Raw genomic sequence first — 57,671 nt, 5'->3', positions numbered from 1 at the left:
AATTATTTTATCCAACTCTTTTTTATCATATTCATTTTCAGCAACATACTTAATAATCCCCGAAGAAAACCCTAGAGCAGAAACTCCTTCTAACGATGCTATAAAATTCCGCAGATTCCCAACCAGAGCCATTCCACCGGGGCCAACAAAAACAGCTAATAACTTTGAAGTAACTAAACCTGTCCCTAATTTTAATAATACATTCAAACTATTTAAAGAAGTAATTTTAAATAGATCTGTTTTTGTTATGTTCCTGATAAATTTCAATTTAAAATTGATTTAAAATCCTAATAACAAAACTCACCTCATCATCTGTTAAAACAGGACTCATGGGCAAACTCAATACTTCTTGATGAATCTTCTCAGTAACCGGAAAAGACAAATTATCCCAGCCAGACAATGCCTTTTGTTTATGTGGCGGAATTGGATAATGAATTACAGTTTGAATATTATTTTGGGTCAAATAGTCCTGCAATGCTTCTCTGTTTTTCGTTCGGATAACAAACAGATGAAACACATGATTTTCCGAAAAATCCCAAAACGGAAGCAGTATCTTTTCATTTTTAATTTCTGACAAATAGCGTTTAGCAATTGTTCTTCTGCGTTCATTATCTGTGTCTAGATTGAGTAATTTCAGATTTAAAAAAGAGGCCTGCAGTTCGTCTAGCCTAGAATTTAAACCGATATAATCATTATAATATTTTGTTTCAGAACCATAATTCCGCAAAGCACTAATGACTATCGCTAAATCCGAATCATTAGTAACAACTGCTCCGCCGTCACCAAGTGCGCCTAGATTTTTTCCCGGATAAAAACTATACGCTACGCTTGATTGCTTATTTTTGACTGCTGATTTTTGATTGCTGATTGCTCCCGCCGATTGTGCAGCATCTTCTACTACAATTAAATTATTTTGTTCTGCGATTTCGTTTATAACATCCATTTCGGCTAATTGCCCGTAAAGATGAACAGCTAAAATGACTTTGGTTTTTGGCGATATTTTTTCTAAAATTAAGTCTGGGTCAATATTGTAAGTTTCTAATTTTGGCTCGACCAAAACAGGCACTAAATCAGCCTGAAGAATAGCGAGTATGCTAGCGATATAAGTATTGGCAGGAACAATTACTTCGTCACCTTTCTGCAATTTCCCTAATTGGATATACCCTTTAAAAATCAGAACTAAAGCATCCAGACCATTTCCAACTCCAATGCAATATTTTGCGCCACAATAGCTTGCAAAATTGGCTTCAAACTCCTGAACTTCTTTTCCTAAAATATACCAGCCCGAGTCCAATACCGATTTCAGTTTTTCCTGAAAAGCGGTTTCATAGGGTTCGTTTATTTTTTTTAAGTCTAGGAATCTGATCATTTTAATACGTTTTCAAGTTTATAAAAATGAGCCGTTTCTACTTCATAAAAATCATGAACAACGGTATTCGCTCCAAAACTTTCTTTCCAATATGACAGTCCATTATTGAGTATTTTCCCTTGATTTTCATTAGATATTCCGAAATCAAAAAAACGTTTTTGAGCAAATATATTTTTGATTAAATGATTATACAAAAAGTCAAGACTTCCAAGATTTTCCTGCTTTTCAAATTTTGAAATATACTGACAGTGAGCAACATTTTCGGATTCAAAAATGGTTGTTCCTGCTACAATCTCATTATTAAAATACACATTGAACTGCCTTATATTTTTATCAAAATGCTTTTTTAATAATTGAATTTCGGCAAGAGTATGAACAGGTTCTGCCTGGTGACGGACTTCTAAGTTAGGAATCAAAACCTGATTCCAGAATGATTCAAAATTATTTTCCTCTTTTATGATTAAGCCGTTGTTTATCCCTTTTTGAATGCAGCGCTTTCTTATTTTTGAAAACTGATAGGGTTTGGACAAATCAATTACGGATAATGTATCTCTTCTGATTAATTGGGCTTCGGTCAGAAACAATGCATAGTTTGCTTCTTCGGCTGGTTTATTATGATATATTGACGGAAGTGTTTTGAGCTGCATTTTAGTAATTTTATTTTCGTTTAAGTAAAATAAAACCGCTTTAAAAACCTGAATGACTGAGGCTAACTTTAGCGTTTCCTTGTAAACCAAACCTCCGTAAGTCAGGCCCTGATGAGAGTAAACAATCGCTCCTGCTCTATTCGCTGGCAAAATCGCAATCAGTTTTTCTCCTTCAAAAATCAGTAAGGAAAAATCTTCGAATCGGTCTTTGTGATACTCCATAAAATCACGGTGAAACAAAAATGTGGCATTCTTAGCCTGGCTTACAAAAGTATTCCAGCCGTCATAATCACTTTCCTGATATTGCTTTACGGTATAATTTTTCACCCTTGAATATTAAAGACTGGAAAAGTACACAATTAGGGCAATATTCGAAATAGTAATGGAGAAAAAACCTAATACAATTTTTAATTGATAAAAACCGAATATCGATTTCAGACTAAATATCTGAATTTATTATTTATGTTCCAAAGGAGCCAGATGCCATTTATATTTTACAGCCACCAAGCGGATTGCAATAATGACACAGGAGGTAATCAGATATATTACATCACTTTCGACATTCATTTTTCGAAGGGCAAAAAAGACAATACCACCAAATATGCAAATCGTAGCATAGACTTCTCTGCGGAAAATCACCGGGATTTCGGTACATAAAATATCCCGTGTTACTCCGCCAAAACAGGCGGTCATAGTTCCCAATGCAATGCAGATTACGGGATGAAGATGATAATCAAGTCCTTTCTGTATCCCGATTAAGGTAAAAACTCCTAATCCGATGGTGTCAAATAAAGCTAGTGAGGTTCGTAGTTTGTCTAATTTTTTTCTAAAAATGATTGCCAGGATAAATCCCCAGACAATTACATAAACATACGTCGGATTCTGCATCCATCCTACTGGAGTTCTCCCGATCATGACATCACGCAGGGTTCCGCCCCCGACTGCAGTTACAAATGCGATGATAAAAACGCCAAACGGATCCAGTTTTTTGCTCATAGCTGCTAATGCACCAGACATTGCAAATGCCATTGTTCCGATAATGTCGAGTAAGTGAAACATATTGGAAGTGTGAATTTTAAGGTTTTAAAGACTGCTACATATTTTGCGTATAAAAATTGTAATCTTTCAAGATGGTTCTTATAAACTCAATCTGACTGTTCGTCTGCATTTTAATACCTGTAACCGACTGAATTTTTTGAGACAATTTTAAAACGGTTTCCATATCATTATTTTTTTCGGCGGTTAGAAAAGTTTCCTTTATAATCCGCATATCATTATCTGACAGTTTAATAACCAATGGATAGACAGGTACATACGTTTCACCAATTTCCTCTAGTATTGTACTGTCAATTGATATATTGTTTTTCAGCGTTATAATGGCTGTTCCTGCTGCCATATCACCCATACGCTGGGTTTTGTTACTAATGCATATTGATACTAATCCAATTAATCCGCCAAGCATGTTGTTTTCGATGATTCTAAAAAGCCAACGGATAAGATAATCTCCAAAACTGGCCTGATAGCCGTCAATTTTCACGACTTTTATCTTTACTATTTTTTTGCCAATGGTTTGTCCTTCAAAAATACTTTCCAGTGTCACAGAATATATCATTACTGGAAAAAAAAACAATATCAATATTGCAAAACCCGACCAGAAATCCATCCTGTCCATGATTCGTGAGATTCCCAGCAAATTAAAAAAGACGTATGCGACAACAATAATATAGGCCGCTTTAACAACAAAATCCAGCAGACTAGCCAGCATTCTCTCGCCAACAGAAGCTGCCTTAAAATTTATTACAACATTTTGTGTTGTGTTTATAGATAATTCTGACATAATTCCTATTTTAGCACTTGATGAGAGAAATTGCATTTATAAAAGCGAACAAAAACAAATGGCTTGAATTTGAGCAGGCTATTTTTGGTAAAGCTAAAAAAAATCCTGATGAAATGGCAAATTTATACATTCAATTAATGAATGATTTGTCGTATGCCCAGACTTATTACAGCAAAAGCAAAACAGTTGTTTATTTAAACTACCTGGCGTCCAGTATTTATCAAAAGATATACAAGACCAAACGCACTGAAAGCAATAGGCTGGTTTATTTTTTCAAAACCGAAGTCCCGCTGATTGTTTACGAATACCGCAGGTATCTGGTTTATGCTTTTGTACTTTTTTTTGTGACTGTTTTTATTGGAGCTGTTTCAGCCCGATATGATGCTGATTTTGTCCGGTTAATTCTTGGAGATGGCTATGTCAATGAAACCCTGGAAAATATCAAAGCTGGAAATCCGGTTGCTATTTATAAATCAGGGAGCAATTGGGGCAGTTTTATCGGCATCACCGTCAATAACCTGCGTGTTGGAATGATGTGCTACATTTTTGGAATTTTTGGCGGTATTGGCACTTTTTATATTTCACTGCAGAATGCCATAATGCTGGGTTCATTTCAATACTTTTTCTTTCAGCAGGGTGTTTTCTGGAAAAGTGTGCGAGGTATCTGGATTCATGGCTCCATGGAAATTTTTGGAATCGTAATTGAAACTGCAGCCGGTTACATTCTGGGAGCCTCTATCTTATTCCCTAAAACATATTCCAGAATGAACTCATTTAAAATTGGCTTCAAAAACAGTTTCAAAATACTGCTGAGTACTGTTCCTTTTACCATCGCAGCAGGATTTCTGGAAGGTTTTATAACCCGCTATTCTATCGATATGCCCAACTGGCTAAGCAGTTTTATTATTTTATTTACCCTATCCATTATTTCCTTTTACTATTTGATTTATCCATTTATAATTCACAAAAAAACCAATCAGCCTCATGTTTGAACTTTACAAAGAGCGCAATTTAAGCGACAATCTCTCCGACACAATTACTTTTTTCAAAACGTTTGGAAAACACTTTTTCAAAAACTTTTTTATCATTAACGGAATATTCTTAATGATACTGATGGTTTTGATCTATTTTATTTCCAAAATATATGTAGAAGTACTTTTTTCTGGTGCTAATAATCTTGCAAATAACCCAAATTACATTACTAATTTCATAAGTGAAAATATTTTTCTTGTACTGGGAGGCTTTATAACAGCTATTATACTGATAGCTATTTTATCAATGCTCAACATTACTTACCCAATTGTTTATTTGAAATTATTCGAAAGAGAGCATCACACCAATTTTTCTACACAGGAAATCATTAATGAATTGAAGAAAAATATTGGAAAAATGATTGCCTTTTTATTCGGAACCGCTTTTGTCATAGTGCCTCTAGCTTTCATCATGTTTGGGTTAATATTTCTGCTTTGTTTTATCCTCATCGGAATTCCATTGTTTTTTATTGCCATTATTGGTTTTTCTTCATGGATAATGCTGTCGTATCATGATTATATTCTGAATGACGTAGGTTTTTTTAAGGCATTATCAAATGGGTATTATCTGCTGAAACTAAAATTCTGGACCATTGTGGGCACTACTTTCTTGATGACAATGCTGGTTCAGATTATTCAGGGAATACTGACTGTTATTCCTTATCTGTTTATGATTGGTTCAATGTTGGTTTCGGCACAAAATGCAGGTTCACAAGCTGAAAATTTTTCTACTTTAGGAATTCTTATGACGGTTATAATGGTGCTTTCGGTAGTATTAAGCTACATATTTAATAATTTCATCGTAATCAATCAGGGACTTATTTATTATAGTCTGCATGAAGATAGTCAAAACTACACCACTAATAACCAGATTGATTTAATTGGTACCGACGTTGAATAAATTTTTCCTGCTTGTTATTTTTTTCTTTTGCTTCAATGCTGGAGCTCAGGATTCATTGGCTGTAGCCAAAAAAGAAAAAATTGTTTTCACCGAAAAAGATATTGTCATAGATACCGCTTCTATCACTGCAAAATCATTTCCTGAAAATTTCAAAAAAAAATATACCGATACCGATTTTGTATATGAATTTAAAACTCCGGAGAAAAATGCATGGGATCGCTTCAAGGAATGGCTTTCTAATTTTTTTAAAAAATTATTCAGCTTAAGCGACAATAAAACTTCCTCGCTTTTAGTAGAAATACTATTAAGGGTAATCGCTATTGCCGTTGTTATTGCTGTAATTTACATGATTGTAAAAGCCATAATGAACAATGAAGGCCAATGGGTTTTCGGCAAGAACTCAGACAAGAAAATTATCAATTATGATGAAATAGAGAAAAACCTGCATCTGGTTGATTTTGAAAAACTTATTCAAAAAAGTCTGCTGTCTAACGAAAAAAGATTGGTAATAAGGTACTATTATCTCTGGTTACTCAAAAAAATGTCAACCCAGCAAATCATCGTTTGGGATCTCGAAAAAACCAACTCGGATTATCTTTATGAAATAAAAGACCAAGCCCAGAAAGACGATTTTGCCTATTTGTCCTACTTATACAATTATATCTGGTATGGTGAATTCGATTTGGATGACATAACATTTGTGAAGGCAAAAAATGCTTTCGAGAAATCCATAAAATATTTGAAGGATGAATAGAACACTAAAAATATACATCTTCTTTTTAGTTCTACTTCTAGTAGCTATTGTTGTCATTGACATTAATCGTCCCAAACCTATTGATTGGACTCCTACCTATTCCATAAAAGACAAAATCCCTTATGGAATGTATGTTTTTGACAAAGAAATTGGTTCACTTTTGAAAAATCAAAAAATAGAAAGATTCAATAATACCCCTTATGAGTATTTCGACAGCGATCCTTATCTTGACACACTGATCTCTGGCAACAAGAAAAAAGGAACTTTTATCAACATTTCCAAAGTTTCAAATTTAGACGACCAGTCAATTAACACAATTTGTTCTTTTGTAAGACAAGGCAACAGCGCTTTTATCAGTTCGGAAACCATCCCAAATTCCTTATTGGATAGCCTGAATCTAGCAATGGACAGTGAATATAAATATTCTGATAGTATTTATAATTGGTTAGCCAATAAAAAATTAGGAGCTCAAAAATATAAAATCATCGAAGGTGTCAACAATAATTATTTTTCAAAAATCGACACGCTCAACACTACTGTTTTAGGCTATCAAAATGGAGACAGCGCCAGAGTAAATTTTATAAAAGTGAAATACAAAATAGGCACATTCTATTTACATACACAGCCTGTTGCGTTTACAAATTTTCATTTACTAAAAGCAAACCATCACGAATATGCCGAAAAAGTTTTGTCTTATATACCTAAAGGAGAAGTATTTTGGAGCATCAAAGATCAAAATGGCGAAGTAATTTCAGCTTCACCCATGCGCTATGTTTTAAGCCAGCCGGCACTCAGATGGGCTTGGTATATTTTCTTGATCGGAATGATTATTTTCATGATTTTCAATGCCAAACGAAAACAGAGAATTGTCCCAATTATCAAGCCATTGGCCAACACTACCGTCGATTTCACAAAAACCATCGGGAATCTGTATTATCAGGAAGGTGATCATGACAACATAATCGACAAGAAAATTATTTATTTTCTGGAAAAAGTCAGAAATGAATATTTGATTGATACGCACCAGCTCGATGAAGAATTCATAAAAAAACTGCATTCCAAATCAGGAAAAAAATTAGACGATATTAAAAATCTTGTGTCATTGATAAATTTGTATCGAAAAAACAGCTTTAGCAGTGTCGAAGCGGATTTGATTCAAATTAATAATGCAATAGAAAAAGTGACAGGACATAATTAAGTAAGTCGGAAGTTTAAAAGTCGTAAAGTCAAAAAGAACAAACAGTATACAGATAATATATTAAAAAATCGTAACTAAAAAACATGGAAAATACAACCACACCAGAAACCAACGAAAATGTAGATTTTCAATCCAGAATTAATTTAGAACCGCTTTTGTTAAGTATAAATGCTATAAAAAATGAATTGGCAACCGTAATTGTTGGTCAAAACAAAATGATTGACCAATTGCTTGTTGCTATTTTATCAAACGGACATGTTCTGCTTGAAGGCGTTCCAGGCGTTGCCAAAACTATTACAGCAAAATTACTGTCCAAAACATTGAATATTGGTTTTAGCCGAATTCAATTCACCCCAGATTTAATGCCTTCGGATATCTTGGGAACATCAGTTTTTGACCTGAAAAAATCGGAATTTGAATTCAAAAAAGGACCAATTTTTTCAAATTTAATCCTAATTGACGAAATCAATCGTGCTCCCGCGAAAACCCAAGCCGCACTTTTTGAAGTAATGGAAGAGCGCCAAATTACAATTGATGGTTCGACCTATATTCTGGATACACCATTTTTGGTAATTGCTACTCAAAACCCAATTGAACAGGAAGGAACTTATCGCCTGCCAGAAGCACAGCTGGATCGTTTTTTATTCAAAATAGCAATTGATTATCCAAAAATTGATGAAGAAATTGCCATCATCCAAAGAGAACATTCTTTGCAGAATCACGGAAAACTGGATAATATAAAAACCCTGCTTTCATCAGCCGAAATCAAGCAGTATCAAACATTAGTCAAACAGATTATCGTTGAGCAGAACCTGCTGGAATACATTGCCAAAATTGTGGTTAACACCCGTGAAAATGCATTTTTATATCTTGGAGCTTCACCTCGTGCTTCTATCGCCATTTTGAACGCTGCAAAAGGTTTTGCCGCCATTCGAGGACGTGATTTCGTAACTCCGGAAGACATCAAGGAAGCTGCAATTCCTGTCTTACAGCACCGTGTAATCGTAACTCCGGAACGCGAAATGGAAGGAATTACGAGTATTGAAATTATCAAACAGATTTTGGAAAGTGTGGAAATTCCGAGGTAGTTTTAAGTTTCAAATTCAGAAACATTAAAAATATGCTAATTCTACATTTCAACAAGAAACAATAGTTCTACAGTATGAAACTACTAAAAAGTTTATACATCAACAATTTCTTTTTCTATGCGCTTTTGGGCGTTGTAGGATTGTTTGTTTTTGCCTTTATATTTCCTGCGCTCTACAATGCGGTATGGTATATTCTGCTTATATTGATGACTTTTTTGATTTTGGATATCCTAATTTTATTTTTTACAAAAAATGGAATCGAAGGAACCAGAATAATGTCCGAAAAACTGTCTAATGGTGATGATAATGAAATAAAAATCAGCATTAAAAATTATTATACTTTTCCTGTTTCAGTAAAAATAATTGACGAGATTCCGTTTCAGTTTCAAGTCCGCAATTTTGATATTAGACAAAAAATCAGTGCCTCTTCACAAAACGAAATCCTGTATTATCTGCGCCCAACTGAACGCGGGGAATATCATTTCGGAAATTTAAATGTGTATGTTTCTTCACCATTGTCACTAATTTCCAGACGATTTAAATTTGATACAGACAGAATGGTTCCCACTTATCCGTCTTATATTCAATTGCGAAAATACAGTTTGATGGCTTTTTCCAACAATCTGTTTCAATACGGCATCAAGAAAATCCGACGAATTGGCCACACCATGGAATTTGAACAAATAAAGGAATATAATCAGGGAGATGATGTCAGAACACTAAATTGGAAGGCTACTGCAAAGAAAAATGCCTTGATGGTCAATCAGTTTCAGGACGAAAAATCGCAATCGGTGTATATGATAATCGATAAGGGCCGTGTAATGAAAATGCCTTTTAACGGAATGAGCTTATTGGATTATGCCATTAATGCAACACTGGTTTTATCGAATGTGATCTTAAAAAAACAGGACAAGGCCGGAATGCTGGCTTTTTCAAAAAAAGTGGAAAATCGTGTTTTTGCAGAACGACGTGATTCACAAATGCAAAAAATTCTGGAAACATTATACAATATCAAAACCGATTTTTTTGAAAGCGATTTCAGCCGATTGTACACTGACATCAAAAAAAATATTAATCAAAGAAGTCTGATCGTATTGTACACCAATTTCGAAACGATGGACGGTTTGCATAGGCAATTGCCCTATTTAAAAGGAATTGCCAAAAACCATTTGCTGGTCGTGGTTTTCTTCAACAATACCGAACTCAACGAACTCATTAACAAAAATGCCGAAAATATTCAGGAAGTTTATGATAAGGTAATTGCCGAAAAATTTTCTTTTGAAAAAAGACTAATCGTCAATGAGCTTAAAAAACACGGTATTTATTCCGTACTTACCCAACCGGAAAATCTTACTTTGGATACCATTAATAAATATTTGGAAATCAAATCAAGAGGAATATTGTAAAGAATTTAGATTGTAGATTTTAGATTACAAATAATGATTAGCATCTAATAAAACTACTTGCATAAAACAAAATTCTCAATACTAATTACACTAATTCTTACAAATTAATTAATGTTTCCACATATCTTCAAAAAATAATTTGCGCTAATTTGTGTAATCTGCGGTTAAATATACTTTTATAAAAGCATAACTATGATATGTTTTCAGTTACATTGATAACGGTTCAATTAATGATTTTAGAATTTAAAAAATGGTAGTACCTTAGCAGCTCATAACTAAGCATCTTTTCCATTGAAACAAATCATTTCCATCCAAAATCCTTTTATAAAATCCTTAGTATTATTACAGGAAAAAGCAAAAGCCCGAAAACAATCAGGCACTTTTTTGATAGAGGGAAAAAGAGAAATCGAAATCGCCATAAAAGGTGGTTACGAAATGGAAACCGTTTTATTTTTACCTGAAATTTGTCCTGAAAATGAAGCTCTGAAAATAGCTGGCAATTCAGAATTGATAGAAATTTCAAAAGACATTTATCAAAAACTGGCTTACAGAGACACTACAGAAGGTATTTTGGCTGTAGCCAAAGCCAAATCAATGCTTTTATCCGACCTGCAATTATCCAAAAACCCATTGATACTTGTTGCCGAAGCTCCTGAAAAGCCTGGAAATATTGGTGCATTACTACGTACTGCCGATGCTGCAAAACTTGACGCAGTGATCATAGCCAACCCAAAAAGCGATTTATACAATCCTAATGTTGTCCGGTCCAGCGTGGGCTGTTTGTTTACCAATCAGATCGCTACGGGAACTACTTCCGAAATTATTGCTTTTTTGAAAGAACGTAACATTAATTTCTATAGTGCAACCTTACAAAACTCCACATCCTATCATACCCAAGATTATACTTTGCCTACCGCTCTGGTAGTGGGTACAGAAGCCACAGGACTTACACAGGAATGGCGGGATGCGGCAACTCAAAATATCATTATCCCTATGCAGGGCGAAATTGACAGCATGAATGTTTCTGTTGCTGCAGCGATATTGATATTCGAAGCCAAAAGACAAAGAGGTTTCAGTTAGAAGACTGCAATGTTGAGCTGGCTGAACCCCGATTTCAGAAAGCAGTTACCAGATAAAAAAATAGATTTCAAATAAAATGATTAACATTCTTAATCTAAAATCTTTCAATTCCCTCTTGAAAACTGAATACTGAAATCCGAGGACTGAACTAACAAAAAACCTTGTATATTTCGCAAAAAAAGCTTATTTTTAGGAATTGAACCATGCCGTTATGATAGAAATCGATATAGAAAAAGAAAACAAAGCAATTGCTCAAGAGTATAAAGAGTTACTGCGCATCAGTTATCAAACCCTCACTGCTGAGGATAAAAAAGTGATCCGCAAAGCCTTTGATGTTGCAGTTGATGCTCATAAAGACCAGCGCCGAAAATCTGGCGAAGCCTATATTTTTCATCCTATAGCAGTTGCCAAAATTGTAGCCTCAGATATTGGTCTGGGAGCAACTTCTATTGCTGCAGCCTTAATGCACGACGTTGTCGAAGACACTCCGATTACCGTCAAAGACATTGATAAAATGTTTGGACCAAAAATTGCTCAATTAGTTGAAGGCTTAACCAAAATATCATTGGTACAAAAAGACCTTAATGTATCCATGCAGGCCGAGAATTTCCGAAGAATGCTTCTGACTCTAAATGATGACGTCAGGGTGATCCTCATAAAAATAGCTGACAGGCTTCATAACATGCTCACCATGGACTCAATGGAAGATTACAAACAGGTTAAACTGGCTTCCGAAACGTTATACATTTATGCACCATTGGCGCATCGATTAGGACTTTATAAAATAAAAAACAAACTCGAGGATTTAGGTTTGAAATATACTGAACCTGAGCGATACAACAATATCGTCAGCAAAATACGAGAAACCAAGGAAGAGCAGGATCTTTATATCAAAGACATATCCGAAGTACTTAAAAAAGCTTTAGACGAAGAAAACATTGATTACATTATCAAAGGAAGACCAAAATCTATTTATTCCATTAATAGAAAAATGCTGGCGCAAAATGTAAGTTTTGATGAAGTCTATGATAAATTTGCCCTGCGTATTGTTTACAAATCCAATCCGCACGACGAGAAATTCCTGGCCTGGAAGATCTACTCAATCGTAACAGATCATTACAGACCCAGCCCTAGCCGTCTGCGCGACTGGATATCTTCACCAAAATCAACTGGTTACGAAGCACTGCATATTACCGTAATGGGGCCAAAAGGGCGCTGGGTAGAAGTACAGGTGCGAAGTGAACGCATGGATGAAATCGCCGAAAAAGGTTACGCTGCTCATTACAAATACAAAAACGGAGCCACTGAAGAAAACGGCCTTGATGTCTGGTTAAATCTGCTGAAAGAGGCACTGGAAAACTCTGAAACAAGTGCTGTGGATTTTGTCGAGGATTTCAAAATGAACCTGTACTCCAAAGAGATTTATATTTTTACCCCAAAAGGAGAAATCAAATCCCTTCCAAAAGGTGCAACATCGCTGGATTTTGCATTCAGCATCCACTCCGAAATTGGAATAAAAACAAGAGGAACCAGAGTCAACGGAAAATTAGTGCCGCTGAATTACGAACTAAAAAGCGGTGATCAGGTGGAAATTATTACTTCACCTAATCAGAAACCAACTATTAACTGGCTGGATTTTGTAACCACTTCGAGAGCCAAAAACAAAATCAGAAACGTTCTTAATGAGAACACCAAAAAAATCGCCGAAGACGGAAAAGAACTGCTTACCCGTAAACTAAAACATTTAAAAGTAACGCTAAACGAACAGACAACTAACGAATTAGTTAACTTTTTTAAACTAAAAACAAGCTTGGATCTGTTTTACAGAGTTGGTGTAGGATCAATTGACAACCAGCAGTTAAAAGATTATGCCAGCCAGAAAAGCAATACATTAATCAACTTTTTCAAAAATAAAATCAAGCGCAATAACAATGCTCCCAACGAGGATATTCACAAGCAGGTTATCAGCAGCAATTATGATATGCTGGTTTTTGGAAAAACGCAGGACAAACTCGATTATAAATTATCCAACTGCTGCAATCCCATTCCGGGTGACGAAGTATTTGGTTTTGTTACCATAAACGAAGGCATCAAAATACACAAAAAAGACTGCCCGAACGCCATTGCTTTACAGTCCAATTATGCTTACCGAATCATGCAGGCCAAGTGGATTGACTCTACCCAGCAGGATTTCAAAGCGACCATCAACATTATGGGAATGGACAGCTTAGGACTTACAAACGAACTGACAAAAGTAATTTCAAACAATATGAACGTGAATATACAAAGTATTTCACTCAATGGAGAAGCGGGTATTTTCAAAGGGCAGATATCTGTAATCGTACCCAATATCACTATTTTGAAAAAACTAATGGACAACATCAAAAAAATTGACGGAATTGACAAAGTAACGCGAGTGTATAAAAATTAAGCATCACAAAATAAACTTTAACAATGAAAATTGTGATATTCAAAACTAGAAAACAGCAGCAGATAATTCCAAAAACCATTTGGGCGTGCCACCATTAGGAAAAGAGACCTGCTCACAATACCGCATACACGGTCTCTTTCCCTAATGCTGTCGGGCTATACGCTCCGCAGCGGCGGATTGCTTCTATCCCTCACGCGGTAACCCAGAACCCTAATCTATCATCGAGAAACACCTCAATAATAAAGTCTTAAACACCTATAAATAAAACTCAGAAAACAGAATTAAAACCCTATTTTTTTAAACTTTTAAAATAATAATTTATCTTTGCAGGATATGACACTCATTTCTACAGATAACAACAAAAATCAAGAGATTGTAAAAAATGTTTTTACAATGTATCTTGAAAACAAAGGACATCGCAAAACACCAGAACGTTATGCTATCCTTCAGGAAATATACGAAAGTGAAGAACATTTTGATATAGAAAACCTATACCTCAAAATGAAAAACAAAAACTACCGTGTCAGCAGGGCTACCCTTTACAACACTATCGAACTATTATTGGACTGCGCCTTAGTACGCAAGCATCAATTTGGGCAAAATCAGGCACATTACGAAAAATCTTATTTCGACAAACAGCACGATCATATCATCATGACTGATACTGGTGAGGTAATTGAATTTTGCGATCCAAGAATTCAGACAATCAAAAAAACAATCGAGGAAATTTTTGACATCGAAATCACCAATCATTCCTTATACTTATACGGAAACAAGAAACAAGTAAAAAAAGAAGAAAATACATTAGAAAATTAACTACAAATAAAACATAGAATGACTGTAGATTTATTATTAGGATTACAATGGGGAGATGAAGGAAAAGGAAAAATTGTTGACGTTCTTACATCAAATTATGACATAATTGCTCGTTTTCAAGGTGGACCAAATGCAGGACACACTTTAGAATTTGACGGAATTAAACACGTTCTAAGAACTATTCCATCTGGAATTTTTCATAAAACGGCCGTAAATATCATTGGAAACGGAGTAGTAATTGACCCGGTAGTATTTCAAAAAGAAATTGAAGGTCTTGAAAAGTTTAATATGGATATCAAATCCAAATTAATCATTTCCAGAAAAGCACATTTAATCTTACCAACACACCGTTTATTGGATGCTGCATCTGAAGCTTCAAAAGGTAAAGCAAAAATTGGTTCTACTCTAAAAGGAATCGGACCGACATATATGGACAAAACCGGAAGAAACGGTCTGCGTGTTGGTGATACCGAATTAGAAGATTTCGAAGACCGTTATAGAGCTTTGGCTGACAAACACGAAGAAATGATTAAATTCTACGATGTCAACATTCAGTACAATCTGGCAGAAATGGAAAAAGAATTCTTCGAATCTATCGAAGTTTTAAAAACATTAGATTTTATTGACAGTGAAGAATATTTAGCGCAAGCTCAAAAAGCTGGAAAATCAATCCTTTGCGAAGGTGCTCAAGGTTCATTGCTTGATGTTGATTTTGGAACATATCCATTTGTAACCTCATCAAATACAACTGCTGCCGGAGCCTGTACAGGTTTAGGAATTGCACCTAACAAAATCAAAGAAGTATATGGAATTTTCAAAGCTTACGTAACACGTGTAGGAAGCGGACCTTTCCCAACAGAACTTTTTGACGAAGACGGTGCTACAATGGCTAAAGTAGGAAACGAATTTGGTTCAGTTACAGGAAGACAAAGACGCTGCGGATGGTTGGATTTAGTAGCATTGAAATATGCTGTTCAAATCAACGGAGTAACACAGTTAATGATGATGAAAGGTGATGTTCTTTCTGGTTTTGAAACTTTGAAAGTTTGTACTGAATACAACTATAAAGGAAAAAACATTTCACATTTCCCTTACAATATCGAGCCGGAAAATGTAACTCCGGTATTCAAAGAATTCAAAGGATGGCACCAGGACTTAACAGGCATGACAACTTACGAAGAATTACCTGTTGAACTGAAAGAGTACATCGAATTCATAGAAAAAGAAGTAGAAGTTCCAATAAAAATTGTTTCTGTTGGACCAGACAGAAAACAAACGATCTTAAAATAATAAGCAAGCGTCCCGAATTATCGGGGCGTTTTTTTTAGCTTTAAAAACACGAAAACATGGACAATCCAAAATATAAAATACAAAAAACAGAATTACTATCAGACAATTGGTATATCCTCAATAAAGTTACTGTAGACTACCAAAAAAAAGATAATACCTGGGATACACAAGAAAGAGAAGTTTATGACAGAGGCAATGGTGCTGCTATTTTATTGTACAATCAACACAAAGGAACCGTTATACTAACTAAGCAGTTTAGGCTGCCGACTTATTTAAATGGAAACAAAAGCGGTTTAATGATTGAAGTCTGTGCTGGATTATTAGACGAAGATGATCCCGAAGCATGTATTATTCGTGAAACTGAGGAAGAGACTGGATATCGCCTGCATTCTGTCAAAAAAGTCTTTGAATCGTATATGTCGCCAGGTGCCGTAACCGAAATTTTGCATTTATTTATAGCTGAATACGACCCGAGCATGAAAGTAAATTCGGGCGGGGGGCTTGAACATGAACATGAAGAAATAGATGTTATCGAAATTCCTTTTTTTCAAGCCTATGTCATGATTGAGTCTGGCGAAATAAAAGATGCCAAAACCATTATGCTTCTGCAATATGCAAAAATCCATAATTTGGTTTCATAAAGCTGTATTTAACGTTTAGCAAAACACCTCATTGTCACCGCTAATCTTCCTTTGTATCGATAGGAAAAACAATGGATTTCAATTCTATTGAATCGAATTGGCAATAAAATACCATAAGATTAACGTAATAAAAGAAAGAGGAATTCCAAAACCAATCATCATACTGCATAATCGTGGTTTTAAGCCATAAGATGAAGCTATAATACTGGACGAAATCATCGGAGCCATCGCTGCCTCCATAAGTGATACTTGGATCATCTGTGAATGCTGATCAAGAATAACAACATATAACAAATAAATGATGGCAGGAGTCATTATCAATTTATAAAAAAGTCCTAAGCCCAAAAATTTAAAATGTTTGCTTCTTCTGTCAAAACTCAGCTGCAATCCCACCGAGAGCATTGCAAGCGGTGTCATTACACTACCTATATTTCGCAATCCAAACTGAATATAGTGATGAAAATCAAAATGAAACACATTCATGAAGCATGCCAAAAGGAAAGCAATGAAAGGTGGAAAAAAAACTATTTTTTTAGCAATTTCTACTCCATTAGCGCTTCCATTAGAAAACAAGGTGGCAGCAAAAACACCTAGAGTCGAAAGCACCACAAATGTTCCTGGCTGGTCAACCAGAATTGCCATTTTCAAACCCTCGTCTCCATACAGTGCCTGAATTATGGGAAAACCCAAAAACGAAGTATTGCTGAACCCTGCAGTCATAATCAGGCAGCCAATAAGCTTTCGGGACCATCCATACTTCTGGCCGGCCAAACTGAAAAAAATCCAGGCAGCCGAAAAACTAATCCATGAAACTGCAATAGGATATAATAATTTTGTGTCCAGCTCAATTTTTGGAATATAAAACAAAGCTAATGAAGGAAGACAGAAGTAAATAACAATATAATTTAAACGCTTGTGTATGTCAGCTGGCAAAAAATTTACTTTTTGCAAAAAAAGACCTAGCGATAAGCAGACGAAGATTAAAATAATATTAAACATAATGCAAAGTTGACTGCAAAAATACCATTAATAATCTATTTAATAAATTTCAATTATTTAAAACAAAAAATACCGAAGAAATGAATTTAATTTTTATATTTGCAATAAATTTTATTACAGTATGATTTCGGGTAAGTTTGCCATAACAATTCACATTCTCACTTTACTCTCTAAATTTCCAGATGAATATTTATCATCAGATTTTATAGCTGGAAGTATGAATCTGCATCCCGTTTTGGTTAGAAAAGAAATTGCAAACCTGAAAAAAAACAATATTGTAGAAAGCAAAGAAGGCAAAAACGGAGGTACGCGCTTATTGAAATCAACATCAAAAATCACTTTGGATGATATTTTCAAAATGACTTTTGATACCGTAACATTAGGTTTTTCAAAAAATGAGCCAAATCCAGATTGCCCTATTGGCAGACAAATCAATAAAAATTTAGAGAATTTATATGAAGATATCAACCAGACCATCGGCTCACAGCTGAGCAAAATCACACTGGAAGATTTTTCCAATAAATTTTAGTTCTATTTTTTTGACTAAAACTGTAACATTTTTTATTACTTTTAAATATATAACTATGAAAATCGCTATTATTGGAGCTACGGGATTTGTAGGATCCGCAATTTTAAATGAATTAGCTGGCAGAAACCATGAACTTACTGCTATTGCAAGAACCCCAAAAAATACGTCTGATGCTAAATGGGTGGCTGCCGATATCTTTAATATAGATTCTTTGGCAGAAATATTAAAAGGAAACGATATTGTCATTAATGCCTACAATCCAGGATGGGCTAACCCAAACATCTACAATGATGCTATGGCTGGAGCAAAAGCGATTCAGGAAGCAGTGAAAAAATCAGGTGTGAAACGTTTCATTACCATTGGCGGCGCCGGAAGTTTATATATAGCACCTGGTCTCCAACTGATTGACACACCCGAATTTCCAAAAGAAATATTTGACGGAGCAAACGCTGCTAGACATTATCTTGAAATAATTAAAGAAGAAAAAGAATTAGACTGGGCTTTTTTCAGTCCTGCCATCGAAATGCATCAGGGTACAAAAACCGGCAGAACTGGCAAATACCGTTTAGGGCTAGAAAATCCAGTATTTAACGAAGAACAGCGAAGCATACTTTCAGTCGAAGATTTGGCAGTGGTTATTGCCGACGAAGCTGAAAACCCAAAACACCATCAGGTTCGTTTTACTGCAGCTTATTAATTTACAAGACTCATTAATTCACAAAAAACAGTTTCAAAAGCATTTTTACACTTTTGAAACTGTTTTTGTTTTGATTACTTTTACTTCTCTCAATAAAAACAAAAAACTTTGTCAGTCCATAAATCCAATTCAAGTGCTTTGAACTTAAAATCTGGTGTTTCCCATCAGGAAACAATCAGCTTGAATACTATACGCCAAATCAAGGAAACCAGAAAAAAACAGCCAACAGCCCAAGAATTGATTGAAGGAATTTTGACAGGAAATATAACGGCTCTCAGCCGTGCTATAACATTAATTGAAAGCACTCACCCTACTCATATTGAAAAAGCAACAACAGTAATCAACGGCTGTCTGCCAAATGCTAATAAATCAATCCGAATCGGAATCACAGGAGTTCCAGGCGTTGGCAAAAGCACCTTTATTGAAGCTTTCGGAAAACACTTAACCAGCCAAGGCAAGAAAGTTGCCGTTCTGGCTGTGGATCCCAGCAGTACCATTTCCCACGGGAGTATCCTTGGAGACAAAACCCGAATGGAAGAATTAGTAAAGGATGAAAATGCTTTTATCCGTCCATCGGCATCGGGCGAAACACTGGGCGGTGTAGCCAGAAAAACCAGAGAAACAATAACCCTATGTGAAGCCTGTGGATTTGATATTATTTTAATAGAAACCGTAGGTGTGGGACAAAGCGAAACCGCAGTTCACAGCATGGTCGATTTCTTTTTACTGCTGAAAATAGCTGGTGCAGGAGACGAATTGCAAGGAATTAAAAGAGGTATAATGGAAATGGCCGATGCGGTAGTAATCAACAAAGCAGATGGCGATAACATCAAGAAAACACAACTGACAAAAGTGGAATTTAACAGAGCGCTGCATTTATTTCCACCCAAAAAATCAGGGTGGATTCCAACCGTATCAACCTGCAGTGCATTAACTAAAGAAGGAATCGAAGGAGTTTGGCAGACCATTTCGGATTATACAGAATTGGTACATTCAAATCATTATTTCGCTGAAAAGCGCAAAGAACAAAACCTTTTCTGGATGATAGAAACGATAGATGAGCAGTTAAAAACTCATTTTTATACACAGCCAGATACTATTGAACTGCTAGAATCGACTAAAACTGCTGTCCAAAATAATGAAGTCTCCCCTTTTGCGGCAGCACAAATTTTATTAGACAATTATTTTAAAAAATAAAACTGCAAAAGTTATTTATCAGCTTTTGCAGTTTATATTTTTATCAAAATACCCTTAGACTATTCTTCGTAACGGGCTATTTCTCTGTCGTAAAATTCATTGGCTAGAACAATAAGTCCTTCCATTTCGGCATTCAGTTCTGCTTCATCAAGATCCTCTGCTTCTTCCATAAATTCTACCTCATCGTCTTTTAGATTAATGATAAATCTTGGATAATCCATGTGGATGATAAAAATATCGTCTGGAAAATCAGTATTGTCTCCTAATAAGAATTTTGGTAATTCCATGTGTTTTATTTTTTTATTGTAAGAGTGTAAAAATACGTTTTTTATTGAAACTCTTTTTTTTAAAATGTTTAAAAAAAAACAAAGCTGTTGCGTGACCCTGATATAAGCCTGCCCTTGGACACAATTACACTATATGCTCTTTTTTTTTTTTAGATGTGTCCCAAACGATGGTTCATTCTTGTAGCTCTGGAAAAGAAAAGACAGTTTTTTGCTGTTGTCGTTTTGTTTACTATTTTTTTTCTAAACAGGTATTTAACACCTCTATTATTGGTGTTTAACACCTCTATTGCTGGTGTTTAATACCTCTTTTATTGGTGTTTTAAACCTCTATTGCTGGTGTTTTAAACCTCTATTGTTGGTGTTTAATACCTCTATTACTGGTGTTTTAAATCTCTATTGTTGGTGTTTAATACCTCTATTACTGGTGTTTTAAACCTCTATTGTTGGTGTTTAATATCTCTATTACTGGTGTTTTAAACCTCTATTGTTGGTGTTTAATACCTCTACTATTGGTGTTTAACACCTCTGTTATTGGCTGTTTATACCTCTATTACAGGTGATTTCCAGCTCTTTTTGAGCATATAGCAGTAAAAAAAAGAGGCACATTGGCTGTGGCAGTCAAAAAAAAACCGTCTCTTCTGCATTGAAAAGAGACGATCATTTACCAGTGTCATGAAATTGTTTTAAATCCGTCAGCTGTGTTCTATTTTTCAGCTGTGTCCAACAGCGGGATAAAAGCAGCATTCTTTGTATCCAGATTTGGACACAAAGATACTCTACATTCGGGAACGGGTTTATTTTGAAAATTAATTATATACTTCTAAACCTGGTCATCAGCATGTTCGATCACGCGTTTTTTTTGTCAGATAAGCAAATCTTAGATACAAAAACACTGCCGCCGCACTCAAGCCTGCCAAAAGACCAATCCAGACTCCAACGGCTTTCAAGCCTGTAAATTTCCCCAAATAAAAAGATATTGGAAAACCTACTATCCAATAGGCAACAAATGTAATGTACATAGGAATTTTTACGTCTTGCAAACCCCGCAGCGCACCGAGAACCACCACTTGAATTCCGTCTGAAATTTGAAAAACAGCAGCTATCAGCAGCAGGTTTGATGTAATCATAATAATCTCCTTATTATCCATAACCTGCGCTGGATCGTGCATATTAAGAAATAAATGGGGCAGGAAATTATGGAAAACTACAAATATCAATGCAAAAAATGCTTCGGTAATTATTGCTAATAAAAAGATAGACCGCGCTACTATAATCAAGTTTTTATAATCGCCAGCTCCTCTCGAATGCCCTACTCGAATCATAGCTGTAACACTCAAGCCCATAGCCACCATAAAGGTTGATGAGGCCAGTATAAGCGCTATTTGATTGGCCGCCTGACTGTTTTTTCCTAATGATCCTGAGAGCCAGATTGCTGCAGTAAACAGAGTCACTTCAAACAGCATTTGCAGCGATGAAGGAACACCAATACTGACTATTTTTTTTAATATTGATTTTTTGATTTCTTTAAAAGTGAAATTTTTAAAGAACTTTTTCATGACCGCATTGTGCTTCATCAAGTAATGCATGAAAACGACCATCATGATTCTAGATATCACAGTTCCTAAAGCAGCTCCTGTTACTCCTAATTTTGGAAAAATCCAAAAACCGTAAATCAGTACATAATTAAAAAAAACATGAACCACATTTGTCAAAATAATCGAATACATAGAATATTTAGTCAAAGACAATCCATCGGCAAATTGCTTATACCCCTGATACATTACAACGGGAATTAACGAAAAAGCAACCCAGTCAATATAAGGCGCTGCCAACAGCACTACTGCCTCTGGCTGATCCATAAAATACATTAATTGTTTTGACAGTACTGTTATAATAAATAACGAAACACCTAAAATAGTACAGAGCAGCAAGCCATGATGAAAGGTCGTACGGATTTTTTTATCATTTTTTTCAGCATCAGCCTCAGCAACCAAGGGCGTGATTGCGGTCGAAAATCCTATTCCTATAGCCATAGCCAGAAAAATAAAACTATTACCCAGTGAAACGGCCGCCAGCTCGGTCGAACCCAGGTTTCCTACCATATAATTATCTACAATACCTATCAGCGTGTGACCCAGCATTCCAAGGATTACTGGATAAGCCAGCTTAATATTATAGGCAAATTCATTGGTGTATTGTTTAATCTTCATCATAATTTTATTGAGCCGGCAAAGGTAATTAGAACTAAGTAATTCCATCCATAATTATTTCAAATTATCACAAAAACATACTCGATTAGGAACTCCAAATTATATAAAAATTCAAAATAATTCTATAAACACCCCATCAGACAAGGGTTATACATTTGTAAAATACTCACCACAGTGAGTTCATCACTATATTTTTTACAAACTAAAAATTAAAATTATGAAGGTTACAGAAAAAATTAAAATAGGTCTGGTAATGGCAATCTCAATTCTATTTGCCAATAAATCCAATGCACAAGAAACAACAAGCTCACAAAACTATGATCAGGGATTTCGTCTAGGAATAGGTGTTACAGGCGGATATGCAGTTCACGATCCTTATAAATTAGCCTTAGGTGCCGACGCCCGCTTGCAATATGACTTATCCAAAAGATATTCTTTAACTTTGACCACTGGGTATAGCCGTTTATTTGTAAGCGAAGCCGATGGTGATGACCTTGGATTTGTACCCGCAAAAGTTGGTTTTAAAGCGTTCGTCTGGAACGATCAGTTTTACATCATGGGAGAAGGCGGAGCCGCATTTGTAACTGACCCACATTATCACAATACCTCATTGTTATTGGCACCAAGCATTGGTTATGCCACAAAATACATAGACATTTCGTTGCGTTATGAACACTATAACAATTTGCCAAGATGGAATAATGACGGAAGCTTAGGCAAAGGCGCTGGCCAAGTAGGTGTCCGTGTTGCCTATGGTTTTGATTTGTAGAAACATTCAATTTCTAAAAAATGTGCTGGATTTCAGCACATTTTTTTTGCTTAAAAATTAAATTCCATTTTATATACTGTATTTTTGAGGAGCCTAATCCAGCTGTCCGTTGTAATCTTTTTCAATAACTGCTTTTTTTCTAAGCACTTGCAGGAGCTTCCGCTGGTCGCTCTGCAAGTACAAGAAAAAACAGCCGTTATTTTCAAAAGGATTTCCACTTCCATCTGGGCTAGAGCATTCATTTTCAAAACAATATTTAATGGAAAAATTTACATTAGAACTTCTTTTTCACATCATCGGAATCGGTTCTGCTTCCGGACTTATTTACAAAGACAACAGTCTATTTATCATAGGCGACAACAGCGGATTCCTATACGAATATGCAATTCCTGCTCAAACACTGCAGCAGCATGAAATCATAGAAAATGCCACCGCAAATATTATAAAAAGCGAAAAACCTGATTTTGAAGCTATCACTCATTTTGGAGATAACCTTTACGTTTTTGGTTCGGGTTCTACCCAAAAAAGAAACAGAATGGTTCAAATCGATACACTAAAAAAAGAAATAGTAATCAATGACCTCACCGATCTGTATTCCGTAATGCAGAGTTTTGCCGAAATAAAACCCGAAGATTTTAATATTGAAGGAGCAATTTATACTGGTGAAGAATGGTACTTATTCAACCGGGGTAATGGTGAATCCAACAAAAACGTCATGTTTACTATTCAAGGCAAAAACTTAATCAATGAATTCAATATCCTTTCCAACAGTTATAAACTACCCAAAATAAAAGGAGTCCGAAGCAGTTTTACCGATGCCGTGGCATTAGACGGTAAAATTTATTTTCTGGCAACTGCCGAAAACACTAAATCTACTTATGATGATGGAGAAATCCTGGGAAGCTTCATTGGCTGCATCGATACCAAAACCATGAAAATCGATTTTACCCAAAAAATCAGTGACACTCATAAATTTGAAGGAATAACCGTTTATCAAAACACCGCTGATAAAATTGAATTTTTGCTTTGCGAAGACAATGACACCGAAGTTCTTGAAGCAGATATTTTCAAATTATCTATTCCAAAACGTAAATAAAAAATTATTTTAAAAAATATTTTAACCTCATCCCAACCTTTTTCTCTTTTTCACCCTCTTTAGTAGAAAGATAACGATTGTGATAAACGAAAACTTAATTTCTGACTGCAAAAAAATGCACCGTGATGCTCAGCGCCGCGTGTATGAGCTTATGGCTCCAAAACTGTACCGCACCTGCAAGCGTTACCTAAAGAAAGAAGAAGAAATAGAAGAAGCCTTGGCCGATGCTTTCTATACTATTTTCACAAAACTCGATCAGCTCAAAGAGTTTGGCGCTTTTGAAGCCTGGTCCCGAAAAATTACGGTAAATCATTGTTTGGCAGCCATCAAGAAAAGAACCAATTTCAACTTGTATCTCGATGATGTCAAAACCATTTCACAGCCATTTACAGATGAAGTAACTGAGCTTGAGGAAGAAGATTTACTCAATTTGCTAAATCATATTCCTGACGGCTGTAAGACGATTTTTAATCTTTTTGTTATCGAAGGTTTCAGTCACAAAGAAATTGCAGCAATGCTTAACATTTCCGAAGGCACTTCGAAATCACAATTGAATGCTTCGAAAACTAAGCTCAAAGAGTTAGTAAACAATCTGTATTACCAAAAAGCGAAATAGTCATGGACAATCAAGATAAAATATTCAACAAAATAAAAAATGCTTCGCAAAAAGCAGAAGAGAAAGACTTTCCTGCCTTCGAAAAAGTATGGACGCGTGTAGAAGAAAAACTCGATAAAAAAGAAGATAAAAAAACAATTATTCTATGGAAAAAGCTGGCAATTGTTGCTTCACTCCTGTTGTTTTTTTCATTGGGTTATCAGTTTTTCAAAACAGATTCAGAAATAATCACCCCAAAAAAAACGATGGAAAACAACGTGGTTATTGAAGAAAAAAAAGATACCAATACTGCTTCAAAACCTTCAGGAAATATCAAACCAGATGCGGTTAGTATTCTAAAAGAACAAATTGAAAATCCTGTTGCCGTTACTGAAGAAACAACTATTCAAACATCTATTGCTAAATCAGATGCAATTACAACTGCTCAAGAAGACAATAACGTTTTAAATGAAGTAGTAACTGGTTACGGAACTCAAAAAAAATCATCTTTAACTAGTTCTGAATCTACTGTTATTAAAGACGACGATTTAAAACAAAAAGACCTCAATAGTAATCAAGCCCTTCAAGGAAGAGTTGCTGGAGTTCAAATCTCAAACAATCCAGGATACCTAAGTTCTGAACATTATTATTCAACTGATAAAACCCAATTCATTCCAAAAAACGAAGCAATCGTTATGGAAGACAAGAATGCTAAAATCACATCTACTTACGATGCAACAAATAGAACAATTACTGGAATAGTTACTGACGAAAACAACACACCATTACCTGGAGTTAATGTCATGATAAAAGGGACAAAACAAGTAGTTGCAACTGACTTTGACGGAAAATTCAATATCAAAGCAGAAAAAGGAGATGAACTTGTTTTTCTATTTATAGGTTTTGACAATAAATATGCAACCGTCGAAAAATCAGATATACTGAATATTAAAATGCGATCTTCGAGCCAAACATTAAACGAAATTGTAGTAGTGGGCTACGGAACATCAAAAAAGAAAACAGCAGTACCTTTAGCAAAACAAAAAAACAAAGAGAAATCTAATCCAAATTCTAAAAGGAATTCAACTGAAAATAATATAGGCTTTATAGATGAAATTATTCAAGCGGGTGAAAAAGAATTTGGTATTAACAACCAGCCACTGCTATATTTAAATGGTTATGAAATTTCGAAGAAAAAATTAAACACTATTGATTTTAATGAATTTGAAACAATTGGAGTTATCAAAACCAATGATGCATTAAAGGCATTTGGCCATAAAGGTAAAAACGGAGCCATTATGATAACTTCCAAAAATCCTACGGATAATGAGCGGAAAAAAATTGAGAAACTGGAAGATAAATTAGATGAAAAAAATGCTGATTATGATGACTTAGATTTTAAAGAAGATTTAGAAGATTACACATCATTTATAGAAAATCAATTCGAAAGTCCAAAAGCAGCACCATTATCTACCTTCTCGATTGATGTTGACAATGCTTCTTATACCAATGTAAGACGCTTTATAAACAATGGAGAAACGGTTCCAAAAGACGCTGTAAGAGTCGAAGAAATGATGAATTTCTTTAAATATAAATATCCGCAGCCACAAGAGCAGCATCCATTTTCGATTAATACCGAATACAGTGAATGTCCTTGGAATCCAAAGCACCAATTATTAAAAATTGGTTTGCAGGGAAAAAATATCCCAACGGATAATTTACCTGCTTCCAATTTTGTTTTCCTTATCGACGTTTCAGGTTCTATGAGTGATGCCAATAAATTACCATTACTTAAACAGTCAATGAAAATTCTGGTAAACGAACTCCGAAAAAAAGACAAAGTAGCGATTGTAGTGTATGCGGGAGCTGCAGGAATGGTTTTGCCTCCAACATCGGGCGATGAAAAGAAAACTATAATCGATGCTTTAGAAAACCTCAATGCTGGCGGAAGCACGGCAGGTGGTGCCGGAATAGAATTGGCTTATAAATTGGCCGAAGAAAACTTCATCAAAGGAGGAAACAATAGAGTAATTCTGGCTACAGATGGCGATTTTAATGTAGGTGCTTCATCTAATACTGATATGCAGACATTAATTGAACAAAAAAGGAAATCGGGCGTATTCCTGACTTGTCTGGGTTACGGAATGGGAAATTACAAAGACAGTAAAATGGAAACGTTATCCGATAAAGGGAATGGAAATTATGCCTATATCGACAATATTCAGGAAGCCAATCGTTTCTTGGGAAAAGAATTCAAAGGTTCTATGTTTGCTATCGCCAAAGATGTAAAAATTCAAATCGAATTCAATCCAAAACAGGTACAGGCCTATCGATTGATTGGCTACGAAAACAGAAAACTACGCCCAGAAGATTTTACCAACGATGCTATTGATGCCGGAGAATTGGGAAGCGGACATACCGTTACTGCTTTGTATGAAGTGATTCCAACAGGCATAAAAAGTGAGTTCCTAAACAATCAGCCCGATTTGAAATATACCAAAAACAGTTCAAATGAAAATGACTATTCGGATGAACTGGCGACGATAAAATTCCGCTATAAAAAACCAGATGGAGACAAAAGTATTGAAATGGTTAAAGTGATTGAAAACAAATCAATTCCGTTGAAAAACTCATCGGACGATTTCAAATTCAGTACTGCTGTAGCTTGGTTTGGATTGAAATTAAGAGATTCCAATCTGGTTCCGAATAAAGCTACGGAAGATATTAAAAAATTAGCCCAAGAAGGATTATCCAATGATGAAGACGGTTATAAAGCTGAGTTTATCCGATTGGTGGAAACTGTGAAATAGTTTTTAGACCTAACAGGTTTCAAAAACCTGTTAGGTCTTTTTTATATTTAATTTTTTGAATTAAAAACTAACTTCTACTAAAAAGAAGTGTTTGAATAATTATATCTATTCAACATAATAAAAATAGTTTCAATTGCCTCCAGCTTTAGCTGGAGTAAAACAAATCAATATAATATTGGCTTTAGCCGAATTGCATATTTTTTTGGCTAAAGCCATATAAAACATTCTATTTAACTCCAGCTAAAGCTGGAGACAATTCATTTTTGAAAACAGAATACAAAAAAGGCACAGATAATTTAGATTATATTTCGTTTAGTAAGAAAATAGTTTTTTAAATATAATTAAAACTTCTACCCAAACAAATACCTTAACTTTGTTATTAAACAAAGAGAAAACAAAATGAACGACTTAAAAAATAAAAATGCACTGATTACTGGTGCTGGAAAAGGAATTGGAAAAGCAATTGCATTGGCTTTGGCCAAAGAAGGAGTTAATGTAATTTTATTGGCTAGAACACAAGAGGAAATTGACAATGTAGCTGCAAAAGCACGTTCTTTGAGAGTGAAAGCATTAGCTGTAACTGCTGATGTTGCCGATATCAACTCGGTAAATACTGCCGTGGAGAAAGCTTTATCTGAATTCGGATCGATTGATATCTTAATCAACAATGCAGGAATTGCTGCTTTTGGTAATTTTCTGGAATTGGAACCAGAAGCTTGGGAGCGTATCATTCAGGTAAACTTAATGGGAACTTATTATGTAACCCGCGCCGTTCTTCCAAATATGATTGAAAGACAAACCGGTGACATTATCAATATTTCCTCAACAGCCGGATTAAACGGAAATGCGCTGACCAGTGCTTACAGTGCTTCAAAATTTGCTGTTTTAGGTTTGACTGATTCTTTGATGCAGGAAGTACGCAAACACAATATTCGTGTTACGGCTTTAACACCAAGCACCGTTGCCACCGACTTGGCAAAAGAATTGAAACTTACAGACGGTAATCCCGACAAAGTAATGCAGTCAGAAGATGTTGCAGAATTAATTATTGCCCAGCTAAAACTCAACCGACGCGTATTTATCAAAAATAGCAGTATTTGGTCAACTAATCCTTAAAAGAACTTAATATCAATGCTAGACCTAACAGGTTTTTTAAAACCTGTTAGGTCTTAATCAACTATCGTATAAATACAAAAATTGCACTAATTTATACCAAACAATTCGTGTAAATTAGTGCAATTCGTGTTTATTGATATTTCTTAATTTTTTAAACCTCAACATTCAAACCCGAGACCGTAGGTCGAACTGACGAAGTAAACTCCATGCGGACACTTCCATCTTCATCGATTTTTGTCAGATTTATTTCGTGCAGTGTATTTACCAATTCTGGATTCCACGGTGTTTTTACTTTTACGTAATTCTCTGTAAAACCATGAATATATCCTTCTTTATTTTCACTTTCAAAAAGTACTGTTCTTTTTGTTCCCAGCTGGCTTTCATAAAAAGCACGTCGTTTTTTGACCGATAAACCACGTAACATTTTACTGCGTTTTGCACGAACGTTATTTGGAATAACATTTTCCATTGCCGCGGCTTCAGTATTATCTCTCTCCGAATAGGTAAAAACATGCAGATACGAAATATCCATTTCGTTCAGGAAATGATAAGTTTCAAGGAAATGTTCATCGGTTTCGCCTGGAAAACCAACAATCACATCCACTCCTATACAAGCGTGCGGCATAACCTCGCGAATCTTATTGACCCTTTCGGTATAAACTTCACGCAGATAACGGCGCTTCATCAATTTCAGAATATCATTGCTTCCTGATTGCAGCGGAATATGAAAATGCGGTACAAAAGTTCTGCTTTTCGAAACAAATTCTATTGTTTCGTTCTTTAGTAAATTAGGTTCTATCGATGAAATTCGCAAACGTTCAATTCCTTCCACTTTATCCAAAGCCTGAACCAGTTCCAAAAATGTATGTTCGTGTTTTTTATTGCCAAATTCTCCTTTTCCGTAATCGCCGATATTGACACCGGTCAGGACAATTTCCTTGATATTCTGCTTCGAAATTTCGTAGGCATTTTTCAAGACATTTTCCAGTTCATCACTTCGGGAAATCCCTCTTGCTAATGGAATTGTACAGTATGTACATTTATAATCGCAGCCATCCTGCACTTTAAGGAAAGCACGGGTTCTATCTCCTATCGAATAACTGCCAACATAAAAATCGGCTTCGGCTATTTCACAGGAATGTACTTCGCCAAAATCATTTTTCGATAAATCATTGATATAATCTGCTAATTTGAATTTTTCTGTAGCTCCAAGAACTAGATCTACTCCATCAACATCGGCTAATTCTTCGGGCTTTAGCTGTGCATAGCATCCAACTGCAGCGACAAAGGCCTTGTCATTCAGCTTCATCGCCTTACGCACTACTTGTTTGAACTGCTTATCGGCATTCTCTGTAACCGAACAGGTGTTGATTACATACATATCGGCTACTTCCTCAAAATCTACGCGATCAAAACCTTCATCTTCTAAATTTCGGGCGATTGTAGATGTCTCCGAAAAATTCAATTTACACCCAAGCGTGTAAAAAGCCACTTTTTTTCTATTCTCCATAAATTACCTTAAATTAATGAAATCGTTGTCAAAAATTTAAGTGCGCAAATTTACAAACAAAAATCTACACTATAAAGCTGTTGATTATTTATATTCATTTACTTTTAAAGAGTTCTGGCAGTAAAAAAGCAATAAATCTTATACTATTACGTTCATAAATCCAAAATCAGAAGTCAATTTTGATTTGAGTTCTTTTCAGTATTTTTCTTGAAAACATTACGCGAAAAATTTTCTGAAAAGAACTGTATCACATTCAATTAAGTCTTGCAAACAAAAGGTTCATACAGTTTAAAATTATTATTTTTCATCCTAAGGTTTTGTTCGTATTCATTTAAATATTAATTTCACGATTCCAAAAACAGTTATGGCACATGCTTTAAAATATACCAGATAAAGCTACATGTAACCTATATACAGCAATTCAAAAAAAATCTAATTATTTTTTAAAAATAATTCAGAGAAAAGTAATATTGTAAGACTTTGTCTGTTTATGATAATGATTATTACAATTACATTTCATGCTGTAGGCATTGGCTGTTTTTTGAAATATACTTTGGAGCAAAAACTAAATTTTAAACAATAAAAAATGGGATCGCCGAAAACCATAAAGAGTAGGTCAATAATAAATAAACATACAAACAAAAAAATGAAATCATTCTGCCTCACAATCTCCCTACTATTTATTACGCTATGCTCACAGGGTCAAAATGCTCCTGTAATAGCTACTAAAAATCCTTTTCCAACAATTAGTACACTGACAGCTTGGGCCAGCTACAACTCTCAGGAAAAATTCAACCTTGATATTAGAGCATTAGGTTTTAAATTTGAAGAAAAATCAGTCGAAACGGCCTCAACATCTTACACTTATATCCGTAAAGTTTCGGTGGAGAACATCAATTATACTGACAGAATTGTTTATAGAATTGCTAATGACAATTCGGCCAGCATTATTTCATTAGTTACTGCGTCTACTGATCTGGTTTCTTTTTACACCCCTCAATTGGCAGGTTATAAAACAGGAAAATGTGATAACGAAATGTCTAAAGACAAAAAAACAACCTGTACTTGTTATGACAATGGCAAATTTGTAATTGATGTATGTGACGAAAGAGTGAAACTAACAATGGGTGACGGAAATAACTATTTTATTTCGGTTGCAAAAAAATAAGCTTTCATTTCATAAAAAAAACCGTTCCGAAAATAAATTGGAACGGTTTTTTTATGAAATAAAACCAGTTATAGTTTTGGGTTTTTCATCGAATACCAAACTTCTTCTTCCCCATCATATTCAAAAGAATTAATATATTGCATTCCTATTTTTTCTAAAATACGTCTGGAATTGACATTCGCCATATCGGCATAAGCATAAAGAGCATCAATTTTCATTTCATCAAAAGCAAAATCTATAAATGCTAAACCAGCCTCTGTAGCGTAGCCCTTTCCCCAATGCTTTTGAATAAAACGATAGCCAATTTCATAAAAATCCTGATGGTTATTTATAGAATCGGTAATTAACTTTATACCTGACCAGCCAATAAATTCATTCGTATCTTTAAGAATGACTGCCCAGCGCCCAATTCCATTTTCAGCATACTGTTTTCTGATATTTTCAATCATCTGTCTGGACTCATCTATATGTTTTATAGGTTTTTTACCCAGAAATTTATGAACCTCAGAATTTGAATCTAACTCAAACATGCCTAAATCATCCGTTGGCAATAATTCTCTCAAAATCAGCCTGTCGGTTTCCAAATGAGTTTTCATTAGTTCAAAATAAATCGCTCAATCACTTCGGCTACACCATGGTTATTATTAGAGGCTACAATAATACTTGCTTTATGCCTCAATTCGGGAGTTACATTGTCTACCCAAACTCCCAAGCCTGCATATTCAATCATTGTTAGATCATTGCCAGCGTTTCCAACGGCAATAATTTCATTTTGATGAATATTTAATTTTTCAGCCAGTTTTTTTAAGCTATATGCTTTATCAATTCCCTGCTGGGCAACTTCCAGGAAAAACGGTTTAGACATAGATACGCTCAAATGTGGCATCGCCAATTTTAAATCATTCTCTACTGTTTTTAAATAAGAAGGTTCTTCCAGTAAAATACATTTTACAGCATTTGTAAGAACTGCATCTTTAAAGCTATGTACTTTATTATGAACCAAACCCGTAATATTCTTTTCTATTTCAATATACTCACAATCTGTCTCGCTGACAATCTGATCATTTACATAGGTAATAATATGTGTTTTGCTTTTCAAGCTGTAATCATACAATTCATGAATTTGATCTTTAGTCAAAGTTTGTTCGAAAAGAATCGTATTCTCCTTCAAATCAGTAATTACTGCTCCATTGTATGACAGCATAAACGAATTATAGAAATCCATTTTCAATTCTTTGGCATACGCTGTCATTGCCGAAGTAGGTCTGCCAGAAGCTAAAACCACATAAACTCCCTTCTCTTGAGCTTTAAAAATCATTTCTTTATTCTCATCGGATATGGTGTGATTGTCTGTCAGCAGCGTATCGTCCATATCCAAGACAATCATTTTGTATTTTGTTTGTTTCATTATATTATTCATTATAAAAAAACCTTGACACTAAAAAAGTTTCAAGGCTGTAAAAATTAGTTTCAAATAATTGAATTAAATGCTTAACCTGAATTCCTCAATAACCGGATTTGCTTTTGCAAAATCAGTTTCCTGAATAAATACCTCAACAGCCGAGTCCGAATTTGGAAAACCAGACATTCTCGCCGATTGAATATTATTCTTGATTGATGTTTCCACTCCAGCCTCTTCAATTTTTTTTTGGAGTGCCAAAGCTAAAATTTCACTTCCCGAAAATACTTTCATTAGTCCCATGATTCTTTATTTATTAAATTATTATATCATTCTTTAAGCAAAAAAAACGAATTAAATATTGTTTTTTTATCTGCAAAAGCTATTCCTCCTCATCATCAATTTCCTCATCTTCTTCGTCAAAATCATCGACAGCATGAAAAACTGATTCTTCTTCATCTAAATCCTCTTCGTCTTCATCTTCATATTCCTCTTCAAAATCAAAGACATACGGTTCTACTAATATTTTATCGGCTAATAGTTCAATTCTATCTGTAATCTTATCGGTAAAAACCAGCCGCTGTGTCTTGGCAATGCTGTTCGAAATTCGGGTGATTTTTGTTTCGTGGCGTAATTTCAAAATCGAATCGGCATCATCAATAATAAACATTTTTAAGCGGTTTACATTATAGCCAGCGGTAGAAAACATGTCACTTAATTTTGCCGGAGTTCCAATAAGCACATCAATACCAGCCGAAATGTAGTTTTTATCATAATCCATATCTCCTCTTTCGTGAACGCCATATACTCTCAAATTGGTAAACTTTCCAAAATTTTCGAAAAGCTCTTCCATTTCAAGAACTTTTGCCTTGTTTTCTACGAAGATTAATGCACGGGGTGATTCTTCTCCTTCACAAACCAGCTGCTGTATAACATTGATAACTATAGTTGCTGTTTTTCCAGAACCTTTTGAAGAAGCAATGATGGCATCAGCTCCGCTTTTTATAGTCGAAAAAGTCTCTTTTTGTATCTCATTAGCTTCTGTCAGCCCGTTATCAATTAAGGCTTCCTGCAATACTTGATTTATTTTTTTTAATTTCATTTTTTAAGATTAAAAAAATTAAAAGATTTAAAAATTAAAAGATAAAAACAGATGTCAAGTCTTTAAATTATTAAATTTTTCAATCATTAAATTATTTTTTATTTGCTTGCAAAAGCTTTAACATCACTTTCAGAAATTTCGTTTCCACCCAGAATAATCAAACGCTCAACCACATTTCGCAATTCTCTGATATTCCCAGTCCAATCGTATTCCTGCAGCAGACTGACAGCTTCTTTCGAAAAATGTTTAACAGCATTCCCATTCTCATTAGCTATTTTCACAGCAAAATGTTCAATCAGTGCTGGGATATCAGTCCTGCGGTCATTTAAGGAAGGTACTTTTATTAAAATAACCGCTAAACGATGGTATAAATCCTCCCTGAATCGGCCTTCTGCAATTTCAACCTTTAAATCCTTATTGGTAGCAGCAATCACTCGGACGTCAATTTTTATGTCGTTATCCGCACCTACACGTGTGATGATTCCTTCCTGCAAGGCTCTCAAAACCTTGGCTTGTGCCGATAAGCTCATATCGCCAATTTCGTCCAGAAAAATAGTTCCTTTATTAGCGGCTTCAAATTTTCCTGCACGGTCTTTCACTGCCGATGTAAAAGCACCTTTGACATGCCCAAACAATTCGCTTTCTATTAATTCGCTAGGTATCGCAGCACAATTCACTTCGACCATTGGCGCTGCAGAACGTTCGCTTTTGTCATGCAATTGATGCGCCACTAATTCTTTGCCCGTACCATTTGGTCCCGTAATCAAAACCCTTGCATCAGTTGGAGCTACTTTATCAATCATTATTTTAACAAGATTGATAGGCTCGCAATCGCCAATTATTTCGTATTTTTTGCTGACTTTCTTTTTCAGGATCTTATTTTCGACAGCCAGTTTTTTTCTGTCTAAAGCATTTCGAACCGTATTTAGTAATCGGTTTAAATCGGGCGGTTTTGAAATATAATCAAATGCACCCAGACGCATTGTATTAATTGCCGTTTCCATGTCGCCATGACCCGAAATCATAACGATTGGAATTTCTGTATCTATTTTTTTTACCGCTTCCAGCAGTTCGACACCATCCATTCTTGGCATCTTTATATCGCACAAGACCAGATCATAGTCCTTCTCTTTTATTTTTTCAAGACCAATTACGCCATCTTCGGCAGCATCAACTTCATAGGACTCATTCTCTTCACAAAGTATACGTACCAATACTCTTCTAATTGCTTCTTCGTCTTCAATAATCAGTATTTTACTCATATTTTTTTAAGTTTCTAAGATTCTGAGTTTCTAAGACTCTAATTTACTGCGTTTTTTTACAATTATTTTAAAAAACTCAGTAAACTCAGCTGCTTAGTAACTTAGCTGCTCTTTCTTAATATTTAAGCCATTTATACAATTCGATCCAGCTTGGTTTTTTGCCATACATTAAAATTCCGACACGGTAAATTTTGGCTGCGAACCACACCACGCCAAAAAATGTGCCAAATAACAAAGATACGGAAATTGCAATCTGCCACCATGGCACACCAAAAGGAATACGCATTAACATTACAATAGGAGATGTCAAGGGAATCATGGAGAAAACTACAGCTACAGTCCCATGGGGATTATTGATTACTGTAAAAAAACCTATATAAACGCTTAGCATCAAAGGCATGATGATTGGCAAAAGAAACTGCTGAGAATCTGTCTGATTGTCAACAGCGGCACCAATTGCGGCATAAAAGGAGCTGTATAAAAAATAACCTCCTATAAAATATATCACAAAACCAATCAATATACCAGCGATAGGAAGATTCCATATCTCTTTAATATACATTTGAGCCGTGCCTGCAAATTCCTGCTGTGCAGCCTGCATCATTTCGGGAGAAACTCTGGCTGTTGGACCAATATTAACTCCAAAGAAAGCCGAAGCGGCAAACATTAATGATAGGCCAATAATAACCCAAATTAAAAACTGCAGCAATCCCGCCAGCGAAGTTCCTATTATTTTTCCCATCATCAGCTGGAATGGCTTTACCGATGAAATAATAATTTCCACAATACGATTGGTCTTCTCTTCGATCACGCTTCGCATTACCATGTTTCCATAAATAATAATGAACATCATAATCAGATAACCAAAAGCCCCTCCAATCCCAATTTTTATCTCATTAAGTCCTCTGAGACTCTCTTCTCCAGATGCTTTTGATAAATTCAAAACCACTTCCGCTTTTGCCTTTTTAATCGCTAAAGTATCCAGATGTGCCAATTCGAGATTATTCTTGGTTAATTTATCAGCAATTATGCCTTGAGTGCTTTCGATAAAACTCATACTCGGACTATCATTAGAAACCAGCTGGATTTTAGTTTCCAATTCTTTATTATCAGCAGTTCTTGGAACATAAAGCAATGCTTCGTAGTTCTCTCTGGTTATACTGTCTTTCAGTATTTCAATATCAACTGCAGAATAATCGACATATTTATAATCACTGTTTTTATTATTTAACGTCATGAATTCATTGACAAACAATCCCGATTCGTCATGAATTGCGATAAGCTTAGTATCTGGCTTCATGGAGCTCAAATAAGCTATAAAACCAGAGATGGCAACAAATAACAGCGGACTCAAAAAAGTCATTACAATAAACGACTTATTACGGACCTTGGCTACAAATTCTCTTTTTATGATTAATGAAATTATGCTCATTTTTGATTTACGATTTATGGTATACGAATTACGATTTAAGAATTATGCTTTACAATATTTGAAATATGAAGGGTGATTCGTGATTTTGATTTTCTGATATTTGATTAAACAAAATACTATTTAAAAATCAAACATCCCCAATTCCATATCATATATCAAATATCTTACCTCGTATATTACTTACTGACTTTTTGAATAAAAATATCGTTTACGCTAGGGATTTTTTCAACAAAATGGGTTACTTGCCCACGTTGTGTCAAGACATGCAACAATTCATTTGGGGTTTTGTCGCCAAGCTGAATCACCAGTTTTATCTCATCGTTTAATGATTTAAAATTAGCCTGCCCGACTTTGAACTTCTGCGTAATATCAAACATCAACCCTTCCACGTTGTCAGACAAGATACCAACCTCAAAACTATTGGTCTTGTATTGTCTTTTTACATCAATCAGCTTTCCTTCTATCAATTTGTTCGATTTGTGAATCAATGCAATATGGTCGCATAATTCCTCTACGCTTTCCATTCGGTGAGTCGAAAAAATAATCGTTGCTCCGTCTTCTTTCAATGCCAAAATTTCATCCTTGATCACATTCGCATTCACGGGATCAAATCCTGAAAAAGGTTCATCAAAAATCAATAATTTTGGCTTGTGCAAAACGCAAACCACAAACTGGATTTTCTGTGCCATTCCTTTCGAAAGTTCCTGAATTTTCTTGTTCCACCACCCTTGGATTCCCAAACGGTCAAACCAAAATTCGAGCTGTTTTTTGGCCTCGGCTTTGGACAAACCTTTCATTTGCGCCAAATACAGACACTGTTCACCCACTTTCATGGAACTGTACAAACCTCTTTCTTCCGGTAGATAACCAATATGCTGAATATGTTTCGGCTGCAGTTTTTCGCCATCAAGGATAATTTCACCGCTATCAGGCATTGTAATCTGGTTGATAATCCGAATCAAGGAAGTTTTTCCGGCACCATTTGGCCCCAGAAGTCCGTAAATACTCCCTTTTGGTACAGTCAATGACACTTCGTTAAGCGCAACATAATCGCCATATTGCTTTACGACTTTATTTACTTCAAGAATACTGCTCACAGCTAATTTTTTAATTGGCGGTAAAAGTAAATAATTTCGAGCCTAAAATCTCAAAATTATCCATTAAAAAACCCATCCTGAACGAATAAAGGATGGGTTTGTACTTTATTATTTGAAAAGATTAAGAAAACATATCTTTTACTTTTTCAAAAAATGATTTGTCTGATTTTTCAGGACTTGGAGTAAAATTATCGTCGTTCAATGCTTTTTCAAAGAATTGTCTTTGTTCCTTGTTCAGGGTTTTTGGAGTCCAGACATTTACATGAACCAACAAATCTCCACTTCCGTAACCATTGATACTTGGAATACCTTTCCCTTTCAATCTCAAAATTTTACCGGACTGAATTCCTTCTTCCAGCTTGATTCTTACTTTACCGTTTACGGCATCGATATCTTTTGAAATTCCAAGAACCGCTTCAGCAAAACTGATATATAAATCATAATGCAGATTTTCACCTTCGCGTTTAAGGAATTCATGTTCAATTTCTTCGATAACCACAATTAAATCTCCTGCAACACTATTACCTGGAGCGTCGTTACCTTTACCTGAAACTTTCAATTGCATTCCATCTACAACACCAGCTGGAATTTTTATAGAAACGGTTTCATCTTCGGCAATCATTCCTTGAGAATCGGCATTATTTGGTTTTTTATCCAAAATTTGTCCGGATCCACCACAGGTTGGACAGGTAGAAGCAGACTGCATTCTTCCCAAAATAGTATTGGTTACACGCATTACCTGTCCTTGACCGTTACAGGTAGAACAGGTTTTATAGCTAACGCCTGGCGCTTGAACTTTACGTTTAACTTTTACTTTTTTCTCAACACCATTGGCAATTTCCTCGATTGTCAATTTTACCTTGATACGTAGATTGCTTCCCTTAACGCGACGTGGACCTCCGCCCCCGCCTCCGCCAAATCCGCCGAAACCACCACCAAAAATATCTCCAAACTGACTGAATATATCATCCATGTTCATTCCGCCATGACCTCCGCCAAATCCTCCTGAACCGTCAAAGGCCTGATGCCCGTATTGATCGTATTTTGCTTTTTTGGCAGGATCGCTCAATACTTCATAAGCTTCGGCAGCCAATTTGAATTTTTCTTCTGCCTCTTTGTCGCCTGGATTCTTGTCAGGATGGTATTTCAAAGCGCTTTTTCGATATGCTTTTTTTATTTCAGCAGCATCTGCACCTTTTGAAATCCCTAATATTTCGTAAAAATCTTTTTTCATAATTTAAAGTAATTCCAAATTTAAAAACATAAACTCCTAATTAATTGGAATTTAACCACCAATTACCACTTTTGGAAAACGAATAATTTTATCCCCCAGTTTGTAACCTTTTTCAAGAACATCAACAATTTTTCCTTTCATATCATCAGAAGGTGCAGGTATTTGAGTAATCGCCTCGGCAAAATCAGCATTAAATGCATCCCCTGCTTTAACATCTACTAATTCCAAACCTTTGTTAACCAATGTGCTTTTTAATTTTTCGTGAATTAATTCAACACCTTTAGCCAGCAATTCATCTTCCGATTTACTGATTTCAATTATCGCTCTGTCAAAATCATCTAAAACAGGCAGCATAGAAAGCAATACTTCCTGATTTGCCGTTTTAAACAATTCGATTCTTTCTTTAGTAGTACGTCTTTTGTAATTTTCAAATTCAGCAAATAATCTCAAGAACTTATCTTTTTCTTTCGCTAAGTCCTGGGCTAATTGCTCTTCAACACTTAATTCTTCAATAATAATTTGCTCACCATTTGCATTATTCTCTAATGTCACATCATCTATTTCTTGATCGAATTCTGTATTTTCTGTTGTCATATTACTTTTATTTTTAAAAAAATTCTTAAACATAATTTTATTCGTTAATGTTGATTGCAAAAGTACTGCCAAAACTTATAAAATGTCAAATTGTCACACTTTTTTAAAAAACAAAAAGCCATTCGCAAAAGTAAATCAATTCTGTCTCAAAAAATTAATAAAATTTTAAGACTATTACGATATAGTTTGTTTAAATTTGACATCAGTTTTTTATTCTAGCCCCAAAGAATACAACTCAAAAAAAGTGAGAATTTAAGGTTGTTTTCTATTCATAATTATTAATTCACCATGCCTTATATCAAAAAAGCTTCGTTTTAAGACAACGAAGCTTTTTTTATTGTAAAAAAGTAAAAAATTATTTCAATCTAACACTCCACTCAAAATCCATTTCAGAAACCTGCACGCCTTGCTCATTTGTTCCAATAGACTTCATCCAGAATGTCTGGCCTTCTCCATCTGCAATTGTTTTTTGAATAGCATCTTCGATTAAATGGCCATCTTTGCATACAAAAGTAATCCGACCAGTGGCCTTTTTGGAAAAATTAGATTTATTATTAGCGACAAGCATTGATATTTTTTTGCCGCTATTTTGAATTTTATCAATAACCATTGCACCAGTCGTCAGCTCAGCAGCCATTGCCTGCACAGCAAAATACATAGAATTAAAAGGATTCTGATTAATCCATCGATGTTTCACTGTTACTACACACTGGTTTTTATCTATAGACTTCACGCGTATTCCACATATAAATGCCGAAGGCAGTTTAAAAAACACAAAGCGATTCAATTTTGATACCGTCAATTCCATAAGTTCCTTTTTTTATGCTAAAATACAAAAAATACTATGCGTACATATAAAAACAATGGTTTAAAAACAGTTCTGCTATTAAGTATAAAAAGGTTAGTAAAAAAGCAACCCAATTGAATACTAAAACTACTTTAACCAAATGCTTTTCAATACAATCTTTAATGCAAGAAGCAAAGCAGACTTTGTAAAATATCAAGTTTATATATAAGTATTTAGCTTCAAAATAGTATGTTTTTGTTAATATTATGTTAATATACACTACTATGCGATACAAGATACTCGCTTTTGAACATATATTTGCATAAGAAATTACTAGGTAAATCAATTAGCTAATTTTTAAATCAATCATCAATCAAAAAACGAAATCAAATCATGGAAACTTCAACTGAAAACAAAATTGCAGCACTTACACACTTGAGTACATTTAGTCAATATATTATACCTTTTGGTAATTATATTTTTCCAATCATACTTTGGACATCAAAAAAAGACGAATCAGAATTTGTAGATCATAATGGCAAGCAAGTGCTGAATTTTCAATTGAGTGTTTTGATTTATTCACTGATCCTGGCTATGATTGCAATACCTATGTTTTTGTTTACTGTTTTGAGAAACATTTCTTTTAACGAATTGATAAATAATGATGACATCATTTTTGATCATTTCGATTATGGAAACAGCATAGGTTTACTGACAATAGGTGCTTTGGCTCTTTTTGCAATTGCTGCGATCAAGGTTACCGAATTCTTTTTAATCATTTATGCTTCGGTAAAAGCTTCTAATGGAGAAAGATATACATATCCTTTGACAATTCCTTTTTTAAAATAATACCATTCAATCATCAATCACCAATCACCAATCATCAATCATCAATCAAAAAATGAACAAATTAATCAACAAATCAAATCAACTCAAATTTAAAAATTATGAACATTGAAAACACAAAAGCCCAGATGCGTAAAGGTGTTCTTGAGTTTTGTATCTTATCCGTATTAAAAGAAAAAGACGCTTATACTTCAGAAATATTAGACACTTTGAAAGACGCTAAATTATTGGTCGTAGAGGGAACCATTTATCCGCTCTTGACCCGATTAAAAAATGATGGATTGCTCAACTACCGCTGGGAGGAATCCACATCGGGACCACCACGAAAATACTATGGATTGACCGAGATAGGACAAACCTTTTTGAAAGAACTTGATGGCACATGGACTGAATTGTCTAATGCCGTAAATTTGATAACCAACCAAAACTAAAAAGTCATGAACAAAACAGTAAATATAAATTTAGGCGGAATGTTCTTCCATATTGATGAAGATGCATACCAAAAGCTAACACGTTATTTTGATGCTATAAAACGATCGCTTTCAAAATCATCTGGACAGGAAGAAATCATTAAGGATATCGAAATGAGAGTTTCGGAATTACTGACAGAGAAACAAAAAACTGAAAAACACGTAGTTACCATCAGAGAAGTTGACGAAGTTATAGCTGTTATGGGACAGCCGGAAGATTACATTATTGAAGAAGATGGCCCAACAAGCAATACTGCTAATGATTATTCGGCTCCAAGATCTACAAAAAAATTGTACCGTGATAAAGAAAACGGAATGATTGGTGGTGTGGCAACAGGTTTAGGACACTATTTTGGGATTGACGCAGTCTGGTTAAAAATCATGTTCCTGATATTTGTTTTTGCTGGATTTGGAACTGGAATTCTGGCTTATATTATTCTTTGGATTGTTACTCCAGAAGCAGTAACAACCTCCGAAAAACTGGAAATGACGGGAGAACCGGTAACCATCTCAAACATTGAGAAAAAAGTACGTGAAGAGTACGAAAATGTTTCTGGAAAGTTTAAAAACGTAGACTATGATAAATATGGCAACCAGATAAAAACAGGAGCAGAGAAATTAGGAAACTCATTTAGTGATTTCATAATGACCCTTTTTAAAATTTTTGCTAAACTGCTTGGAGTGATTTTAATAATGGGAGGCTTAACAGTATTGGTATTTCTTTTTATTGGGGTATTTACATTGGGAACCAGCGTTTCTATGGAATTTCCTTGGCAGAATTTTGTAGAAGCAGGCAACTTTACAGATTATCCAATATGGGTTTTCGGCTTAATTATGTTCTTGGCAGTTGGTATTCCGTTCTTTTTCATGACTTTATTAGGTTTCAAATTATTAGCTCCTAATATGAACTCTGTCGGAAACATTGTAAAATATACTTTGCTAGGAGTTTGGTTAATCGCTCTTTCATTAGCAATCTCTATCGCAATCAAGCAAGCTACAGCATTTGCCGTAAACGGACGAACTGTTCAAAAAGAAACTCTAAACTTAAAACCTTCCGATACGCTTTTAATAAAATTTAAGCATAATGATTATTTTGCAAAAGATGTCGATGACCGAAACACATTCATGATTACCAAGGATTCATTGGGCAATGATATTATTTACTCTAATGAAGTAAGCATGAGAATAGAAAAATCTGATGAAAAATATGGATACATTCAAATCGAAAAAGAAGCTAAAGGCACTTCATTATCTGAAGCTAAGAAAAGAGCAGATGCTATAAAATACAGCTATAAAATTGTAGGCAGCCAGTTGATCTTTGACAATTATCTGATTACTGATGCAAAAAACAAATTCCGCGATCAGGAAATAGAAATCACAATATTCTTACCAGTTGGCACTTTAATTAAACCACACGATTCTATGGAAAATTATGACCGTACTGATGGTGATTTCTTTTTATGGCATCCAGAATCAAGCAGCGATGTTTTTAGAGTTGGTGATGATAAAATAAAATGCCTGAATTGCCCAGATGATTACAATGAAAACGATGACTCTGATAATGATACTAACGAGAGTAATGTAACCATCAATGAAAACGGCGTTACTATAGAAAGTGATTCGGTTGTAAAAACAAAAAAGAATTTCAAGGAATTGAAAATCAATAAAGATGGAATTATAATAAAAACTGAATAAGCACCCATGAAAACCGTGCCATTTTTTGCAGTGCTTGTTTTTGGGATTTCAGTTTTACATATCGATGCCCAAAACACGCTTAAAATCGAATGCAAGCCAGAACATCCTGTCAAAGAAAAAATCAGCGAGGGTTATAGTCTGAATTTTGATTTTGTAATAGAAAACCAATCAAAAGACAGTCTTAAATTAACCAGAATTGAAGCAGTTTCTTTTGACAGATACAACAAAATTATCCAGCAAAGATTTTTGGATAATAATGGTACAGCTCCAAGTATAAACACTATTCCAAACATTGAATGGAATAGTGTTTCAACCAGGCTAATTTTTAATCCGTTCCCAGATGTAAACCTATTGACTGATAAATTAGAATATACCTTTACATTTAACGACAGCATTGCAATCAAAAAAACCATCATCCCTGCTGATTATGAACAAAAAGGAGCGTTTAGCCTGCCACTGAAAAACAGAATACTGGTTTACGATGGACATGATTTTTACTCTCATCACCGACGCTTTGATTATGAATTTGCATTTATTAAACAATTAGGATTCAAAGGCAATTTTATGAGGTACGCTTATGATTTTGCAATAGTTGATTCAGAAGGCAGAAAATTTATTGGAAAAGGAGAAAACAATACAGACTGGTTTGGTTTTGGGGCAAAAGTCCTGGCAGTAGCCGATGGAGAAATTGCTGCCATAGAAACAAATAAAGAAGATGATAAAAAATTTGACATTCCCTCATTAAAAGAAAATCCATTAACTTTATACGGAAATTATATTGTTCTGAAACACAGCGAAAAAGTGTATAGTATGTATGGACATCTGAAAAACCAAAGTGCAACAGGACTAAAAGTAGGAGACAAAGTAAAAAAGGGACAAAAAATTGCCAATGTTGGAACTTCTGGAAGCTCTTTCTTTCCTCATTTGCATTTTGAAGTCCGAAATTCTATCGATCACCAAGCAGAAGGATTGCCTTCCTATTTCAATGATTATTATGTAATTCTTGGTGCTGCAAAAAAAGATGTAAAAACTCACACCTTTTCTACAGGTGATATTATTCAATCAAAATAAAACCAATAATCATGCTAAAAGTTATCACATTAATTACGAAATTCATAGTCATTACACTGATGGCGCTTTTCTTTGGATCTTGCAATCAATTAGGCAATATCAATTCCATAACAGGAAGCGGACACGTAACTACCGAAAAAAGGACTGTTACAGGCGATTTTAAAAATGTAGAAGTAAGCAATGCCTTAGACCTGGTTATTGAACAGTCGGATAAAACAGAAATAATAGTTGAAGCCGATGATAATCTGCAGAAAGAAATCACTACAGAAGTTAAAAATGGCGTACTAGTTATTTCGTGCAGCAAAGGAAATTACATTAATGTCAGTTCCAAAAAAATAACTGTAAAAATGCCTGTTATTGAGGGGCTAGAAGCTTCATCTGCCTCAACAATCAATAGCAAAACGACATTAAAAGGCAATAATTTAAACCTTACCTCATCGAGTGCTGGATCCATAAGTGCAACTGTCGAATATGAAAACATTCAACTCACGAGCAGCAGTGCCAGCAATCAGAATATCAATGGAAAAGCAATACATTTAGAAACAGCATCTTCCAGCGGTTCGGTTTTAAACGCCGGCGAATTATTAGCCAATGAAGTAGCTGCAAAAGCTTCAAGCGGTTCATCAACAACTGTTTCCCCAATAGTTAATTTAAAAGCCGATGCTTCCAGCGGTGGCAGCATCACTTATAATAGAACTCCAAAATCAGTTGAAAAAGAAGAGAGTTCTGGCGGAAGTGTTCATGCAGAATAACATATAAACGATTAAAATTCAAAAAATCATCCATCAAAAAATGGGTGATTTTTTTATATTTGCATTTAACCCAAAACGCATAAAATGAAATATTCACATCTTGTTGTCTTTGCCCTGCTGACTGCAAATCTGGCTTTTGCCCAAAATAAAGAAAAAATAAAAGGTTCTAAAACTGTTATTGAAAAACCTGTAGAAATTGGCGAATTTACCGCATTGGAAATCGAAGACAACCTGACTGTTTTTCTGGAAAAAGGCGGCAAAAATGAAATAAAAATTGAAGCTGATGACAATCTGCAGGAAGTTATCTCATTTGATATTAAAGAAAAAACACTCAGGATCTATACCTCAAAAGAGATCAGCAGTTTTAAGAAACTGACTTTAAAAATCAAATATACAACTGATCTAAAATCGGTAACTGCTAAGAATGCTACTATCATAAATGCTCTTGAAGCAGTTCAGCTGGACGACATTACTTTTAAATCATTAGATTTTGCCAAGCTCTACCTGAATGTAAATTCAAAAAACTTCAGCTTGATTTCAGATGATAAAACAAAAATTGAATTGAATCTGAAAGCTGAGAAGTCTAAAATCCAATTGAGTAAAAATGCCCAGATCAAAGCATTAATTGCTACAACCGACCTGGCATTTGATATGTACCAGAAAACAAATGCAAACATTGAAGGCGAGGCTGAAAATGCTATTATAAGGCAAGATAATAACAGTACATTTACAGGTTCTAACCTCACCATAAAAAATGCAGATGTTACCGCAGAAAATGAAGCAGTTTGTACCGTAATGGCCGAAACCGCAATCATTATTGATGCAAATAACAAGTCAAAAATATATGTATTAGGCACACCCAGAATTGAAGTACGCAAATTTTTAGGCGAAGCCCAATTGATAAAAAAAGCAAAATAGATTCAGCATTTGTCCATAAAAAAAGTCCCAAAATGGGACTTTTTTTATGGACAAATGCTTTTTAGTTTTAGTGTTTGGCTGCTAAATATCTTTCAGCATCCAAAGCTGCCATACATCCTGTACCTGCAGCAGTAATTGCCTGACGGTAAACATGATCCGCAGCATCTCCTGCCACAAAAACTCCTTCAACATTTGTTTTGGAAGTTCCTGGAGTGTTAACAATATATCCTGTTTCATCAAGAGTAAGATAATCTTTAAAAATATCCGTATTTGGCTTATGCCCAATAGCAGCAAAGAAACCAGTTGCAGGAATATCAAAAATATCTCCTGTTGTTTTGTCTTTTGCTTTCACGCCGGTTACTACATTCCCATCACCTAAAATTTCAACTGTATCGTGGTTCATCAAAATAGAAATGTTTTCTGTTTTGCGGACACGCTCTTCCATAATTTTAGAAGCCCTGAATTTATCGCTGCGGACAAGCATTGTCACTTTCGAACATAATTTAGATAAATAATGTGCTTCTTCACAAGCTGAATCCCCTGCTCCAACGATAACTACTTCTTGGTTTCTGTAAAAGAATCCATCGCAGACTGCACATGCAGAAACACCTCCGCCCATTTTCAAATAATGCTGTTCCGAATCTAATCCTAAATATTTAGCAGATGCTCCTGTCGAAATAATTACGGTTTCACAATGCAATTCGATTTTATCATTGATCCAGACTTTGTGGATGTCTCCAGAGAAATCAACTTTAGTTGCCCATCCATCACGGATATCTGCTCCAAAACGCTGTGCCTGCTGCTGCAGCTGCACCATCATTTCCGGACCGGTAACTCCATCTACATAACCTGGAAAATTTTCAACTTCATTAGTTGTTGTCAATTGGCCTCCTGGCTGCATTCCTTGATATAATACTGGATTCATATTAGCTCTGGCAGCATAGATAGCAGCTGTATAACCTGCAGGACCAGAACCTATAATAAGACATTTTATTTTTTCAATTGTATCTGACATAGTATATTTCTTTTTTTTAAAACAGCACAAAAATAAGTTTTTATTATTGGAAAACTAAATAAGAATTATCACTATTTATTATCTCAGGATAGATAATTTAAAAACTCAATAATATAAAAGGTTTATCCAATCGTGTACTAATCTAAAACTTCTCAAACGCTAAAATTTAGATAGAATTTAAAGCTGCCGTTTACTTTTTTTGGAACATTTTAAAGAAATATATCCCCCATAAAAATTGGCTATAGCCATAAACAGCATCTTCAATAGGTATAGTGAGCATGCGTATTCCCAAGAATTCATCAGGGTTATAATTGACAATTGGCGACTCTAATCCTGTACCTGTCAATATTCCGTTTACTGGAAAAAAACCCGCCATAAGGATAAAAAACACCAGCGAAGCCTGACTGATCCACGAAGCTCGCGCAAAAAAATGAAGATAAACCAAGGTAAAAACAGTAACCACAGCTGTAACAAAAGTATAAGCTTTATCAGAATGCAATAAAGCCACAAGACTGCAAACAATGACACTTGCAAAGACAATCATATTATTGAAAGAGGCTGTCCAGGATAAATTAAAAAATTTATCACAGCTGAAATAAGTAAACAAACACGAAAATGGAATACAGATAAAAAACAGCCATTCCTCAACTGGCAAACCAGCAATAACTACTCCAACGGTATAATCAAAATTAAACCACCAGACTCCATGCGCCGTAAACCACACATCCCACAAAATAAAAGGGATTGCCACCACAACAGCTGCTTTGAGGAAAGAAAAAAAATGTTTATGAAACTCAATTCTTTTATCAAAAGAAGCTATGAAACAAACAATGACGGTAAAGAAAAGAATCATTAAATAAGTGAATGGCTTCATCTGTTATTGGTTTTATAATATTTCTTTGGGACATACAAAAAACCAAAACATTCACCAAAATGCTTTCCCAAATGCTTATGATGCTGTTTGTGCGCCCTGCGAAGTGCCAAAAAATAGTGATTCTGGGTATTTCGTAACACTTTTATTCTTTGATGAATAAAAATATCGTGTACAAAAAAATAAGCCATTCCATAAAATGTTATTGCCAAACCAATATAAAACAGATAATTGAAATCTGCGAGTGAACCGAAATACATTAATGCAATCGCCGGCAATGCAAAGATGACAAAGAAATAATCGTTTTTCTCGAATGCGCCTTCGTTGCTGTGGTCATGATGATCCTTATGCAAAACCCATAAAAAACCATGCATAACGTACTTATGGATAAGCCAGGTAGCGCCTTCCATGCCAATAAATACTAAGATTACGATTAGAAAATTTATCAACTGACCTGATTTGGATTAAACTTCTTATTCAAATATTGAAACCGATAATCAAAGATTTCGTTAAGCTTTTTTTTGACAAATAAATAATGAGCAATCTGACCCAAAATACCAAAAGACAGTTCATAATCAACCGTATCTTTCATCAGAACACCATCAGCATTAAGAATGAATTCATGGTGATGATTCCAAAACTTGTAAGGCCCTTTTGCCTGAAAATCGGTAAAGCTTTTTTGAAAATCTACCTGCAGAATATGAGTTTTCCATTTCATCGGAATTCCTAATAATGGCGAAACCGTATAATCAATTTCCATTCCTTCGTAAATAATATCACCAGCATTTTTGGTAAGCACAACAAATCCCATATTCTTTGGTGTAATCTCCGAAAGATTGTCCGGATTGGAAAAAAAAGTCCAAGCTTCAGACAAATCGCAACAAAGCTGTTGTTCTCTATATAATTGATATATCATTTGTATTTATTTTAAAACAGAATCTAACAATTTTAAAACGGCAATTGAGTTAATCTGTTCCCTGTTTTTCTTCAAAAAATCCTCGTCTTCACTAATATTTTTATTATATCCGAGAAAAGCAGGGCAATTTTTTTGTACCGAGAATCGAATCAATCGGATTTCTGCATTATTGCTGTCCTTCATTATTGCTTTTGCAATTGATGCTTTCCCTTTATTGAAAGTACTCAATTTAGAAAACGGATTGACAACATGATTGGCCCAGATAGTCTGCAAACCGCCCAAATAAGCCAGATGTACACTTGTAAGTTTGGGTTTTTCCAGCCCGCTTATCATTTCTTTGCACAGTTTTTTATCCGAAACTGCCTGCCCATAATGATTTCTAATATAATCCAAATCCATCGAAAAGCAAAACTATTGATGGTAAAAATTAAGAAAACACTATAAAATATTATCATTTTCATCCTAAAAACTCAATTTTATAACGAACATAACTGCGCATCATTACATTCATTTTTTGAAAATTTGGAATACGGATACGCTCCTGCAGAATATTTTCGGCTGCGGTTCTTTTTATTTTTTTAAACAAAGACAAATAATAACGGTAGGCTAAATATACACCGAATTTTGAAGTAGCAGGCAGCATTTTTATACCTGCCAGAGCTTCTTTGAATTCAACTTCAATTTCGTTTTCAATTGCTTTCTTTACCCTATTATCAAAAACATTCATGTCAATATTAGGAAAATAAGTTCGTCCTAAAGTCTTGTAATCTTCGTTAAGATCCCGTAAAAAATTGACCTTTTGAAAAGCAGAACCCAGCTTCATGGCAGATGGTTTCAGCTTTTCATATTTTTCTTTATCACCATTGGTAAAAACCTGAAGACACATCAGCCCCACCACTTCGGCTGAGCCGTAAATGTATTCTTTGTACAGATCAGAATTGTAATCCATCTTTTCCAAATCCATTTCCATACTATGCATAAATTGATTAATCAGACTGTAATCTATCTGATATTTATGCACTGTATCCTGAAATGACTGCAGGATTGGATTGAGCGATATTTTTTCGTACAAAGCAACCTGAGTTTCTTTCTTGAACCTCATCAAAAGTGTTTTTTTATCAAAATCATGAAAACTGTCCACTATCTCATCTGCCAATCGTACAAAACCATAAATGGCATAAATCGCAGGCCTAATTGACGGTTTCAGTGCCAAAATCCCGAGAGAAAAACTGGTGCTGTACTTTTTAGTTGTCTTTTTGCTTACCTCATAAGACAATTCATCGAATAACTTTTTCATCTTTATGCCTTTTTAATTGATTTACTTCTGTTGCTACGATTTTTCCAGATATGATAGAAGGCGGAACACCAGGTCCTGGCACCGTTAATTGTCCCGTATAAAATAAATTCTGTATTTTTTTATTTTTAATTTTTGGTTTCAAAACTGCGGTTTGTGAAAGCGTATTGGCTAATCCATAAGCATTGCCTCCATATGCATTATAATCACTGGCAAAATCAGACACGCAATAGCTTTTTTTATACACTATTTTAGACTGCAGATTTTGAGTTCCCGTATGGCTTTCGACCCGCTTGATCATTGCTGTCAAATATTCTTCTCTCTTGGATTCGGCATCGTCTATCCCAATGGCTAAAGGCATCAGCAAAAAAAGATTTTCACCTTCCGGCGGTGCCACATCTGGATCTGTTTTTGAGGGACAGCAGGCATAAAACAACGGTTTTTCAGGCCATCTTTTATCTCCATAAATAGCATCAATATGGGTATCCAGATCATTTTCAAAAAACAGTGTATGATGTTTCAGATTCGGTATTTTTTCTTTGAAACCCAAATAATAAATCAGGCAGGAAGGTGCAAAAGTCCTTTTCTTCCAGTACGATTCAGAATAATTTCGTTCCGCTTCTTCAAGCAATGTTTCAGAATGATGATAATCTGATGAAGCCACTACCGCATCAAATTCATAATTTTTGCCATTGATAAGCAGCGAGCTGACTTTACCTTTCTCGGTGATAATTTTATCTACCGTCCGATTAAAATGAATAAAAGCACCTTGTGATTCAGCAACTTTCTGCATTGCCAAAACCAATTGGTAAAAACCTCCCATTGGGTACCAAGTCCCTAATTTATAGCCTCCATAATTCATCAAACTGTATAAAGCCGGGATATCCTTTGGCGAAGCCCCAAGAAATATGACTGGAAATTCCATCAATGTTCTCAGTTTCTGATTTTTAAAACTCTTGGCTACATACGATCTGAAATTAGTGAGCAAATCCAATTTTAATGCACTCGAAGCAATTTTAGGAGATATAAATTCCAGCCAGCTGTGACAGGGTTTTTGAACAAAGTCCTTCATGCCAACCTCGTATTTATACTGTGCGGCATTCATGAAACGATCCAATTTTCCTCCAGCCCCTTTTTCTAGACTTTCAAACAAAGCTTTCATCTCCTGAAAAGATTCAGGGACAGCCATTTTCATATCTGAAAAAATCATTTCGAATTGAGGATTCAGGGCAACCAATTCAAAAAAATCAGAAGCCTTGCAATCAAAATCGTTAAAAAAACTCTCTATAATATCCGGCATCCAATACCAGCTCGGTCCCATATCAAAAGTAAAACCATTATCTGTAGTAAATTGCCTGGCTCTGCCGCCGGGTTTGTCATGTTTTTCGAAAATATGAACATGATGACCCGCTTGGGCAAGATAGGCCGCTGCCGAAAGCCCCGAAATTCCTCCGCCAATTACAGCAATAGTCATTTTTTTATTTGAGTTATCCATAGTTTCTTTTATAGTTTCTTGATAATAGCCTGATTATTTTTTAGCTAAATTGCTTTTAAATAAGCATCGTATGCAATATTCAAAAGCTGTGAGGAATCCGAATTTTTATCGTAAAAAGGCTTATGAAAATGATCCAGTTTTTGGAGCAGACTAATTAACTGCAGCTTTTCAATACTGCTTAAATCTCCAGTTACAACATTAGTAGCCTGCCTGATTTTATCCATTTGCTGTTCCAAAGCCATCCTGCCATTATCTGTAATGGTTATCACTTTACTTCTTTTATCAAATTCAGAATCAGCCTGACCGACCCAGTCTTTCTGAATCAATCGCTCTATCACTTTCATGCCTGTGGGTTTGTCTTGAATATTCTTTTTAATCAATTCCATTTTCGACATCGAACCAAAAGCTTTTAGATTAATCAGATAAATAAAATCCTCCTGAGTCGAAAATTCAGAACCATAAATTGCAGACTTGGAATATGATTTTGCGTATCGATTCATGTGCACAATTAACGTATTAATGACACTTTCAGGACTTCTTCCATTTTCTTTTCCTTCCCATTCAGGTTCCTGATTCTGTAAATTATTTTCGCATTTACTGCAAATCCATTCCTTGAATCCTTTCAAATCATTTGTGAAGGAATTGCAATCACTATTCGCTTCTTCAAATTCCTGCACCAGATCTACAACATCTTTGAGTAAAGTGTAATTCATAAAAAATTATTTAAAAAAAAATCTCAATAAAGAATACAAATATACTAAATATTACATAAAAACAAATTATTCATTCTTTATTCAATCAAAATAGTATATTTTTACACTTATATCAAATAAATATAAGACTAATAACCTAATTCTCTTTTACTTGAAACAAAATTTTAAATTATTTTACTTTTTTACTTTGAAAAGCAGAAATAAGCCTTATATTTGCACACGCTTTACGGGGTGTAGCGTAGCCCGGTTATCGCGCCTGCTTTGGGAGCAGGAGGCCGCAGGTTCGAATCCTGCCACCCCGACAAAAAGCCGAACAGCAATGTTCGGCTTTTTTTGTGGAAAAAATTGATTATCGAGACTGATTAAACTAAAAAAACGACAGCTAAATCCAATTATTCATGTACACTGTATATATCTTATTCAGCAAAAGTTCTTTAAAATATTATACCGGTCAAACTAATAATATTCAAAATAGACTGCAAAGACACAATTCAGGATTAAGTTTGTCAACTAAAAATGGTAAACCTTGGGATTTGATTTATAGTATTGAAGTTTCAACTCGTTCCGAAGCAATGCTTTTAGAACAAAAAATAAAAAAAAAAGAAGTACCAAAAGATATCTTGAAGATATTGGTTTCTTAAATTAAAACAGCTGGAGCCCGGTTATCGCGTCCCGCTTATGGCGGGAAGACCGCAGGTTCGAATCCTGCCACCCCGACAAAAAGCCGAATAGCAATGTTCGGCTTTTTTTGCGGGAAACAGGATAATTATTAATCCCAATTAAGTATCAGATACAAATACTTATACTGAAAATTTGTCAAGACCATACATATAAGATTTTAAGGCAGCTTTCTGATCTTTATACTCCTAAAGCTCACCTCATTTCCGTGATCCTGAAGCAGAATATGCCCTTCTAATGCTTCACCAAAATTAGGCCACACCTTGTATTTGCTGACAGAAACCAAATCACGGAAAGCCTGAGATCCGCGATCATATTCTAATACTTTAATACCATTAAGATAATGCTCTACATGGTTATTTGGATAAACAACAATGCGAGCCGTATTCCAATTACCAGACTGCTTAAAAAATCGTGGTGTTTTTTGTGACTTGATAAGGTCGTATAAAGATGCTAGTGTTCGATTGCCATCACGACCCAGTTTTGCATCTGGGTGCAGTGTATCGTCAAGCAGTTGGTATTCTGGTCCAATGGCAGAACCACTGTTTTGTTCCTTTAGTGTAACAAAATATTTTATACCGCTATTAGCTCCTTTAGATAATTTAAAATCGAGCGAAAGATCAAACGAACTGTATTGATCTTGGGTCACAATATCTCCTCCATTTGCAGATTCACCTCCAGAAGATGATAATACTTTTAAAATGCCGTCTTTTACCTCCCATCCTTTTTCAGGAAAAGCCTTTTTGCCGGCACCTATCCAGCCCGCACTGCTTTTTCCATCAAATAATAATTTCCATCCACTTTCCCGTTCGTAGGAACTAAGTGTATTAGGTACCATGTTAACTGCATATATACCTTTTGGAAAAGGAAGCTGTTTTATATTCCTGGTCTGAATGCGGATATTCTTCCAGCATATTTTAATACCGGCATGCTCTGGCTTGCCAATGGAATGTACCTGCAAGGCAAGAAGCCCTTCATTTGCAGTTAAAGAATCTGCAACGAAGGAAACCGGCACTCCATCCATCCAGGTTTTTATTGTGTTTCCAAGACATTCAATACGGATTTTGTGAAAAACGTTCAGAGTAAAAAGCTGCTGCCCTTTGGGATTATATGATCCTGGATACAACCATTCTCTTCTGCCTTCATCATAAATACCTCCGCTCCATTTTCGTTCCGAAGGATCCAATTCGTATTGATAGCCATACACACGCCCTTTCCCATTATTGGCTTTTGCATCAAAATTACTTTTGAACTGCACACCCGAATTGGTATTTGCATCTGACAGCATGGTTTCCAACTCTAATACAAAATCACCACTGAATTTTTGATCACTCACCAAAAATGAATTAGGGGAATTATCAATCGTAGTTCCAATGATCATGCCGTCCTCTACTGTGTAAGGAGCCGAACCTGTCATTTGTTTCCAGCCGTTAAGGCTCTTACCATCAAATAAAGGCTTCCAATCTTTGTTTTGGGCGATACTGCTGGCAGCAATAAACAGAAATGTAATTAGCAAGTTTTTCATAAGGCAAAATGTCTTTCATTTTTAAATCAAATTATATGCATCATTCCATTTTTCAATGGTATTATTATACATTGATGTATTCATCATGTGCACGCAAAAAGCCGTTGTCGCACCCGTAATGACATTTGATACAGGCCTGGAATGGGTTGTAATAGTTTTGTAAAATTCCTGAAAGGCATACCAGCTCCCATCTTTTGATTTTTCTTTGAGTATCGGAATACCACCCTCTTTGTTCCATTCAATTTTTGAAGCTCCGCTAACACCATCAACAGTTTCAAGTTCGCTCATTGCTTTCTTTTCCGGAAAAAAAAGACCATCGTTCATCAGTAATTCAATGGTTCCTTTTGTTCCCTTTAATTTAAAAAGATATCCGTCCTTTTCATTAGCACAAGTGGCTCCAAAATTCCCAATCATACCTTTATTACTGTATCGAAGCATAGCTTGTACGTTGTCAAAAGTTTCTCTTCCATCCTTGTAATAATCAATACCGCCAACACCTAATATTTCATCTGGATGAGTGTCAAAAGCCCAATTAATAAAATCAACCTGATGCGATAAAAGCTCAGCTGGCAGTCCCCCGGAATATTCTTTGTACATGCGCCAATTAACCTGCCGATCGGTGCAGCCTGCAGGCACAGGCCGACGCCAATTGGCATTACGATCCCATCGGCAGTCAATTTGTGTTACTTTGCCTAGATAGCCTTTGTCGATCATTTCTTTTACTTTAAAATAAAGCGGCGTGTACCGATATTGATGCCCTACCTGCAAAACCTGCTTAGGATACTGCTTAGCCAATGCTGCCAATGCAAGTGCTTGTTCAGCATTATAAGTCATTGTTTTTTCTAAATATACATGCTTGCCTGCTCGAATAGCAGCAGCGGCAATTTCATAATGATTGTATAGAGGCGTGGCAATAATTACAGCATCAATTGTTTTATCGTCCAGAAGTTTTCGATAATCTTTTTCATAGCTGTTATTATTTTGCCTTTCTAATTTCTTAGCCTGCTCCAGCCGAAAAGGCATCACATCGCACACAGCTTTCAATTGAAACGCTTCGGGCATACTGTTAATTACACTGCCAAGACCATTGCCCCGGTCTCCACAGCCAATTATTCCAATGGAAATGATTTTTGCCGTTTCGGCCAAAGAATAGGCTTGAACCATCTGCTGATGCAATAGCAGACCTGCGGTAAACAATCCAGTTTGACGGATAAAATTTCTGCGCTTCATAATTATGCAGATTATAAATTTTTAAATAAAAATGTGTGATTTATTTGACTATTTGTAATTGGAAGAGCAAGCCACTATACTCTATAATACTCCTCCCATCCTTTGCGTGGTGGTGGACCAGCCAGTAATTGATTCGCATTTTTACTGCTTGTAATGATTTTTCTTTTTCTGTCAAAGACAATTTTCTCACCTGTCCATTGAGCAAGCACGCCAAGACAAAATACTTGGCTTAGCGGACCCGCAATTGCAAAAGGTGAACGTGTCTGCTCTTCACCTTTACATGCTTTGAGGAAGTTGGCAAAATGATTAGAAGTACTCAGAGGAACATTAGGCAAATTAGAAGCCATTTCCTTTGCTTTTTCTTCGGGAATAATTGACAAAGTACTTCCATGTGAGCCTCCTTTAAATATCAGTTCTTTGCTATAAAAGATTTTGCCAGGATTGAGTTTAGCCGGTTCAATAGCACCGTTACTGGGTGGCGGAATATTAGGATCCAGACCTTGTACTCCATAGCCCGCAGGTATTGGAGGAAGGTTATCAACCCCATCATACCACTTTACTTCAACCGGAGGCATATCACCACGTTTGGGAAATTTGAATGAAAGCGTAGTAGACATTGGATAGAAAAAACTATTGTGCCCTTCTAATTTCAATGGATCAACTTCGTATGGAAGTCCTAGTTCAAGAAATTGATGTGCGGCATCAAGAATATGTGCACCCCAATCGCCCAATGCACCCATGCCGAAATCGAACCAGCATCTCCATTGTCCATTTACAAAATCTTTATTAAACGCATGCCCCTGGGTATGCATCTGCCAAAGATCCCAATCGAGCGTTGATGGAATTGGCTCCGCAGTAGGAAATGAACTAATTTTTGGATTCCATTTATGCCATCTTCTTGGCGAATTCATGTGCGCAGTAATGGCAGTTACATCTTTAATTACACCAGCTTCTTTCCATGCTTTAAACTGAAAATAATTTTCCTCTGAATGTCCTTGATTGCCCATTTGCGTTACAACTTTGGGATATTTCTCTGCAGCCTTCATCATCAATTCTACTTCGTTAAAGGTACGTGCCATTGGTTTTTCAACATAAACGTGCTTACCTAGCCCAATAGCCATCATGGTTATGGGAAAATGAGAAAAATCAGGTGTTCCAATGGAAACTGCCTCAATCTGATTACTCATTTTATCGAACATCTGCCTAAAATCTTTAAATCTTGGAACATCAGGAAACATTTTCAGGATATCCAATGTATGCGGTGCTTCCATATCTACATCACAAAGTGCCACGATATTGGCCAGTCCTGTAGCATATAAAGCCTTGATTATTTCTGCACCTCGATTACCAATACCAACACAAGCGAGATTAACCTTATCAGTACTCCCAAAAGCCCGGCTGGCATCCATCAGCAAATCGGGCGTTGCAATCGCCACCGATGCCAGTAATGTATCCCTTAAAAATTTTCTTCTTGAATAATCATTATTAAACATATAATACAAATTATTAAGTTAAAGAATTGTTCCGTCTAAATATAGCAATTAATACTTTTAAAGCAATCAAACCGACTCGTATATTTTAATAAAACAAGCTGTTAGCACTAAAACTGCATACAACTGGAAGGCCTGCTAAATGTATAAACGGAAAAGACGGAAGTAATAATCCCAAATGCGAAGTCCCTAGGCAGAAGTTTAATAAAAAGTGTTCTTGATCCAAAAGTGTTTTGGGATCAAGAACAAAACCTGGGGAGGAATGTCAAAATAAAATCAGAAATTTGTAGTCTAAGAATTATATATGACTCCA

57 protein-coding genes and 1 tRNA gene (1 of these 58 running past the window's edge) are annotated in these 57,671 nt (G+C 35.3%); 28 read left to right on the top strand and 30 right to left on the bottom strand.

Annotated elements, in window-relative coordinates; translation table 11 throughout:
• The 5 genes from ABEG11_RS10555 to ABEG11_RS10535 form a co-directional block, all read right to left on the bottom strand.
• A protein-coding gene (locus ABEG11_RS10555; RefSeq protein WP_348824130.1) for an O-antigen translocase crosses the window boundary here: on the bottom strand, nucleotides 1-207 show its beginning. Its footprint begins 1,008 nt before the window's first position; only the first 207 of its 1,215 coding nucleotides appear in the window; the start codon lies at nucleotides 205-207; its stop codon lies beyond the left edge, outside the window.
• A 61-nt stretch (nucleotides 208-268) separates the two neighbouring features.
• Nucleotides 269-1,369, bottom strand: coding sequence for a DegT/DnrJ/EryC1/StrS family aminotransferase (locus ABEG11_RS10550; RefSeq protein ID WP_348824129.1), 1,101 nt, complete (start codon nucleotides 1,367-1,369; stop codon nucleotides 269-271).
• Nucleotides 1,366-2,343, bottom strand: coding sequence for a GNAT family N-acetyltransferase (locus tag ABEG11_RS10545; protein ID WP_348824128.1), 978 nt, complete (start codon nucleotides 2,341-2,343; stop codon nucleotides 1,366-1,368). The genes ABEG11_RS10550 and ABEG11_RS10545 overlap by 4 nt, the downstream gene beginning before the upstream one ends.
• Nucleotides 2,344-2,472: 129 nt before the next feature.
• Entirely contained in the window at nucleotides 2,473-3,075 is a 603-nt protein-coding gene (locus ABEG11_RS10540) for a trimeric intracellular cation channel family protein (protein ID WP_348824127.1), read from the bottom strand.
• Between the two features lie 34 nt (nucleotides 3,076-3,109).
• Complete coding sequence (locus ABEG11_RS10535; protein WP_348824126.1) at nucleotides 3,110-3,853, bottom strand: RDD family protein; 744 nt, start codon at nucleotides 3,851-3,853, stop codon at nucleotides 3,110-3,112.
• A gap of 20 nt (nucleotides 3,854-3,873) precedes the next feature.
• Between ABEG11_RS10535 and ABEG11_RS10530 the strand changes: the two genes are divergently transcribed.
• From ABEG11_RS10530 to nudK, 11 genes are all read left to right on the top strand, one after another.
• Nucleotides 3,874-4,845, top strand: a complete 972-nt coding sequence (locus ABEG11_RS10530) for a stage II sporulation protein M (RefSeq protein WP_348824125.1) — start codon at nucleotides 3,874-3,876, stop codon at nucleotides 4,843-4,845.
• The gene (locus ABEG11_RS10525) at nucleotides 4,838-5,785 is read left to right on the top strand and encodes a hypothetical protein (protein WP_348824124.1); all 948 of its coding nucleotides are present in this window, start codon (nucleotides 4,838-4,840) and stop codon (nucleotides 5,783-5,785) included. The genes ABEG11_RS10530 and ABEG11_RS10525 overlap by 8 nt, the downstream gene beginning before the upstream one ends.
• Entirely contained in the window at nucleotides 5,778-6,539 is a 762-nt protein-coding gene (locus ABEG11_RS10520) for a DUF4129 domain-containing protein (RefSeq protein ID WP_348824123.1), read from the top strand. Before ABEG11_RS10525 ends, ABEG11_RS10520 begins: the two co-directional genes overlap by 8 nt.
• Nucleotides 6,532-7,737 carry a DUF4350 family protein gene (locus ABEG11_RS10515; RefSeq protein ID WP_348824122.1) on the top strand — a complete coding sequence of 402 codons (1,206 nt, stop codon included), beginning with the start codon at nucleotides 6,532-6,534 and terminating at the stop codon, nucleotides 7,735-7,737. Before ABEG11_RS10520 ends, ABEG11_RS10515 begins: the two co-directional genes overlap by 8 nt.
• A gap of 83 nt (nucleotides 7,738-7,820) precedes the next feature.
• Complete coding sequence (locus ABEG11_RS10510) at nucleotides 7,821-8,825, top strand: AAA family ATPase (RefSeq protein ID WP_348824121.1); 1,005 nt, start codon at nucleotides 7,821-7,823, stop codon at nucleotides 8,823-8,825.
• Nucleotides 8,826-8,899: 74 nt separating this feature from the next.
• Complete coding sequence (locus ABEG11_RS10505; RefSeq protein ID WP_348824120.1) at nucleotides 8,900-10,231, top strand: DUF58 domain-containing protein; 1,332 nt, start codon at nucleotides 8,900-8,902, stop codon at nucleotides 10,229-10,231.
• Nucleotides 10,232-10,522: 291 nt separating this feature from the next.
• Nucleotides 10,523-11,311, top strand: coding sequence for a TrmH family RNA methyltransferase (locus ABEG11_RS10500; protein ID WP_348824119.1), 789 nt, complete (start codon nucleotides 10,523-10,525; stop codon nucleotides 11,309-11,311).
• A 211-nt stretch (nucleotides 11,312-11,522) separates the two neighbouring features.
• Entirely contained in the window at nucleotides 11,523-13,742 is a 2,220-nt protein-coding gene (locus ABEG11_RS10495) for a RelA/SpoT family protein (RefSeq protein ID WP_348824118.1), read from the top strand.
• Nucleotides 13,743-14,075: 333 nt separating this feature from the next.
• Nucleotides 14,076-14,558, top strand: coding sequence for a Fur family transcriptional regulator (locus tag ABEG11_RS10490; protein ID WP_348824117.1), 483 nt, complete (start codon nucleotides 14,076-14,078; stop codon nucleotides 14,556-14,558).
• Nucleotides 14,559-14,576: 18 nt separating this feature from the next.
• Nucleotides 14,577-15,848, top strand: coding sequence for an adenylosuccinate synthase (locus ABEG11_RS10485; protein ID WP_281635977.1), 1,272 nt, complete (start codon nucleotides 14,577-14,579; stop codon nucleotides 15,846-15,848).
• Between the two features lie 56 nt (nucleotides 15,849-15,904).
• A complete protein-coding gene (gene nudK / locus ABEG11_RS10480; protein WP_348824115.1) occupies nucleotides 15,905-16,489 on the top strand; it encodes a GDP-mannose pyrophosphatase NudK in 585 nt (194 codons plus the stop codon).
• A gap of 84 nt (nucleotides 16,490-16,573) precedes the next feature.
• On the opposite strand, the gene ABEG11_RS10475 is transcribed toward nudK, so the two are convergent.
• A complete protein-coding gene (locus ABEG11_RS10475; protein ID WP_348824114.1) occupies nucleotides 16,574-17,488 on the bottom strand; it encodes an AEC family transporter in 915 nt (304 codons plus the stop codon).
• Nucleotides 17,489-17,609: 121 nt separating this feature from the next.
• Here ABEG11_RS10475 and ABEG11_RS10470 point away from each other — a divergent pair, with 121 nt between their 5' ends.
• The 3 genes from ABEG11_RS10470 (at nucleotide 17,610) to meaB (ending at nucleotide 19,911) form a co-directional block, all read left to right on the top strand.
• Complete coding sequence (locus tag ABEG11_RS10470; protein ID WP_348824113.1) at nucleotides 17,610-18,017, top strand: RrF2 family transcriptional regulator; 408 nt, start codon at nucleotides 17,610-17,612, stop codon at nucleotides 18,015-18,017.
• Between the two features lie 55 nt (nucleotides 18,018-18,072).
• The gene (locus tag ABEG11_RS10465) at nucleotides 18,073-18,714 is read left to right on the top strand and encodes an NAD(P)-dependent oxidoreductase (RefSeq protein WP_348824112.1); all 642 of its coding nucleotides are present in this window, start codon (nucleotides 18,073-18,075) and stop codon (nucleotides 18,712-18,714) included.
• A 108-nt stretch (nucleotides 18,715-18,822) separates the two neighbouring features.
• Nucleotides 18,823-19,911, top strand: coding sequence for a methylmalonyl Co-A mutase-associated GTPase MeaB (gene meaB / locus ABEG11_RS10460; RefSeq protein ID WP_348824111.1), 1,089 nt, complete (start codon nucleotides 18,823-18,825; stop codon nucleotides 19,909-19,911).
• A 59-nt stretch (nucleotides 19,912-19,970) separates the two neighbouring features.
• Here meaB and ABEG11_RS10455 read toward each other — a convergent pair whose 3' ends face one another.
• Nucleotides 19,971-20,198, bottom strand: coding sequence for a DUF8828 family protein (locus ABEG11_RS10455; RefSeq protein WP_115813384.1), 228 nt, complete (start codon nucleotides 20,196-20,198; stop codon nucleotides 19,971-19,973).
• A gap of 833 nt (nucleotides 20,199-21,031) precedes the next feature.
• Nucleotides 21,032-22,408 carry an MATE family efflux transporter gene (locus ABEG11_RS10450; RefSeq protein WP_348824232.1) on the bottom strand — a complete coding sequence of 459 codons (1,377 nt, stop codon included), beginning with the start codon at nucleotides 22,406-22,408 and terminating at the stop codon, nucleotides 21,032-21,034.
• A 217-nt stretch (nucleotides 22,409-22,625) separates the two neighbouring features.
• Between ABEG11_RS10450 and ABEG11_RS10445 the strand changes: the two genes are divergently transcribed.
• The 5 genes from ABEG11_RS10445 to ABEG11_RS10425 all read left to right on the top strand — a co-directional run bounded on the left by ABEG11_RS10445 (nucleotide 22,626) and on the right by ABEG11_RS10425 (nucleotide 28,794).
• Complete coding sequence (locus ABEG11_RS10445) at nucleotides 22,626-23,177, top strand: hypothetical protein (protein WP_348824110.1); 552 nt, start codon at nucleotides 22,626-22,628, stop codon at nucleotides 23,175-23,177.
• A 259-nt stretch (nucleotides 23,178-23,436) separates the two neighbouring features.
• The gene (locus ABEG11_RS10440) at nucleotides 23,437-24,273 is read left to right on the top strand and encodes a DUF6929 family protein (RefSeq protein WP_348824109.1); all 837 of its coding nucleotides are present in this window, start codon (nucleotides 23,437-23,439) and stop codon (nucleotides 24,271-24,273) included.
• A 115-nt stretch (nucleotides 24,274-24,388) separates the two neighbouring features.
• Entirely contained in the window at nucleotides 24,389-24,889 is a 501-nt protein-coding gene (locus ABEG11_RS10435) for an RNA polymerase sigma factor (RefSeq protein WP_348824231.1), read from the top strand.
• 674 nt (nucleotides 24,890-25,563) lie between these two features.
• On the top strand, nucleotides 25,564-27,678 hold the full coding sequence (locus tag ABEG11_RS10430; protein ID WP_435302840.1) for a vWA domain-containing protein: 2,115 nt from the start codon (nucleotides 25,564-25,566) through the stop codon (nucleotides 27,676-27,678).
• A 399-nt stretch (nucleotides 27,679-28,077) separates the two neighbouring features.
• Nucleotides 28,078-28,794, top strand: a complete 717-nt coding sequence (locus tag ABEG11_RS10425; RefSeq protein ID WP_348824107.1) for a 3-ketoacyl-ACP reductase — start codon at nucleotides 28,078-28,080, stop codon at nucleotides 28,792-28,794.
• 151 nt (nucleotides 28,795-28,945) lie between these two features.
• On the opposite strand, the gene mtaB is transcribed toward ABEG11_RS10425, so the two are convergent.
• The gene (gene mtaB, locus ABEG11_RS10420; RefSeq protein ID WP_348824106.1) at nucleotides 28,946-30,304 is read right to left on the bottom strand and encodes a tRNA (N(6)-L-threonylcarbamoyladenosine(37)-C(2))-methylthiotransferase MtaB; all 1,359 of its coding nucleotides are present in this window, start codon (nucleotides 30,302-30,304) and stop codon (nucleotides 28,946-28,948) included.
• 646 nt (nucleotides 30,305-30,950) lie between these two features.
• Between mtaB and ABEG11_RS10415 the strand changes: the two genes are divergently transcribed.
• The gene (locus ABEG11_RS10415) at nucleotides 30,951-31,472 is read left to right on the top strand and encodes a hypothetical protein (RefSeq protein ID WP_348824105.1); all 522 of its coding nucleotides are present in this window, start codon (nucleotides 30,951-30,953) and stop codon (nucleotides 31,470-31,472) included.
• Between the two features lie 68 nt (nucleotides 31,473-31,540).
• On the opposite strand, the gene ABEG11_RS10410 is transcribed toward ABEG11_RS10415, so the two are convergent.
• The 10 genes from ABEG11_RS10410 to ABEG11_RS10365 all read right to left on the bottom strand — a co-directional run bounded on the left by ABEG11_RS10410 (nucleotide 31,541) and on the right by ABEG11_RS10365 (nucleotide 40,400).
• Nucleotides 31,541-32,068 carry a GNAT family N-acetyltransferase gene (locus ABEG11_RS10410; protein WP_348824104.1) on the bottom strand — a complete coding sequence of 176 codons (528 nt, stop codon included), beginning with the start codon at nucleotides 32,066-32,068 and terminating at the stop codon, nucleotides 31,541-31,543.
• On the bottom strand, nucleotides 32,068-32,880 hold the full coding sequence (locus ABEG11_RS10405; RefSeq protein ID WP_348824103.1) for a Cof-type HAD-IIB family hydrolase: 813 nt from the start codon (nucleotides 32,878-32,880) through the stop codon (nucleotides 32,068-32,070). The genes ABEG11_RS10410 and ABEG11_RS10405 overlap by 1 nt, the downstream gene beginning before the upstream one ends.
• A gap of 75 nt (nucleotides 32,881-32,955) precedes the next feature.
• On the bottom strand, nucleotides 32,956-33,174 hold the full coding sequence (locus tag ABEG11_RS10400; RefSeq protein WP_348824102.1) for a putative signal transducing protein: 219 nt from the start codon (nucleotides 33,172-33,174) through the stop codon (nucleotides 32,956-32,958).
• A gap of 79 nt (nucleotides 33,175-33,253) precedes the next feature.
• Entirely contained in the window at nucleotides 33,254-33,973 is a 720-nt protein-coding gene (locus ABEG11_RS10395; RefSeq protein WP_348824101.1) for a DEAD/DEAH box helicase, read from the bottom strand.
• 98 nt (nucleotides 33,974-34,071) lie between these two features.
• The gene (locus ABEG11_RS10390) at nucleotides 34,072-35,235 is read right to left on the bottom strand and encodes a sigma-54-dependent transcriptional regulator (protein ID WP_348824100.1); all 1,164 of its coding nucleotides are present in this window, start codon (nucleotides 35,233-35,235) and stop codon (nucleotides 34,072-34,074) included.
• 115 nt (nucleotides 35,236-35,350) lie between these two features.
• A complete protein-coding gene (locus tag ABEG11_RS10385; RefSeq protein WP_348824099.1) occupies nucleotides 35,351-36,667 on the bottom strand; it encodes an ABC transporter permease in 1,317 nt (438 codons plus the stop codon).
• A gap of 176 nt (nucleotides 36,668-36,843) precedes the next feature.
• Nucleotides 36,844-37,764: an ABC transporter ATP-binding protein gene (locus ABEG11_RS10380; RefSeq protein ID WP_348824098.1), complete on the bottom strand. Its 921-nt coding sequence runs from the start codon at nucleotides 37,762-37,764 to the stop codon at nucleotides 36,844-36,846.
• A 121-nt stretch (nucleotides 37,765-37,885) separates the two neighbouring features.
• Nucleotides 37,886-38,998 (bottom strand): molecular chaperone DnaJ, encoded by a 1,113-nt coding sequence (gene dnaJ, locus ABEG11_RS10375; protein WP_348824097.1) that lies wholly within the window; start codon nucleotides 38,996-38,998, stop codon nucleotides 37,886-37,888.
• Nucleotides 38,999-39,049: 51 nt separating this feature from the next.
• On the bottom strand, nucleotides 39,050-39,625 hold the full coding sequence (locus tag ABEG11_RS10370) for a nucleotide exchange factor GrpE (RefSeq protein ID WP_435302839.1): 576 nt from the start codon (nucleotides 39,623-39,625) through the stop codon (nucleotides 39,050-39,052).
• A 322-nt stretch (nucleotides 39,626-39,947) separates the two neighbouring features.
• Nucleotides 39,948-40,400, bottom strand: a complete 453-nt coding sequence (locus tag ABEG11_RS10365; RefSeq protein WP_348824095.1) for a DUF4442 domain-containing protein — start codon at nucleotides 40,398-40,400, stop codon at nucleotides 39,948-39,950.
• Between the two features lie 372 nt (nucleotides 40,401-40,772).
• On the opposite strand from ABEG11_RS10365, the gene ABEG11_RS10360 reads away from it, so the two are divergent.
• The 6 genes from ABEG11_RS10360 (at nucleotide 40,773) to ABEG11_RS10335 (ending at nucleotide 46,131) form a co-directional block, all read left to right on the top strand.
• Complete coding sequence (locus ABEG11_RS10360) at nucleotides 40,773-41,228, top strand: DUF4870 domain-containing protein (RefSeq protein WP_348824094.1); 456 nt, start codon at nucleotides 40,773-40,775, stop codon at nucleotides 41,226-41,228.
• A gap of 98 nt (nucleotides 41,229-41,326) precedes the next feature.
• Complete coding sequence (locus ABEG11_RS10355; protein WP_100841875.1) at nucleotides 41,327-41,656, top strand: PadR family transcriptional regulator; 330 nt, start codon at nucleotides 41,327-41,329, stop codon at nucleotides 41,654-41,656.
• Between the two features lie 6 nt (nucleotides 41,657-41,662).
• Complete coding sequence (locus ABEG11_RS10350; RefSeq protein WP_348824093.1) at nucleotides 41,663-43,390, top strand: PspC domain-containing protein; 1,728 nt, start codon at nucleotides 41,663-41,665, stop codon at nucleotides 43,388-43,390.
• Nucleotides 43,391-43,396: 6 nt separating this feature from the next.
• Nucleotides 43,397-44,461: a M23 family metallopeptidase gene (locus ABEG11_RS10345; RefSeq protein WP_348824092.1), complete on the top strand. Its 1,065-nt coding sequence runs from the start codon at nucleotides 43,397-43,399 to the stop codon at nucleotides 44,459-44,461.
• An 11-nt stretch (nucleotides 44,462-44,472) separates the two neighbouring features.
• Nucleotides 44,473-45,213, top strand: coding sequence for a head GIN domain-containing protein (locus ABEG11_RS10340; protein WP_348824091.1), 741 nt, complete (start codon nucleotides 44,473-44,475; stop codon nucleotides 45,211-45,213).
• 84 nt (nucleotides 45,214-45,297) lie between these two features.
• On the top strand, nucleotides 45,298-46,131 hold the full coding sequence (locus tag ABEG11_RS10335) for a GIN domain-containing protein (protein ID WP_348824090.1): 834 nt from the start codon (nucleotides 45,298-45,300) through the stop codon (nucleotides 46,129-46,131).
• Between the two features lie 67 nt (nucleotides 46,132-46,198).
• Here the strand turns inward: ABEG11_RS10335 and trxB are convergent, their stop codons facing one another.
• The 8 genes from trxB to ABEG11_RS10295 all read right to left on the bottom strand — a co-directional run bounded on the left by trxB (nucleotide 46,199) and on the right by ABEG11_RS10295 (nucleotide 52,435).
• Nucleotides 46,199-47,146, bottom strand: coding sequence for a thioredoxin-disulfide reductase (gene trxB, locus ABEG11_RS10330; protein ID WP_348824089.1), 948 nt, complete (start codon nucleotides 47,144-47,146; stop codon nucleotides 46,199-46,201).
• Nucleotides 47,147-47,336: 190 nt separating this feature from the next.
• Complete coding sequence (locus ABEG11_RS10325; RefSeq protein ID WP_348824088.1) at nucleotides 47,337-48,020, bottom strand: lycopene cyclase domain-containing protein; 684 nt, start codon at nucleotides 48,018-48,020, stop codon at nucleotides 47,337-47,339.
• Nucleotides 48,017-48,466 (bottom strand): sterol desaturase family protein, encoded by a 450-nt coding sequence (locus ABEG11_RS10320; protein ID WP_348824087.1) that lies wholly within the window; start codon nucleotides 48,464-48,466, stop codon nucleotides 48,017-48,019. The genes ABEG11_RS10325 and ABEG11_RS10320 overlap by 4 nt, the downstream gene beginning before the upstream one ends.
• Nucleotides 48,463-48,933, bottom strand: a complete 471-nt coding sequence (locus tag ABEG11_RS10315; protein ID WP_348824086.1) for an SRPBCC family protein — start codon at nucleotides 48,931-48,933, stop codon at nucleotides 48,463-48,465. The genes ABEG11_RS10320 and ABEG11_RS10315 overlap by 4 nt, the downstream gene beginning before the upstream one ends.
• Before the next feature lie 6 nt (nucleotides 48,934-48,939).
• Nucleotides 48,940-49,332 carry a hypothetical protein gene (locus tag ABEG11_RS10310; protein ID WP_348824085.1) on the bottom strand — a complete coding sequence of 131 codons (393 nt, stop codon included), beginning with the start codon at nucleotides 49,330-49,332 and terminating at the stop codon, nucleotides 48,940-48,942.
• A 58-nt stretch (nucleotides 49,333-49,390) separates the two neighbouring features.
• A complete protein-coding gene (locus ABEG11_RS10305) occupies nucleotides 49,391-50,230 on the bottom strand; it encodes a phytoene/squalene synthase family protein (protein ID WP_348824084.1) in 840 nt (279 codons plus the stop codon).
• Nucleotides 50,211-51,722 (bottom strand): bifunctional phytoene desaturase/3,4-desaturase, encoded by a 1,512-nt coding sequence (gene crtID / locus ABEG11_RS10300; RefSeq protein WP_348824083.1) that lies wholly within the window; start codon nucleotides 51,720-51,722, stop codon nucleotides 50,211-50,213. Before crtID ends, ABEG11_RS10305 begins: the two co-directional genes overlap by 20 nt.
• 44 nt (nucleotides 51,723-51,766) lie before the next feature.
• The gene (locus tag ABEG11_RS10295) at nucleotides 51,767-52,435 is read right to left on the bottom strand and encodes a MarR family winged helix-turn-helix transcriptional regulator (protein WP_348824082.1); all 669 of its coding nucleotides are present in this window, start codon (nucleotides 52,433-52,435) and stop codon (nucleotides 51,767-51,769) included.
• 227 nt (nucleotides 52,436-52,662) lie between these two features.
• Here ABEG11_RS10295 and ABEG11_RS10290 point away from each other — a divergent pair.
• Both ABEG11_RS10290 and ABEG11_RS10285 read left to right on the top strand, forming a co-directional pair.
• Nucleotides 52,663-52,737, top strand: a tRNA-Pro gene (locus ABEG11_RS10290).
• Nucleotides 52,738-52,833: 96 nt separating this feature from the next.
• Nucleotides 52,834-53,076, top strand: coding sequence for a GIY-YIG nuclease family protein (locus ABEG11_RS10285; protein WP_348824081.1), 243 nt, complete (start codon nucleotides 52,834-52,836; stop codon nucleotides 53,074-53,076).
• A gap of 197 nt (nucleotides 53,077-53,273) precedes the next feature.
• On the opposite strand, the gene ABEG11_RS10280 is transcribed toward ABEG11_RS10285, so the two are convergent.
• From ABEG11_RS10280 to ABEG11_RS10270, 3 genes are all read right to left on the bottom strand, one after another.
• On the bottom strand, nucleotides 53,274-54,638 hold the full coding sequence (locus tag ABEG11_RS10280) for a 3-keto-disaccharide hydrolase (RefSeq protein WP_348824080.1): 1,365 nt from the start codon (nucleotides 54,636-54,638) through the stop codon (nucleotides 53,274-53,276).
• 21 nt (nucleotides 54,639-54,659) lie between these two features.
• Nucleotides 54,660-55,868 carry a Gfo/Idh/MocA family protein gene (locus ABEG11_RS10275; protein WP_348824079.1) on the bottom strand — a complete coding sequence of 403 codons (1,209 nt, stop codon included), beginning with the start codon at nucleotides 55,866-55,868 and terminating at the stop codon, nucleotides 54,660-54,662.
• Nucleotides 55,869-55,942: 74 nt separating this feature from the next.
• Nucleotides 55,943-57,361: a Gfo/Idh/MocA family protein gene (locus ABEG11_RS10270; RefSeq protein WP_348824078.1), complete on the bottom strand. Its 1,419-nt coding sequence runs from the start codon at nucleotides 57,359-57,361 to the stop codon at nucleotides 55,943-55,945.
• Between the last annotated feature and the right edge of the window lie 310 nt (nucleotides 57,362-57,671).

It is taken from the genome of Flavobacterium aestuarii, assembly GCF_040049115.1.
Lineage (GTDB): Bacteria > Bacteroidota > Bacteroidia > Flavobacteriales > Flavobacteriaceae > Flavobacterium > Flavobacterium aestuarii.
The sequence above is the reverse complement of the archived record's forward strand: the minus strand, read 5'-3'. Positions and strand labels throughout refer to the sequence as shown.

What these genes read in the sequence shown, in the direction of transcription:
- nudK (WP_348824115.1), top strand. Translation starts at nt 15,905, where the DNA reads ATGGACAATCCAAAATATAAAATACAAAAAACAGAATTACTATCAGAC.
- ABEG11_RS10425 (WP_348824107.1), top strand. Translation starts at nt 28,078, where the DNA reads ATGAACGACTTAAAAAATAAAAATGCACTGATTACTGGTGCTGGAAAA.
- ABEG11_RS10415 (WP_348824105.1), top strand. Translation starts at nt 30,951, where the DNA reads ATGAAATCATTCTGCCTCACAATCTCCCTACTATTTATTACGCTATGC.
- trxB (WP_348824089.1), bottom strand. Translation starts at nt 47,146, where the DNA reads ATGTCAGATACAATTGAAAAAATAAAATGTCTTATTATAGGTTCTGGT.
- dnaJ (WP_348824097.1), bottom strand. Translation starts at nt 38,998, where the DNA reads ATGAAAAAAGATTTTTACGAAATATTAGGGATTTCAAAAGGTGCAGAT.
- ABEG11_RS10435 (WP_348824231.1), top strand. Translation starts at nt 24,389, where the DNA reads ATGCACCGTGATGCTCAGCGCCGCGTGTATGAGCTTATGGCTCCAAAA.
- ABEG11_RS10445 (WP_348824110.1), top strand. Translation starts at nt 22,626, where the DNA reads ATGAAGGTTACAGAAAAAATTAAAATAGGTCTGGTAATGGCAATCTCA.
- ABEG11_RS10270 (WP_348824078.1), bottom strand. Translation starts at nt 57,361, where the DNA reads ATGTTTAATAATGATTATTCAAGAAGAAAATTTTTAAGGGATACATTA.
- ABEG11_RS10365 (WP_348824095.1), bottom strand. Translation starts at nt 40,400, where the DNA reads ATGGAATTGACGGTATCAAAATTGAATCGCTTTGTGTTTTTTAAACTG.
- ABEG11_RS10525 (WP_348824124.1), top strand. Translation starts at nt 4,838, where the DNA reads ATGTTTGAACTTTACAAAGAGCGCAATTTAAGCGACAATCTCTCCGAC.
- ABEG11_RS10550 (WP_348824129.1), bottom strand. Translation starts at nt 1,369, where the DNA reads ATGATCAGATTCCTAGACTTAAAAAAAATAAACGAACCCTATGAAACC.
- ABEG11_RS10535 (WP_348824126.1), bottom strand. Translation starts at nt 3,853, where the DNA reads ATGTCAGAATTATCTATAAACACAACACAAAATGTTGTAATAAATTTT.
- ABEG11_RS10390 (WP_348824100.1), bottom strand. Translation starts at nt 35,235, where the DNA reads ATGAGTAAAATACTGATTATTGAAGACGAAGAAGCAATTAGAAGAGTA.
- ABEG11_RS10385 (WP_348824099.1), bottom strand. Translation starts at nt 36,667, where the DNA reads ATGAGCATAATTTCATTAATCATAAAAAGAGAATTTGTAGCCAAGGTC.
- ABEG11_RS10475 (WP_348824114.1), bottom strand. Translation starts at nt 17,488, where the DNA reads ATGTTTAATATTATTTTAATCTTCGTCTGCTTATCGCTAGGTCTTTTT.
- ABEG11_RS10360 (WP_348824094.1), top strand. Translation starts at nt 40,773, where the DNA reads ATGGAAACTTCAACTGAAAACAAAATTGCAGCACTTACACACTTGAGT.
- ABEG11_RS10310 (WP_348824085.1), bottom strand. Translation starts at nt 49,332, where the DNA reads ATGGATTTGGATTATATTAGAAATCATTATGGGCAGGCAGTTTCGGAT.
- ABEG11_RS10485 (WP_281635977.1), top strand. Translation starts at nt 14,577, where the DNA reads ATGACTGTAGATTTATTATTAGGATTACAATGGGGAGATGAAGGAAAA.
- ABEG11_RS10305 (WP_348824084.1), bottom strand. Translation starts at nt 50,230, where the DNA reads ATGAAAAAGTTATTCGATGAATTGTCTTATGAGGTAAGCAAAAAGACA.
- ABEG11_RS10325 (WP_348824088.1), bottom strand. Translation starts at nt 48,020, where the DNA reads ATGAAGCCATTCACTTATTTAATGATTCTTTTCTTTACCGTCATTGTT.
- ABEG11_RS10440 (WP_348824109.1), top strand. Translation starts at nt 23,437, where the DNA reads ATGGAAAAATTTACATTAGAACTTCTTTTTCACATCATCGGAATCGGT.
- ABEG11_RS10275 (WP_348824079.1), bottom strand. Translation starts at nt 55,868, where the DNA reads ATGAAGCGCAGAAATTTTATCCGTCAAACTGGATTGTTTACCGCAGGT.
- ABEG11_RS10470 (WP_348824113.1), top strand. Translation starts at nt 17,610, where the DNA reads ATGATTTCGGGTAAGTTTGCCATAACAATTCACATTCTCACTTTACTC.
- ABEG11_RS10335 (WP_348824090.1), top strand. Translation starts at nt 45,298, where the DNA reads ATGAAATATTCACATCTTGTTGTCTTTGCCCTGCTGACTGCAAATCTG.
- ABEG11_RS10430 (WP_435302840.1), top strand. Translation starts at nt 25,564, where the DNA reads ATGGAAGACAAGAATGCTAAAATCACATCTACTTACGATGCAACAAAT.
- mtaB (WP_348824106.1), bottom strand. Translation starts at nt 30,304, where the DNA reads ATGGAGAATAGAAAAAAAGTGGCTTTTTACACGCTTGGGTGTAAATTG.
- ABEG11_RS10510 (WP_348824121.1), top strand. Translation starts at nt 7,821, where the DNA reads ATGGAAAATACAACCACACCAGAAACCAACGAAAATGTAGATTTTCAA.
- ABEG11_RS10345 (WP_348824092.1), top strand. Translation starts at nt 43,397, where the DNA reads ATGAAAACCGTGCCATTTTTTGCAGTGCTTGTTTTTGGGATTTCAGTT.
- ABEG11_RS10410 (WP_348824104.1), bottom strand. Translation starts at nt 32,068, where the DNA reads ATGAAAACTCATTTGGAAACCGACAGGCTGATTTTGAGAGAATTATTG.
- ABEG11_RS10350 (WP_348824093.1), top strand. Translation starts at nt 41,663, where the DNA reads ATGAACAAAACAGTAAATATAAATTTAGGCGGAATGTTCTTCCATATT.
- ABEG11_RS10355 (WP_100841875.1), top strand. Translation starts at nt 41,327, where the DNA reads ATGAACATTGAAAACACAAAAGCCCAGATGCGTAAAGGTGTTCTTGAG.
- ABEG11_RS10515 (WP_348824122.1), top strand. Translation starts at nt 6,532, where the DNA reads ATGAATAGAACACTAAAAATATACATCTTCTTTTTAGTTCTACTTCTA.
- ABEG11_RS10285 (WP_348824081.1), top strand. Translation starts at nt 52,834, where the DNA reads ATGTACACTGTATATATCTTATTCAGCAAAAGTTCTTTAAAATATTAT.
- ABEG11_RS10465 (WP_348824112.1), top strand. Translation starts at nt 18,073, where the DNA reads ATGAAAATCGCTATTATTGGAGCTACGGGATTTGTAGGATCCGCAATT.
- ABEG11_RS10530 (WP_348824125.1), top strand. Translation starts at nt 3,874, where the DNA reads ATGAGAGAAATTGCATTTATAAAAGCGAACAAAAACAAATGGCTTGAA.
- ABEG11_RS10295 (WP_348824082.1), bottom strand. Translation starts at nt 52,435, where the DNA reads ATGAATTACACTTTACTCAAAGATGTTGTAGATCTGGTGCAGGAATTT.
- ABEG11_RS10450 (WP_348824232.1), bottom strand. Translation starts at nt 22,408, where the DNA reads ATGAAGATTAAACAATACACCAATGAATTTGCCTATAATATTAAGCTG.
- ABEG11_RS10400 (WP_348824102.1), bottom strand. Translation starts at nt 33,174, where the DNA reads ATGGGACTAATGAAAGTATTTTCGGGAAGTGAAATTTTAGCTTTGGCA.
- ABEG11_RS10370 (WP_435302839.1), bottom strand. Translation starts at nt 39,625, where the DNA reads ATGTTTAAGAATTTTTTTAAAAATAAAAGTAATATGACAACAGAAAAT.
- ABEG11_RS10315 (WP_348824086.1), bottom strand. Translation starts at nt 48,933, where the DNA reads ATGATATATCAATTATATAGAGAACAACAGCTTTGTTGCGATTTGTCT.
- ABEG11_RS10495 (WP_348824118.1), top strand. Translation starts at nt 11,523, where the DNA reads ATGATAGAAATCGATATAGAAAAAGAAAACAAAGCAATTGCTCAAGAG.
- ABEG11_RS10455 (WP_115813384.1), bottom strand. Translation starts at nt 20,198, where the DNA reads ATGGAATTACCAAAATTCTTATTAGGAGACAATACTGATTTTCCAGAC.
- ABEG11_RS10280 (WP_348824080.1), bottom strand. Translation starts at nt 54,638, where the DNA reads ATGAAAAACTTGCTAATTACATTTCTGTTTATTGCTGCCAGCAGTATC.
- ABEG11_RS10490 (WP_348824117.1), top strand. Translation starts at nt 14,076, where the DNA reads ATGACACTCATTTCTACAGATAACAACAAAAATCAAGAGATTGTAAAA.
- ABEG11_RS10395 (WP_348824101.1), bottom strand. Translation starts at nt 33,973, where the DNA reads ATGAAATTAAAAAAAATAAATCAAGTATTGCAGGAAGCCTTAATTGAT.
- crtID (WP_348824083.1), bottom strand. Translation starts at nt 51,722, where the DNA reads ATGGATAACTCAAATAAAAAAATGACTATTGCTGTAATTGGCGGAGGA.
- ABEG11_RS10405 (WP_348824103.1), bottom strand. Translation starts at nt 32,880, where the DNA reads ATGAAACAAACAAAATACAAAATGATTGTCTTGGATATGGACGATACG.
- ABEG11_RS10505 (WP_348824120.1), top strand. Translation starts at nt 8,900, where the DNA reads ATGAAACTACTAAAAAGTTTATACATCAACAATTTCTTTTTCTATGCG.
- ABEG11_RS10540 (WP_348824127.1), bottom strand. Translation starts at nt 3,075, where the DNA reads ATGTTTCACTTACTCGACATTATCGGAACAATGGCATTTGCAATGTCT.
- ABEG11_RS10340 (WP_348824091.1), top strand. Translation starts at nt 44,473, where the DNA reads ATGCTAAAAGTTATCACATTAATTACGAAATTCATAGTCATTACACTG.